Origin of the sequence: Micromonospora sp. DT201 (genome assembly GCF_049841575.1) — a bacterium.
Classification (GTDB): domain Bacteria; phylum Actinomycetota; class Actinomycetes; order Mycobacteriales; family Micromonosporaceae; genus Micromonospora.
On record NZ_JBNCKP010000011.1, the window covers coordinates 155,185 to 211,508 of the forward strand.

The window sequence follows — 56,324 nt, forward strand, 5'->3', positions numbered from 1 at the left end:
GAGCAGGACAGCCCCAGGCACACGCCGCGCAGGGCAGAGCCCCGGGCAGGGCGGATCAGGAGTTTTTCAGCTCTTTGGCTAGGAGCTCGGCGATCTGGGCCGTGTTGAGGGCCGAGCCCTTGCGGAGGTTGTCGCCGGTGACGAAGAAGTCGAGGGCACGGGGGTCATCCAGGGCGCGGCGAATCCGGCCGACCCAGGAGGGGTCGGTGCCGACCGCATCGATCGGCATCGGGAACTCCCCGGCCGCGGGGTCGTCGACCAGAATCACCCCGGGTGCGTTGCGCAGCGCCTCGCGGGCACCCTCGGCGTCGACCTCGGTGCCGAAGACGGCGTGCACGGCCACCGAGTGACCGGTGACCACCGGCACCCGGACGCAGGTGGCGGACACCTTGAGGTCGGGGAGGCCAAGGATCTTCCGCGACTCGTTGCGGATCTTCATCTCCTCCGATGACCAGCCACCGTCCGCTGGGGAGCCGGCCCAGGGCACGACGTTGAGTGCCAGCGGGGCCGGGAACGGACCGAGGTCGTCGCCGACCGCCTGGCGGACGTCACCGGTGCGCGAGCCGAGCGCCCGATCCCCGGCGACCTTGGTGAGCTGGTCGTGCAGGATGTCGACGCCGGACTGGCCGGCTCCGGAGACCGCCTGGTAGGAGGCGAGCACCAGCTCGCGTAGGCCGTACTCGCGGTGCAGCGGCGCAACGGCGACGATCATCGCGAGGGTGGTGCAGTTGGCGTTCGCGATGATGCCCTTGGACCGGTGGCGGACCTGTTCGGGGTTGATCTCCGGAACGACCAGCGGGACGTCCCGATCCATCCGGAACGCGCCGGAGTTGTCGACCGCGATCGCGCCTCGGGCGACGGCGATCGGCGCCCACTTGGCGGAGACCTCGTCGGGCACGTCGAACATCGCCACGGCGACCCCGTCGAACGCCTCTGGGGTCAGCGCCTGGACGACGAGTTCCTCGCCCCGGCAGCGCACCCGGCGCCCGACCGAGCGCTCGGAGGCGAGCAGCCGGATCTCACCCCAGACGTTGCGGCGCCCGGTGAGCAGCTCACACATCACGGTGCCGACGGCACCGGTTGCTCCAACCACGGCGAGGGTGGGCAGCGCCGTCATCGGCGCTACCTACCCGTCCCCGCGTAGACCACGGCTTCGGTGTCGCCGCCCAGCTCGAACGCGTCATGGATGGCGCGGACGGCGGCGTCGAGGTCGGTGTCCCGGCAGACCACGGAGACCCGGATCTCGGAGGTGGAGATCATCTCGATGTTGACCCCGGCCGCGCCGAGCGCGGCGAAGAAGCCGGCGGCCACGCCGGGGTGCGAGCGCATGCCGGCGCCGATCAGCGAGACCTTGCCGACGTGGTCGTCGTAGAGCAGGCCCTTGAACTTGACCGGCTCCTGAATCTTGCTGAGCGCGGCCATCGCGGTCGGCCCGTCGTCCTTGGGCAGGGTGAACGAGATGTCCGTCCGGCCGGTGCCCTCGGTGGAGACGTTCTGCACGATCATGTCGATGTTGATCTCGGCGCCGGCGACGGTGTCGAAGATCCGCGCGGCGGCGCCCGGCTCGTCGGGCACCCCGACGATCGTGATCTTGGCCTCGCTGCGGTCGTGCGCGACGCCGGTGATCAGTGCCTGCTCCACGGAAGGGTCCTCCATCGATCCGGTGACCATCGTGCCGGTGTTGGTCGAGTATGACGAACGGACGTGGATCGGCAACCCCGCCCGACGGGCGTACTCCACGCTACGCAGGTGCAGCACCTTCGCACCGCACGCGGCAAGCTCCAGCGTCTCCTCGTACGTGATCTGCTGGATGTGCCGGGCGTTGGGCACGATCCTCGGGTCGGCGGTGAAGATGCCGTCCACGTCGGTGTAGATCTCGCAGACGTCGGCGTGCAGGGCAGCGGCGAGCGCCACGGCGGTGGTGTCCGAACCACCCCGGCCCAGCGTCGTGACGTCCTTGGTGTCCTGCGAGACGCCCTGGAAGCCGGCCACGATGACCACCGACCCCTCGTCGAGCGCGCCCTTGAGCCGCCCGGGGGTGACGTCGATGATCCGTGCGCGGCCGTGCACCGAGGTGGTGATCACGCCGGCCTGCGAGCCGGTGAACGAGCGGGCTTCGTACCCCAGGTTGTGGATGGCCATGGCGAGCAAGGCCATGGAGATCCGCTCCCCGGCGGTGAGCAGCATGTCCAGCTCGCGACCCGGCGGTAGCGGGCTGACCTGATTGGCCAGGTCAAGCAGCTCGTCGGTGGTGTCCCCCATCGCGGAGACCACCACCACCACGTCGTCGCCGGCCTTGCGGGCGTCGACGATGCGCTCGGCCACCCGCTTGATCCGCTCGGCATTGGCGACGGAGGACCCGCCGTATTTCTGCACAACGAGTGCCACGACGGTGCACTCCCTCCCAGCGACCCTGAGCGTGCCGACGCCGCCGGAACCGGGGCCGGCGGCGCGTGTCAGACCCCTTGAGGGTATCCGGCAGGTAACGACACCGGGGCAGGTGATCCCACCATCCGGCCCGCGCGGTGCCGGCCGGGCCGGTCCCACCAGGTCACGGGGGTACGCCGAAACGGCTCCGCCCGACACGCCGGAACAAACCCCGGTACGCGCCGGTCCCCACCAGCCGCCCGCACCCACCAGAATGGGCCGGGTGCCCGTCCTCATCCGCTCGGCCGGCCGCGTGCTCGGGCCGCTCGTGCTCGCCCTGCCGGCTCTCCTGGTCGCCTGCTCCGATGAGCAGCCTCCGACGCCGCCGCCCGCCGATCCAGGGCCGGTCGCGGTGGACGCCGCGCGGGACGAGCTGGCCGCCCTGGCCGCGGCTGCCCAGGACCGCCACATGGCGGCGCAGTACGTGTACAGCCAGGCGGGTCAGCCGGACCGCACCATCGTGTTCACCAGCGCGAACGACGGCAGTTGGCGGGTCGACGTGCCGGGCGGCGCGTTGGGTGGCGCCGCCGACATCTCGATGGCCGCCACGTCCGACGGGCTGTTCCAGTGCGCTCTGCCGTCGGCCGGCCGACCGGAGTCGGCAACCTGCGTACGCCTCGGTGAGCGCGACGACGCGATCCCGCGCCGATCGGACCCCAGGGTCCAGCATCCGCTCACCGACTGGCTGGATGTGCTCACCGATCGGCGCGCGCCGTTGGCGGTGGCCCCGGCCAGCCCACCCAAGGGCCTCACCGGCACCTGCTACTCGGTGGATTCCACCTCGGCGTCGCTCAACGCGCCGCTGGACGTCGGCATCTACTGCTATGACCGGGATGGCACGCCGACCGGTGTCCGGACCGGGGCCGGGACGCTGAGGCTGGCCGCCGCGCCTGGCCCGGCACCGGCCACCGTGCAGCTGGCGGGCCCGGTGGTGGTCGACCGGGACCCGCTCGACACGGCAGCGCCCCCGACCCCTGATCCGCTGGACAGTCCGAGCGCGGGAACGTTCTGATCTTCATCCCGTTACGGGTGCTCTTGCCCACATTGGGCCACCCCTGCCCAAGTGGGCGAATCGCCCATACAGGACGATCTACAGCATGGCCAACCTCACTCCCCTGCTCGCCTACCGTTGGAGCCCGCTGGCGTTCCACCCCACCGAGGAGTTGAGCGCGACGGACGCGTCCCTCCTCCTGGAGGCGGCCCGCTGGGCACCGTCCCTGGGCAACCGCCAACCCTGGCGGTTCACCCTCGGTCACCGCGACGACGAGACCTGGAAGCGGATTCTGGTCAACCTGCCCGAGCGCGACCAACGCTGGGCACACCGTGCCGCCGCGCTGCTGCTCGCCGCGCACGTCGACGGCGACACCGCGCCCGACGCCACACCGGCCGACGGGGTCGCGTACGACCTGGGTCAGGCGGTCGCCCATCTCACCGTGCAGGCCACCGCGCTCGGGCTGCACGTGCGCCAGGTCCTCACCGTGGATCGCGGGGGACTCACCGCCGACCTGCACCTCCCCGCCGACGTGCGGCCGTACGCGGTGCTCGCGGTGGGGCAACTCGGTGACCCACTCAGCCTCCCGGCCGACCTCGTCGCCGAGGAGACCGGCCTGCGCCGCCGCCGACCGCTGGCCGAACTCCTGCTCGGCTGACCGGTCGGCGGGCCTACTCGCCCCGACTGGCGCGAAGGAGGGCTGCCGCGACCTCGGTGTTGCGATAGAGCACGTGCCGACCCTGTCGGGACCGGGAAACCAGGCCGGCGGCGTGCAACGCGGCCAGGTGCTGAGAGACGTTTCCGGCGGACATCCTGGCGAGTCGGGCCAGGTCGGTGGTGGTCGCCGCTGTCTCGAGCAGGTGCAGCAGGGCGGCTCGGCCCGGGCCGATCACCCGTGCCAGCGGGTCGCCGGGCGGCGTCGCGGTCGTCTCCCAGAGCGTCCCGAGGGCACGAACCGGGTACGCGCCGGCAGGCAGCGAGTCCTCCAGCAGGTTCCACAGCACGTGCCGCTCGGTGAACACCGTCGGGTTGAGCGCCAGCCCCCGACCGCGGAGGTCGAAGTCCCGCTCGAACGTGTCGTCGCTGATCACCCTGTCGCCGTGCCAGCGCAGGCTCGGGTGGAGCTGCTCGAAGAACCGGCCGGCGCCGCTCTCGGCGAGCTGGGCGGCCCGGTACGCCACGTCGGCGTCGAGCAGCGCCCGCATCCGCGGCCAGTCCGGGGCGATCGCCTCCTCGTACCAGACCCGCACCCCGTCGACGACCTGCGGCAGCAGCCCGCCCGGGTCGGCGAGCAGCGCCTGCCCGAACGGGCTCAGCGGTCGTTGCCAGGTGGTCGACAGCAGGTCCTGGACCACCACGGCCGGCGGCGTCGCGGCGATCTGGTCGAGCTGCTCGGCCAGCTCCACGTTCGGTCGGGCTGCCGGGGTGAGGAAGTCGGGCAGCCAGCGACCCGGCACGACCAACCCCACCAGGGGTCGGACCCGGTCGGCCACCTCGGGACGACGCAACGTCACCCGGGCCCGGTCGATCCAGGGCAGGTGCACCGCGTAGCGGACCGGTTTGGCCAGCGCCCACATGCTCATGACCGTCTCGTTGACCGGTGACACGGCGAGCCGCACTCCCGCCACGTCGGCCAGGCTGAACCGCAACTCGGACACACGCACCCCCGGAAGCAGGATTCGGTCCAGCCTAAAAGGCTCGACCGACCCGGTGGGGACACGGTTCACTTCCCGGCCATGGGGGCCAGAGAAACCATTCGTACCGCCGTCCGAGACGTCGTACCGCCAGCCGGGTTGACCCGCGCCCTGGCCGTGCAGGCCATGGTCGCCGCCGTCGGCAGCGGACTGTTCCACGCCGGCAGCGCCGTCTTCTTCACCCGGGCGCTGGGGCTCAGCGCGGCCCAGGTCGGGTTGGGGCTGTCCATCGCGGCGGGGGTGTCGCTGCTGGGCACGGTGCCGCTGGGCGGGCTCACCGACCGGTACGGACCGCAGCGCGTCTGGGTGGTGTGCTCGGTGCTGAACGCGGCGCTGTTCGCGACGTACCCCTTCGTGGGCGGCTTTGCCGGCTTCCTCGCCGTGGTGGTGGCGCTGGCCGGCGTGGACGCCGCTGTCGGCGTGGCCCGGCAGGTCTACTCGATCAACGCGGTCCCCCCGGCCGAACGGGTTACCGCGATGGCGTACCAGCGCTCGTCGCTGAACGTCGGCTTCGGGCTCGGTGCGGTGATCAGCGGCGTGGTGCTGGCGGTAGACACGATCACGGCGTACCGGGGGATGGTCTGGTTCATCTCGACCGTCTTCCTCGTGACCGCCCTCTTCGTGCGGCGACTGCCTCGGCTGCCGCAGGTGGCCCGACGGGTGGAGCCGATGAGCCGGCTCGCCGTGCTGCGGGACCGCCCGTTCATGGTGGTGTCCCTGCTGTCCGGGCTGCTCACCGCGCACGGGGTGCTCTACCTGACGGTCATGCCGCTGTGGATCCTCACCCACACCGACGCCCCGAAGACGGTGATCGCCGGGCTGGTGCTGCTCAACACGGTCCTGATCGTGCTGCTCCAGGTACGCGTCAGCCGGGGCGCGGACACCGCGGCGGGCGCGGCACGGGCCTCCCGCCGGGGTGGGCTGCTCGTCGCCCTGTCCTGCCTGGTACTGCCGATCTCCGCGGTCACCCGGGGCCTGCTCACCGTCGTGGTGCTGGTGGCCGCCGCGTTGCTGCTGATCCTGGCCGAGCTGATCGAGTCGGCGGGCACCTGGGGGCTCACCGCCACCCTGCCGCCGGCCGGCGAGCGCGGCGCGTACGTGGGGGCGCTCGGACTCGGCGTGCAGCTCCAGTACCTGATCGCCCCGGCCGGACTGACCGCACTCGGGGTGACCACCGGCGGGTGGGGTTGGATACCGACGGCAGCGATCTTCGTGCTGGTCGCGGCGGCGATCGTGCCCGCCGTGGCCTGGGCGCAACGGACGCCGAGGCTGGGTGCCGAGGCCCCGGACCCGGACATGACGCCGGTCCCATAGTCCGGACCTGCCTTCCCACCTCCCGTTCCATCACGTAGGGTCACATGGTCATGTGGCGGGCGCTTCTTCTCCTTAGCCGCCGCGACGAGGCCTGATCGGCCGGCACCTCGTCGCGGAGTCGCATCGCGCCGTCCAGCACATCTGAGCTTTCCGATCGGCACCGCCGCGCATCGCCGCCCGGCATCTCGCCGACACCTTCCGATCTGCTGACGCCACATGTTCCAGGGAGCACTCTGAGATGGCTCAACCTGTCACCGACGCTGAGACCGATCCGATCGCCCGGCAACGCCCGAGCCGGATGCCGTACCACCGCTACCAGCCGTACCAGGAGCAGTTCCGGATCGACCTGCCGGACCGCGCCTGGCCCACCCGGCACGTCGACGTCGCCCCGCGCTGGTGCGCGGTGGATCTCCGTGACGGCAACCAGGCGCTGATCGACCCGATGTCGCCCGAGCGCAAGCGCCGAATGTTCCAGCTGCTGGTTCAGATGGGCTACAAGGAGATCGAGGTCGGCTTCCCGTCGGCCAGCCAGACCGACTTCGACTTCGTCCGACAGCTCATCGAACAGGACATGATCCCGGACGACGTCACCATCCAGGTGCTCACCCAGTGCCGGGAGCACCTGATCGAGCGAACCTTCGAGTCGCTGCGCGGTGCGAAGCGGGCCATCGTGCACTTCTACAACTCGACCTCCACCCTCCAGCGCCGGGTGGTCTTCGGCCTGGACAAGGACGGCATCGCCGACATCGCCACGACCGGGGCGCGGCTCTGCCAGAAGTACGCCGAGATCCACACCCCAGACACCGACATCTTCTACGAGTACTCGCCGGAGTCGTACACGGGCACCGAGCTGGAGTACGCGCTGGAGGTCTGCTCCCGGGTGATCGACGTGATCGACCCGACGCCCGACCGGCCGCTGATCATCAACCTGCCGGCCACCGTCGAGATGGCCACGCCCAACGTGTACGCGGACTCGATCGAGTGGATGCACCGCCACCTGCCGCGCCGAGACAGCGTGGTGCTGAGCCTGCACCCCCACAACGACCGGGGCACCGGGGTTGCCGCCGCCGAGCTGGGCCTGCTCGCTGGTGCGGACCGCATCGAGGGTTGCCTGTTCGGCAACGGCGAGCGCACCGGCAACGTGGACCTGGTGACGCTGGGGCTCAACCTCTTCTCCCAGGGCATCGACCCGATGATCGACTTCTCGGATATCGACGAGGTTCGGCGGGCCGTCGAATACTGCAACCAACTGCCGGTGCACGAGCGCCACCCGTACGCGGGCGACCTCGTCTACACCGCCTTCTCCGGCTCCCACCAGGACGCCATCAAGAAGGGCTTCGACGCCCTCACCGCCGACGCCAAGGCTGCCGGCGTGCCGCTGGACGAGCACACCTGGGCCGTTCCGTACCTGCCCGTCGACCCGAAGGACCTGGGCCGCACCTACGAGGCGGTCATCCGGGTCAACTCGCAGTCCGGCAAGGGCGGCGTCGCGTACATCATGAAGAGCGAGCACCAACTGGACCTGCCCCGCCGGCTCCAGATCGAGTTCTCCGGGGTGGTGCAGCAGGTCACCGATCACGACGGCGGCGAGGTCGCCCCGGGCACCATGTGGGAGATCTTCGCGACGCACTACCTGCTCGACCACCAGCCCGACCCGGCGGTCCGGCTGGCCGGTTACGCGATCGGCACCACCAACGGCAAGGTCGAGATCGAGGCCCAGGTCGGCGTGGGCGCCGAGCAACGCTCGCTCGCCGCAGTCGGCAACGGCCCGATCGACGCGTATGTCAACGCGCTCCAGTCGATCGAGGTGGGTGTGCGGGTGCTCGACTACCACGAGCACGCGCTCTCCTCCGGCGGGGACGCGCAGGCCGCCGCGTACGTGGAGTGCGAGGTGGACGGCCGGACGGTTTGGGGTGTCGGCACCGACGCCAACATCGTCACCGCCTCGATCAAGGCGGTCACCAGCGCCGTGAACCGCGCTCGAAGCTGACCGGACGGAGGCGGTCCGCACAGCGGACCGCCTCCTGCCGGGTCCGCCGCCTGTCTGTGCGAGGGCCCGGTCTACCGGACGCGTCGAGCAGGACGGGAACTGTCAGGGCGTCGCCCCCGCTTCGACGGTGGTGTGCAGTGGTCGGCCGGTGGCTGAGGTGGCGGGGCGGGGCAGCGCCAGGGCGGCGAACGCTCCGACTGCCACGACTGCCGCGCCGAGCCAGATGGCGGGGCGGACCGCGTCGACGAACATGGGACCACCCGTGAGCGGGCCGGCGGTCCGGGTCACCACGGTCGTCAGCACAGCCACCCCGAGCGCGAAACCCAACTCACGGACGGTCGCGTTGGCACCGGACGCCTTGCCCCGGTCATCGGAGTGCACCGAGGCCAGCACCGCCTCCGTCATGGGCGCAAAGATCAATCCCATGCCGATCCCGCCGAGCAGCAGGGCCGGCACGATCCGGCCGTACGGCACGGATGCGTCCATGATGGCGGCACTCCAGCCCAGCGCCACCGCCTCCAGCACGAGCCCCGCCGCCATCAAACGGCCCGCGCCGACCCGGCCGGTGACCGCGCCGGCCAGCACCGCGACGAGCATCGGCATGGCGGTCCAGGGCAGGGTTCGGATCCCGGCGTCGAGCGGCGAGTAGCCCAGGACGACCTGGAGGTACTGCATCAGCCAGTAGAGGGCGCCGAAGACGCCGAAGAACATCAGCAGGGCGACCAGATTGCTCAGTACGAAGGCCCGGGTGCGGTAGAAGTACAGCGGCAGCAGCGGTTCGGCCGCCCGTCGTTCCCAGCCGACAAAGAGCGACACCAACAGCGTGGCCGCTGCGAACCCGCTCACCGCGGTGGCGCTTCCCCAGCCCTCCTGGCCGGCCTGCACGATGCCCCAGACCAGTGACATCACCGCCGCCGAGGCGAGTAGCACACCGAGCAGGTCGATGTCGCGGTCCGGGCCGGCGCTCTCCGGCAGGAGCACGCGGGCGATCGGAATGAGGACGAGGCCGACGGGCACCAAGATCCAGAATATGCCCGGCCAGCCGAAAGACTCGGTGACCGCGCCACCGATAAGCGGTCCCAGCGCCACGCCGAGACCATTGACCGCGCTCCACAGGCCGATGGCCATCGCCCGTCTGTTGTCGGCCACCCCGTTGGCCAGCAGGGTGAGCGAGAGTGGAAACACCACCGCCGCGCCGGCGCCCTGCACAACCCGTCCGGCGATCAGCAGGCCGAGTGTTTCGGACACTGCGCACACCGCCGACCCGACGGTGAAGATCGCGATCCCCACCGTGAAGAGCCGTCGTCGCCCGAAACGATCTCCGAGCGCTGCACCGGTCAGCAGGAGGCCAGCAAAGGACAGCGAATAGGCGTGAATGATCCATTGCAGCCGGTCCGGCCCGCTCTCCAACTCGCGAGCCAGGACCGGCAAGGCGTTCGTGACCACCAGGTTGTTCAGCGACACCATGAACATGGGCACTGCGGTGGCCAGGATCAGCAGTGCCACTCCCCCGCGCCTGGTCATCGGCCGTCCCGATGGGGCCAGGCCAATTTTTCCGAGCATTCTTCTCCCGCTTGGGGCATTGACGATCCCGATTCGGCCTGCCGTCGCCGTGACCCTCGTCCGCGCTGACTTTGGTCAAAGAATGAATCTAGCGGGGCGGTCACCTGTGCGCTTACCCGAAGCCCAGTCAGGGGGATGCGGCAACGCGGCCAGGGCTACGACCGCGATGCCGTTCGGGGCGGTCGGTGGACCAGCACGAGCGCCAGGACCGCACCGGCCACGAGCAGGCCGGCGCACCATTCCATTGCGCCCCGGAACGCGTCGGTCAGCTCAGCCTTCTGCTCGTACCCGCCGCCGGACAGGCCGACCAGCAGCGGCAGCGCCGCCACCGCGAGCAGACCGCCAGCCCGGGACGCGGCGTTGTTGAAGCCGCTGGCCACGCCGGAGAACCGGTCCTGCACGGCGGCCAGCACCGAGGCGGTCAGCGGCGCCACCACCAGGGTCAGCCCGATGCCGAAGAGCAGCACCCCGGGCAGTACGTCCGTCCAGTACGACGCTCCCGGGCCGACGCCACGCAGCAGCAGCAGACCAACCGCGGCGATCACCGGCCCGACGGTCAGCGGCAGTCGCGGGCCGATCCGTGCCGACAGGGCACCCGCCCGGGCCGACCCGGCCAACAGCAGCAGGGTCATCGGCAGCATTGCGACGCCGGTGTGGAAGGCCGACCATCCGACCACGTTCTGCAGGTAGACGGAGAAGAAGAAGGTGAAACCACCGAGCGCCGCGTACACGACCACGGTGAAGATGTTCAGCACCGAGAAGAGTCGGCTGCTGAACAGCCCGGTGGGCAGCATCGCCGCGTCGCCACGCCGCCGTTCCAGCAAGACGAAGGCCACCGCGGACAGCACCCCGACCAGTGCCGCGATCAGCACCGGCGCCGAGTCGTAGCCGCGTGTCGGCGCGTCGATCAGGGCGTACGTGACGCCGGCGAGCGCGAGCGCTCCGAGCAGGGCTCCTCCGACGTCGAACCGCTGTCGGATCCGTCCCGGCCTTTCGGTCCGGGAGGCGTTCTCGTCCCTGCTCTCCGGCACCCAGTGCATCGTCGCCAGCACCACCAGCACGGCGATCGGCAGGTTGAGGAAAAAGATCCAGCGCCAGGACAGCGCGTCGATCAGCCAGCCCCCGATGAACGGGCCCAGCGCGGTCGACACCCCGGACAGCCCGGCCCACGCGCCGATCGCCCGGCCCCGGTCGTCCGGGTGGAAACTGGCCTGGAGCACCGACAGCGACCCCGGTGTGAGCAGCGCACCGCCGGCACCCTGGAGGAACCGGGCCGCGATCAGCCAACCGGTGCCCTGGGCCAGCCCGCACAGCACGGAGGCCGCGGTGAACCAGACCACGCCGATGAGGAAGATGCGTCGTCGGCCGAAGCGGTCCCCGAGCGCGCCGCCGAGCAGCACGAAAGCCGCCAGCGTCAGCAGGTAGCCGTTGATGGTCCACTGGAGATCGGATACGTTCGCGCCGAGGTCCTGCCCGAGCTTCGGCAGTGCCACGTTGACGACCGTGCTGTCGAGGAAGACCATGCCGGAGGCGAGTACGGCGGCGAGCAGGGTCCCCCGGCCGGCGGCAGTGCCCATTCGGAGGGCTGGCGCCGGTACGGGTGCGGTCATCACACCAATCTGCCTTGCACCATGTGGGAGACGCCACGAAACGCCGAAACCATCCCCGGGTACTGTGCGCAATCGCCGGGAGACCGCAAGCTGGAGAGGTGTCGTCTGTGCGTACCAGATCAGGACCGCGAGCGGCGGTGGCCGCGCTCGCGGCGGCGCTGGCGCTCAGCGTGGCCGGTTGCGTCCCGCAGGACGAGTCGGACACGCCGCCGCCGAACGACAGCGGCAGCGCGATGGAGCAGCTCGGTCAGCTCACCGTCGCCACAGCTGGCTCGATGAAGGGCTACAGCCGAGACCGCTTCCCGCACTGGCGGGACACGGGCAAGAACTGCGACGTGCGAGACAGCATCCTCCAGCGCGACGGCAAGGACGTGAAGCTTTCCGGCTGCAACGTGGTCGATGGGCGTTGGGAGAGCGTGTACGACGGCCGCACCGCCGCCGATCCCTCCGAGGTGGACATCGACCACATGGTGCCGCTGGCCAACGCGTGGCGCTCGGGTGCCGACGAGTGGGACGACGCGAAGCGCGGCGATTTCGCAAACGACACCACCCGTCCGCAGCTCCTCGCGGTTTCGGCGTCCTCAAACCGGTCAAAGGGTGACCAGGACCCGTCGCAGTGGAAGCCGGCTAACCGGTCGTACTGGTGCAAGTACGCTGAAAGCTGGGTTACGGTCAAGCACCATTGGCGGCTGACGGTGACCAACGCCGAGAAGACCGCCCTCACCGAGATGTTGGAGGGCTGTTCAGTGGGGAGCGATTCGTGAGCACTGCCGGGCAGAGCGGCCCGTCCGCCGCCGGCATGACCGCGGACGGCACCGCCGAGGCTCCCGCCGCCGTGCCGGGGGCCGGCATGGTCGCGGATTCGGGCGGCTCGGCTGCCCCGCAGAGCCGCAGCACCGACATCGTGCCCGGCCCCGGCGGCGTGATGACCGATGAGGTTGGCGTCGTCACCGGCGACCTGACCCTGCGCACCGAGTACGCGGACGGCAAGGTCACCCTCCGGGTGCAGTACAAGGACGCGGACGAGTGGTACGTAGTGACCGGCGCGTCGGTCGCGCTGGCCGACCCGGCGGGGCTGGACGCGGTGCACGATCTCGCGGTGGGCCTGCTGCACCGCCCCGAGGGCTGAGCCACCGCCCAGGCCGCACACCGGCCAGGGGCCGCCCGGTGTGGACGGCCCCTGACGGTGTCACGGGGTTGGGATCAGCTCGCCCGGCGGGTCGACCGGGCCGGTGCCCTCGGCCGGGCGGACCAGTTCCACCTCGACCTCGTGCGGCCGGATGTTGCCGGCAGCGATGTCCTCGGCGAAGTGGCAGGCCACCCGGTGCCCGCCAACCACGTCGCGCAGTTCCGGCCGCTCGTCGGCGCACCGGGTCGGCTGCGCCCACGGGCACCGGGTGTGGAACCGGCAGCCCGACGGCGGGTTGGTCGGCGAGGGCAGGTCGCCGGCGAGCAAAATCCGCTCCCGGCGGTCCTCCACGAGCGGGTCAGGCACCGGCACCGCGGACATCAACGCCCGGGTGTACGGGTGCATCGGCTCGCGGTAGAGGTCGTCGCTGGACGCCTCCTCCACCAGCCCACCGAGGTACATGACGCCCACGGTGTCGGCGATGTGCCGAACCACCGCCAGGTCGTGCGCGATGATCAGATACGTGAGGCCGCGCTCGTTCTGCAGGTCCTCCAGCAGGTTGAGCACCTGGGCCTGGATCGACACGTCCAGCGCCGAGACCGGCTCGTCGGCGACGATCAGGTCTGGGTTGAGCACCAGCGCCCGGGCGATGCCGATCCGCTGCCGCTGGCCGCCAGAAAACTCGTGCGGGTATTTGCTCAGGGACGACGCGGGGAGGCCAACGGCCTCCAACGTCTCGCGCAACCGCCGGTTCGTTTCGGCCTTGTCGTTGGCCAGCCCGTGCGCCTTGAGCCCTTCCACCAACAGCGACTCCACCGATTGGCGCGGGTCGAGGCTGGAGAGCGGGTCCTGGAAGATCATCTGCATCCGCCGGCGGGCGTGCCGCATCGCCTCGCCCTTCAGGGACCGGACGTCGGTGCCGTCGAAGATGATCTCGCCTTCGGTCGGCTCGACGAGCCGCAGCAGACCACGACCGAGCGTCGACTTGCCGCAGCCCGACTCACCGACCAGGCCGTACGTCTCGCCCTTGCGGATGCTCAGCGACACGCCGTCCACCGCGTAGACGTACCCGACGGTGCGATCGAAGAGCAGGCCGCTCTTGATCGGGAAGTGGACCTTGACGTCGCGTAGCTCGATCAGGGGTTCGGTCTGTTCGGTCATCGGACCGCCACCTCCTCGGAGACGGGGTTGTTGCAGCGGAGATCGCCGCCGGTGGCGGTGGGTTCGAGCGGCGGAGGCCCTTCCAGGCACGCGTCCACGACGTTGTCGCAGCGCGGCGCGAACGCGCAACCCTCGACCCACGGGATGTTGTCGGCCACCGACCCACGGATCGCGTGCAGCCGCTCACCGCGCGGTGAGTCCAGCCGGGGCACCGAGTTGAGCAACCCGTGCGTGTACGGGTGCCGGGCGTGCGCGAACAGCTCATGCCGCCGCTCCCGCTCGACGACCTTGCCGCCGTAGAGCACGTTGACGGTGTCGCAGAGCCCGGCCACCACACCCAGATCGTGCGTGATCATGACGAGCGCGGTGCCGGTCTCGTCGACCAACTGCTTGAGCAGGGTGAGGATCTGCGCCTGGATGGTCACGTCGAGCGCGGTGGTCGGCTCGTCGGCGATCAGTAGTCGAGGCTTGCAGGCCAGCGCGATGGCGATCAGCGCGCGCTGGCGCATTCCGCCGGAAATCTGGTGCGGATACTCCGTCAGTCGCCGCTGCGGGTCGGGAATTCCGACCGCGTCGAGCAAGTCCCGCGATTCGCGCAGCGCCTGCTTGCGGTCCCGGCCCTGGTGTCGCTCCAACACCTCGGCAACCTGAATGCCGATCGGGATGACGGGGTTCAGCGAGGAGAGCGGGTCTTGGAAGATCATGCTGATCTCCCGACCGCGACGGTCGCGCATGTCGTCGGACCGCAGCTTCAGCAGGTCGGTGCCCTCGAAGAGCACCTCCCCGGTGACCTTGTTACCTCGCTTGGGCAACAGGCCCATGATGGCCAGGCTGGTCACGCTCTTACCGCAGCCGGACTCGCCGACCAGGCCAACCGTCTGCCCCGGCTCCACCGTAAAACTGACCTTGTCCACGGCGGTGAAGGGCCGCTCGCCTCGCCGCTGGAACACGACGCTCAGGTCACGGACGTCGAGCAGGCTCATCCAGTCACTTCCTCACTGCTTTGGTCCTTCACTCGCGACTGCGGGGCTCGCAAGCTCACTCCTCGCGCTCGCCCGAGACGGGGTCCGGCCGTGCTGCTGGCGCTCACCGTCGTCACCGCCGGTTCTTCGGGTCGATCGCCTCGCGCATCGCCTCACCCAACAGGGTGAAGCCCAGCGCGACCACGATGATCGCGAGCGCGGGGTAGTACGCCAACTCCGGGCGGACCTCGAAATAGCGCTGACCGTCCACGCCGAGCATCAGGCCCCACTCGGCCCGGTTGATGTCCGGGTCGCCGAGGCCCAGGAAGGAGAGCGCCGCGGCGTCCAGAATGGCCACCGCGAAGGTCAGGGTGGCCTGCACGATCACCGCGGTCAGCGAGTTGGGCAGCATGTGCCGCAGCACGATGTTGCGCTCCTTGACGCCGAGCGCGCGGGCAGCGAGCACGTGGTCGCTCTCCCGCTGGGCCAGCATCGAGCCGCGCAGCAGCCGGGCGAAGATCGGCACGCTGACGATGGCCACCGCGAAGATGACAGTCCACTGGCTCGACCGGCTGGCCATCGCGACCAGGGTGATCGCGAGCAGCAGGCTGGGCAGGGCCAGCATCACGTCGGTGAGCCGCATCAGGACCACGTCGACCCAGCCGCCGAAGGCACCGGCGATCGCACCGATCAGCACGCCGAACGCGAGACCGATGAGGGTGGCGAGCACGCCGACGAAGAGCGTCTGCCGGGCGCCGTAGATCATGCGGGACAGGAAGTCCCGGCCGAGCGGGTCGGAGCCGAGCGGGAATTCACCGCTGGCACCCGGGATGGTGTCGACGGTGAGGTTCTTCGTCAGCTCGTCGAAGCGCTGCACCGGATCGTGTGGAGCGATCAGCGGGGCGAAGATCGCCACCAGGATGAACAGCCCCACGATGCCGGCGCCGAGGATCGCAACGGGGTTGCGCCGCAGTCGACGTACGGCGTCGCGGACGAGGCTGACCCCGCCGCGGTCGGCGGCACTCGCTTGGGCCAACTCGTCGAGCCGTGCCTTCTTCCGGTCGCCGAGCAGGCCGATGCTGCGCTCGCTCATGCCGGGGCGTGGCTTGTCATCCCCGCTGCGGGGAGCCGGCGTGCCGGCCTGGGTGGTCGGGTCACTCATCGCACACGCACCCTCGGGTCGATGAAGGCGTAGGAGAGGTCGACCAGCAGGTTGACCACCACGAAGACCAGCGCGGCGAGCAGGATGATCGCCTGGAGCACCGGGTAGTCCCGGCCGCCGCTGATCGAGTCGGTGATCAGTGTGCCGATGCCGCCCCAGTTGTAGACCTTCTCGGTGAGCACCGCGCCGGACAGGAGCGCGCCGGTCTGCAAGCCGATGGTGGTGACCACCGGCAACAGCGCGTTGCGCAGGATGTGCCGGCCACGGATGGTGCGGTGCCGCAAGCCCTTCGCCTCGGCGGTCCGCACGTAGTCCTCGTTCAGAACGTCGAGCACGCTGGCCCGGGTGATCCGCACGATCACCGCCAGCGGGATGGTGGCGAGCGTGATCGCCGGCAGGATCAGATGCCACAGCGCGTCGGCGCTGGCATCGAACTCTCGGGTGAGCAGGCCGTCGAGCACGAAGAACCCGGTGACATTTGTGTTGTCCAGTCCGGTGGTGAGCCGCCCGGACGGCGGGAACCAGTGGATGTTCTGCGTGAAGACGTCCTTGAGCAGGTAGCCCAGGAAGAAGATCGGGATCGAGATGCCGAGCAGGGTGCCTGCGATGGTGAGGTTGTCCAGCGAGCGTCCGCGCCAACGCGCGGCGAGGTAGCCGAGCGGCACCCCGAGACCGACCGCGATGATCATCGCGGCGAGAGCCAGCTCGATGGTGGCCGGGAAGGCGCGGCTGATGACCTCGGTGACCGGGTCACCGGTCCGGATCGAGTTGCCGAAATCGCCGGTCACCACCCGCTGCATGAACTTGCCGTACTGCACCAGGATCGGCTGGTCGTAGCCGAGCGCCTTGGTCAGCAGGGCGCGGCGCTCGGGCGTGGCCCGCTCGCCGAGCAGCGCCTCGACCGGGCCTCCGGGCAGGTTCCGCAGCCAGATGAAGATCAGCGCCGACAGCGCTATGAGGGTCACCACCAACTGCAGGAGGCGGCGAACTATGACTCGCAACATCTCTCACACACCAGACTCTCGATGATCGCGGAATCGGCCCGGGCCGGGAGGAGCCCCGGACCCGGGCCGATCACGCCTACGGCGTCAGCCGATGAACGTCACTTGCTGATGCTGACCGTGTTGAACCGCTCGTCGGTCAACGGGCTGGCAACCAGACCCTTGACGTCCTTGGTGACGACGATGGCCGGCGGGGCGTGCCAGAGCGGCACGGCCGGCAGCCACTTGGCGGCGATGTCCCGGTTGACCTGCTCCCAGGCCGCCTTCTTGCCGGCGTCGTCGACGGTGCCGTCGGCCTTGGAGATGGCGTCGAACATCTCGGTCATCGACTGGTCGCCGAACTCGGCCTTGGCGCGGCCGAAGAACGTGCCGACGAAGTTGCCCGGGTCGTTGTAGTCACCGGTCCAGCCGAGGATGTGCAGGTCGTGCTTGCCGAACTGCTGCACGTCGTCCTTGAAGCCACCGTTCCACGGGCGAGGCACACCGTTGACCTTGATGCCGACGGCCTGCAGGTCGTTGGCAAGGACGGTGAAGATCTCCTGCGGGTTCGGCATGTACGGCCGGGTGACGTCCGGCGGGTAGTAGAAGTTGAGCGTCAGGCCCTCGGCGCCGGCATCCTTGAGGAGCTGCTTGGCCTTCTCCGGGTTGTAGTCGTACTTCTGCACGTCCGGGGCGTAGCCGAGCACGGTGTCCGGCTGGAACTCGTCGGCGACCTTGGCGCCACCCGGGCCCTTGGTCTGCACCAGCTGCTGGCGGTTGAGCGCGTAGGCGATCGCCTGGCGCACCCGCAGGTCCTTCAGCTTCGGGTTCTTCTGGTTGAGGCCCAGGTAGAGGATGTTGAACGCCGGGCGGTTGACGACCTGGAAGCCCTCACCCTCGAGCGCCTTGCGGTCCGCCGGGGCCGGGAAGTCGATGCCCTGGACGGTGCCGGCACGGAGCTCCTGCTTGCGGGTGCTCTCGTCCTTGATGATCTTGATGATCATCTTGTCTACCTTGGCCTTCTCGCCGTAGTAGTCCGGGTTCCGGTTCAGGGTGATCTCGTTCTTGGCCTTGTCCCACCCACCGAAGGTGAACGGACCGGTGCCGACCGGGTGCTCGTTGGCGAACGCGCTGTACGAGAACGAGTCACCGTTCTGCGAGACCGTGTTGGCGTCGTACTTCTTGAGCGCCTCGGGGCTCGCGATCGACAGCGAGGTCAGCGCGAAGGCACCGGGGAAGGCGCCCTTGTACTTGTTCAGGGTCAGGACGGCGGTTCCGTCGTCCTTGGCCTCGCACTTGTTGTAGATCGACTCGCCGGCACCCTCGGCCTCGTTCTTGGCGAACCCGCCGAAGGTGTCCATGTAGTAGATCATCTGGGACTGGGCGGCAGCGCCCTTCATGTTGTACCAGCGGTCGAAGTTGAAGCAGACCGCAGCGGCGTTGAACGGCGTACCGTCGTGGAACTTCACGCCCTGGCGGAGCTTGAACGTCCAGACCTTGCCAGCCGGGTCGTGCTCCCAGGTCTCGGCCAGGCCACCCTGCAGGTCCGCGGTGCCCGGCTTGTGGGTCACCAGGGTGTCGAACATTTGCCGGACCGGCCGGAACGACTCACCGTCATCGTTGAAGATCGGATCGAAGTTCTTCGGGTCACCGGCACCCGCGAAGATGAAGGTGCCGCCAGTCTTGGCCTCGCCACTGTCGCCGCCGCGCTCGCTCTTCGCGCAGCCGGCCGCGCCGACCGCCAGAGCGGCAACGGCCGCGATGGCCACGGCTGTTTTAAGCCTTCTCGCCTGCATCTCTCACCTCTGTCATGCGCATGACCACGCCGAGCTGTGGCTCGGTCCGTGTGCGGGAGGCTATGACATGTCACACGCGAAGCGGAACGGCCGCGTGGCAATCGCTATCAAGCCGACACCTTGCGCGGGGGTCTGACAGTCGACGGCACGGCGAACACATGGCGCGACACATCGATCCGTACGGGGTCGGGCACCAAAACGGGGGCGGCACCGTCGATGACGGCACCACCCCCGGGGGTACGACTCAAACGGCCCGACGACCCTCGAAGGCCCGGCCGAGGGTGATCTCGTCGGCGTACTCCAGGTCGCCACCGACCGGCAGCCCGCTGGCCAGCCGGGTCACCGAGATCCCCATCGGCTTCACCATCAGCGCCAGGTAGGTGGCGGTCGCCTCGCCCTCGGTGTTCGGATCGGTGGCCAGGATCAACTCCCGAACTCCGCCACCGCCGAGCCGGATCAGCAACTCCCGGATGCGCAGATTGTCCGGGCCGATCCCCTCCAGCGGATTGATCGCGCCACCCAGCACGTGGTAGCGACCGCGGAACTCACCGGTCCGCTCGATGGCCACCACGTCCTTGGGCTCCTCCACCACGCACAGCACCTCGTCGGTGCGGCGCGGGTCGCGGCAGATCCGGCACTGCTCGGACTCGGCCACGTTGTAACAGGTCGTGCAGAACCGCACCAGCTCCTTGACCTTGCGCAGCGCGCCGGCCAGCCGGTTGACGTCGGCAGGATCCGCCGACAGGACATGGAACGCGATCCGCTGAGCGCTCTTCGGGCCCACGCCCGGCAGCCGGCCCAGTTCGTCGATCAGATCCTGGATGGCACCTTCGTACATCTGCCGGCTCAGAAACCGGGCAGGCCGAGGCCGCCCATGCCACCGGCGACCGGACCCATCTTGCGCTCGGTCAGCTCCCGTGCCGCCTCGGCGGCGTTGTGCATGGCCGCGACGACCAGGTCCTCCAGCGTCTCCACGTCGTCCGGGTCGACGGCCTTCGGGTCGATCTTGATGGCCTTGAGCTCACCGGAACCGGAGACGGTCGCGGTGACCAGCCCACCGCCGGCGGTGCCGGTCAGCTCGGCCTCGGCCAACTCGGCCTGGGCGGCGGCGATCTGCTGCTGCATCTTCTGCGCCTGCTTCAGCATCTGCTGCATGTTCGGCTGTCCACCTGGGCGCACGGATGGCTCCTTCTCGCACTCGTCTGCTCGGCCGCCGCCCAGCCTATCCGCTGGGACCGACCCCACCCCGCCCGGTGCGTCCGTCCACGCCGAGACCGGGCCGACTTGCACAGGTACGGCTACCACTACCCCGAACCGGCCATCTGCTGGTAGTGCGCCGAGAGCCGTCGCCCTGGTGTGCTCATGAGCATGAATCTCAACCGCACCGGCCGGGTCGGCGCTTTGTGCTGGGTCGCGGCCGCACCGATCTTCCTCGTCGCCAGTCTTGTCACCGGCCTACGCTGGCGCGAGCCGACCTACAGCTGGGCCACCCACAACATCAGCGACCTTGGCAACGTCCACTGCGGCATCTGGGACAGCAGTCGGCCCCGCTACGTCTGCTCGCCGTGGCACCCCCTGATGAACGCCGCACTGCTGGTCACCGCGCTGCTGCTCGCCGCCGGGCTCCTGCTGACCTGGCGGGTCCTCGGTCGGGGCGGCGTGGTGCGCTCGGCCCAGATGCTCCTGCTGCTGGCCGCCGGCGGGTACGCCCTGGCGGACTTCTACCCCGCAGACGTCGACGAGAACCTGCACGTCCTCGGCGCATTTCTGATCATGGGGCTGGGCAACGTCGGCCTGCTCCTCGCCGGATTCGCGCCAGGCACCACGACGCTCGGCCGATGGCGACCGCTCACCCTCACCGCCGGGTTCATCGCCCTGGCCGGGACGGTGCTGTTCTTCGCCCAGCAGAGCGCCGGGATCGGGGTCGGCGGCATGGAACGGGTCGCCGTGCTGCCCTTCCCATTCTGGGCCTGCTGCCTAGGCGTCCTGCTAGCCGAAACCCCAACCCCAGCCCGTGTCGATCATGCAGTTGTGGTGGGTGACAAAGCGCCCAGGATGAACTTGTTCGGGCACCACAACTCCATGATCGACGAAAGTTAGCGGGCGTCGACCTCGTTGATCTTCTCGGCTCCGAAGGTTTCCCGGAGCAGCCGTACCGCCTGCTCTTCACTGGACTCCCGCGCGGTCTTCTCGTCGATGACCTCGTCCAACGGCTCGTCGCCCGGGTCGAACCCCTCGTAGACCGGGGCCGCCGCTGGTGCCGCGCCACCCGGCCGACCACCACGCGAGGGGCCGTCGTAGTCCGGGTCGTAGGGCGGCTCGCCGGCCCATTCGGCGTCCGCGACGGGCCGGGCCGCCGATCCGGTACGCGCACCGCGCCCCGCCGCCGCCGCGCGAGCTGCGGCGATGGCGCTGCTCACCGGTGCGCCACCGGCTGTCGCCGGCTGTCGGGCCGCCGGTGTCGAGTTGCCTCGCCCGCCGGGGGTGCCGCCGCCTGCCGCCGGGCCGGGGCCACCTGGACCGCCTGGTCCGGTGCCGTTGGCGCTACCGCCGTTGACGCTGGAGCCGTTCGCGCCGGAGCCGTTGGCGCCGGTCGGTGTAGGTGCCGAGCCGGAGCCGCCCGGTGCAGCGCCGGGGCTTGCGTCGTTTCCGGCCGACGCGCCACCCGGACGGGCGGCCTCCGGCCAGTCTTCGTCATCGGTCGCCTCGGCAGCGGGGGCGCCACCGCCGGGACGGGCGGCCTCCGGCCAGTCGTCCTCGTCATCAGCAGGTGCGGCGGGCGGCGCTCCGCCCTGCCGGCCTGCACCGTGGCCACCGGAGCCGTCCCCACCGCGCGCACCCGCTTCAGGAAGACCACCACGGGCACCCGGGCCGGCAGCGCCTGTCGAATTCGCTGCGGCGGGCAGCGCGTTGGTCGAGCCAGCAGCGCCGGTTGAGGTCGGCGCAGCGGACGGCGCGCTCGACGAGCCGGCAGCGCCGCTCACGCCCGGCGCGCCAACAGCGCCGTTCACGTTCGACGCGCCAACAGCGCCGTTCACGTTCGACGCGCCGGCAGCGCCGTTCACGCTCGGCGCGCCAACAGCGCCGTTCACGTTCGACGAGCCGGCAGCACCACTCACGCCCGGCGCGCCAACAGCGCCGTTCACGTTCGGCACGCTCGACGCGGCGGGCCCGGCAGTCGGATTCGGCGCGCTCGACGTGACCGGCGGCCCGTCCGGCGCGGAGGGCGGTGCGGCGGGCGGCGCGGCGGGTCGGGTCGGCGCAGCGGATTGCGAGCGCTGCGGACCGGACAGCGACACGCCACCGCGCTCGCCGGCGACCTCGCAGCGGATCTGCCAGCGCCCGCCCAACTCCTCGTAGAGCGCGTCGGTGAGCACCGCCGCATGATCGGCCATCATCTTGGCCAGCACGGTGGACTTCACCGTCAGCACCAGCATGTCGCCGTCAAGTTCACGCACCACAGCGTCGCGCATCAGGGCGGCGATCCGCTTGTTGGTCCGGTTGACCTTGCCGACCACGTCGGGCCAGACGCGGCGAACCGCGACCGCGTCCAGCGCTGCGGCCGGCGCACCCGGTCGAGGTGGCTCCGGCGTGGCCGGGTCGGGGAGCACTGCCGACGGCGGCACCACGCGACGTGGGGCCAGCGAGCCGGTGTCCGGCCCGGCGGGCGAGACGGGTCCCGACCCGGCGACGGTCGATGCACCGGGTGACGCCGGGATCGGCGAGTCGGCGGCCGAGACGTGCGAGGCAGGTACGCCCGAGGCCTGAGCGTGCGAGGCAGGCACGCCCGAAGCCTGAGCGTGCGAGGCAGGTGCCCCGGAGACCGAAGCAGTCGACGCGGGAGCGCCCGAGGCCGCAGCGCTCTGGGTCGGGGATGCTGCCGGGTCGACCGCCCACGGCGGTGCGGAGGTCGGGGCGTTGACGGGTGCCGGGGTGGCGGCAGCCGGCACCGGGGTGCCCGGCTGTGGGCGTACTCCTGGGTGGTTGGTTGGCACGGAGCCGGCGGCGGCCGGCGGCGCGTCGGTGCCGCTCAGGGTGAGCCGACGTTCCATCCGCTCAAGGCGCTGGAGCAGGCCACCGGTGGAGTTGTCGGTGCCGGGCAGCAGCATCCGGGCGCAGATCAGCTCCAGCAGCAGGCGGGGCGCGGTGGTGCCGCGCATCTCGACCAGCCCGTTGTGCACGATGTCGGCGCAGCGGGAGAGCGTGGCCGAGCCGAGCTGCGAAGCCTGGGCTGCCATCCGTTCGATCTGGTCGGCCGGGCCGTCGATCAGACCCTTCGCGGCGGCGTCCGGCACCTGCTGGATCACGATCAGGTCGCGCAGCCGTTCCAGCAGGTCGGAGGCGAACCGGCGCATGTCGTGCCCGGCTTCGGCGACCCGGTCGACGGTGGCGTACGCGGCCGCGCCGTCACCGGCGGCCAGCGCGTCGCACATCTCGTCGATCAGCGCCGAGTCGGTGACCCCGAGCAGCGCGACGGCCCGGGCGTAGCTGACCCCCTCCGCGCCGGCGCCGGCGATGAGCTGGTCGAGCACCGAGAGGCTGTCCCGCATGCTGCCGCCACCGGCGCGGACCACCAGCGGAAAGACCGCCGGCTCGACGGCGACGCCCTCGGCCTGGGTGAGCTGCTCCAGGTACGGGCGGACCACCTTCGGCGGAAACAGCCGGAACGGGTAGTGGTGGGTCCGCGACCGGATCGTGCCGAGGACCTTCTCCGGCTCGGTGGTGGCGAAGATGAACTTGACGTACTCCGGGGGCTCCTCGACCAGCTTGAGCAGGGCGTTGAAGCCCTGGGTCGAGACCATGTGCGCCTCGTCGATGATGTAGATCTTGAAGCGGCTGCTGGCTGGCGCGAAGAAGGCGCGCTCGCGCAGCTCGCGGGCGTCGTCGACACCGCCGTGGCTGGCCGCGTCAATCTCGATCACGTCGATCGAGCCGGCACCGTCGGCGGCCAGCGAGCGGCAGGAGTCACACTTGCCGCACGGCTCGGGTGTGGGGCCCTGCTCACAGTTGAGCGAGCGGGCCATGATCCGGGCGCTGGTGGTCTTGCCGCAGCCACGGGGGCCGGAGAAGAGGTAGGCGTGGTTGAGCCGCCCGCTGCGCAGCGCCCGCGACAGCGGCTCGGTCACGTGCTCCTGACCGATGACCTCAGCGAAGGTACGCGGCCGGTACTTGCGGTAGAGCGCCAGCGTCACTCGTCCCGCCTCCTCTCGACCGAGCCATTCTGCGCCGGTCAGGCGCGGGTGACCACCCACCCCGCCGCGCACTGTGGTTGCGGCCCGTTTGACCGGCTTGATCGACTCCATGTCGGCGACATGGCGGCATCCACGGCCCGGGAAAGCCCCACATCGGCGACCTGGCGAGGGGCCCCGGAGACAAAAAGGCCTCCCGTGCACCCGGCAGAGCTCGCTTATCCTTGCTGCCTTCCGGCCCTGGGGAGGTTCACGAGATACCGCCGCACGGGAGGTGCCGCCAAGCCTACCCGACCCCTCGTCGATCTTCAGGGGGTGGTGGGGTGGCCCGGCCGACGCGGGCCTGTATCCTGGCTCGCGGAGGATTCGCCTAGAGGCCTAGGGCGCACGCTTGGAAAGCGTGTTGGGTTTACACCCTCACGAGTTCGAATCTCGTATCCTCCGCTCGCCTGAGCAGCACCAACGACAGGGCCGGCCCCACGGGGACCGGCCCTGAGTCGTCTGCGCGGTGGATCAGCCCACCACCTGGACGTTCTCCGCGCCCTGCGCCGAGAGCCACGCTTCGAGTTCGCCACCGCCGAGGGACCGGCTCGTTGCCTCGTCGACGAAGACCGGGCCGACGACAGCCCCCTTTGCGCCTTCGAACTGGCAGCCGAAGATCCTCGCGCCGCTCAGCACCGCCGGCATGCTCGTGCCGCCGATCGTGCACCAGCGCAGGCTGGCGAACTCAAGGTTGGCGCCGCGCAGGTCAGTCTTGTAGAGCTTGGCGGAATTGAGGATCGCGTAGCTGAGATCGGCACCAACCAGAACGGCGTCGTCGAGTTGCACCGAGAACAGCCGCGCCGCGCGGAAACGCGCCTCACCGGCCGAGCAGCCGACCATTTCCGCCTTCGTCAGGTCAGCGCAGGAGAAATCCGCGCCCTGCAACTCGGCGTTGGTCAGGTTGGCGTCGCCGAGGTCGGCCCCCTCGAATCGGGCGCCGACCAGGTGGGAATTGGCGAGGTAGGCGCCGGCCAGGTCGAGACGGCTGAGATCAGCGCCGCGAAAATCGAGAAAATCACCCGACAGGTACGCCGTGGTCGACGAGAACCACTTCTCCAACGCTTCCCGAGCCTCGGGGCAGTCCGGCCAGCGAATCACGTCGCTACTGCTCGACATCGACCTCGAACCCCGGCTCACCACCGGCCGCGCTGCTCGTCCGGGTTCGGTAACCCCTTCCACGTTTGGAACCTCGGCCGTCATGTGTCCCCTCGGTCGCTCAAGGTGATCATGCTGAGCTGGCGAGGCTAACATGAGCGACTGTCCAGGTGAGACGCCATAACCCACCCACTGCGCTGCCCGTGGTCTGATCGACGTCGTGACTGAGGCGACGTGGCAGTGGGACGAGACCTTGTACGCGGGCAGCGCCCGCCATTACAGCGTGGGCCGGCTGCCCTATCCGCCCAGTCTCGCCGAGGCAATCGGCACCGCCCTCGACCTCGACGGCACCGGTCGACTCCTCGACGTCGGCTGTGGGCCTGGGCCGTTGACGCTGCTGCTCGCGCCCCTGTTCGAGGCGGCGGTGGGCGTCGACGCCGACCCGGACATGCTCGTCGAGGGGCAGCGCAGAGCTGACGACGTCGGGGCGACAAACGTCGAGTGGCGCCACCTTCGCGCCGAGGCCCTGCCGGCCGACCTGGGCACATTTCGGGTGGCCACGTTCGCCCAGTCGTTCCATTGGATGGACCGCCCGCTCGTGGCTCGTCGAGTCCGCGAGATGCTCACGCCCGACGGGGCCTGGGTCCATGTGGCCGCCAGCACGCACCGTGGCCCGGCCGATGACGAGGCGCTGCCCTACCCCCGACCGCCCTGGCGGGAGATCGACGAACTGGTCGCCAGCTACCTGGGGCCGGTCCGCCGGGCCGGGCAGGGGTTGTTGCCAGCGGGCACCCCTTCGGGCGAGCAGGAGATCATGCGAGGCGCCGGCTTCACCGGCCCCACGCAGATCGAGGTGGACGGAGGGATGGTCGTGGAGCGCTCCGTGGACGAGATCGCCTCGGCGGTGTTCTCGCTGTCCAGCTCGGCACCGCATCTGTTCGGCGACCGACTACCCGCCTTCGAGGCAGATCTGCGCCACGTACTGACGACGGCGGCGCGAGATGGTCTCTTCGCTGAACGGCGACGAGAGGTCGCCGTGGCGATCTGGCGCCCCTGACGCCGATCAACCGCGGGCGCGAGCCAGGAAGGCCCTGACACCGGCCAGCCGCGGGCGCGAGCCAGGAAGGCCCTGACACCGGCCAGCCGCGGGCGCGAGCCAGGAAGACCCTGACGTCCCTCAGCCGCGGGCGCGCGCCCAGGAAGACCCTGACCTCCCTCAGCCGCGGGCGCGGGCCCAGGAGAGGAAGCGTTCGGTAAGCCGTGCCGGGTCGACCTCGATGAGCTGTTCGCCGGCTTCGGCCTGGAGCGTCGCCAGGTAGACGGTCAACGCCAGCCGGTCGTGCCGGTACTCACCGAGCAACCGCAGTTTCGCCGCCGAGCAGGGCCAGGCGATGCCGCACGCCGCGCAGCGCCAGGTCGGGCGGGTGGGTAGGTGATCCCGGTGGCGGCGGCGGGACATGGGCGAGCCTCCTTCGGCGCTGGAAGGGGTGCCGCCCCGCCTCCCCGTCGGGGCGGCACCCGGACTGACGCCGACCGCCGGGCTACTGCACCTCCACCGGCCGCGCCGTCTTCTGCGAACCACCCTCGGCTGCGTTACGAGACAGATACACCGCGTAGCGATATGGTCCTCAGATATTCGAGACATCCGATGGAGGGGCCGTGAACGACGCGCTTCGGGTGGCGCTCAGCGACACCGGGCACACCACCGAATCCCTCGCCGAGACCGTCGGCGTCGACCCGAAGACCGTGGGGCGCTGGTTGACCGAGGGGCGCATCCCGCATCCTCGGCACCGCCTGGCGGCAGCGGAGGCCCTCCATAAGGACGTGTCGGACATCTGGCCGGACACTTCAAGACGTCGTGACCCCATCTGGTTCCGTCCGTGGCAGGAAATTGAGCGCGAGGCGGTGTCGCTTCGCTGGTTTGAATCAACCGTCCTGCCGGGGCTCCTCCAGACCGAGGCGTACGCGCGTGCGGTGCTGAGCGGCGCGGGTCTGATCCCCCGGGACGACATCGACCGACACCTCACCGTCCGACTCGGCCGGCAGGGCGTGCTCAGGCGGGACGACCCGCCGCAGTTCACGGCGGTCATCGACGAGGCGATCCTCCGTCGCCCGGTCGGCGGCCGGTCGACCATGCGCGAGCAACTGCTGGCCGTGGTGACGGCCTGCGCCGAGCCGCACATCCGGGTACACGTCGTGCCCAGCACGGTCGGTGCCTACGCCGGCCTCAACGGGCCGTTCGTGATCGCGCACAGCCACGACCACCGGGTCGCCGGCTATCTCGACAACCAGCTCCAGGGACAAGTGGCTAGCGACCCCGACGACATCGCCGCCATGATGGCGGCATGGGAGAACGTGCGCGGGGAGGCGTTGTCCCACTGGCAGTCAGTCGATCTCATCACGGAAGTGGCGGAGACATGGAGCTGAACGGCGCCCGGTGGCGCAAGAGCAGCCGCAGCAGCGGCAACGGCGGCGCGTGTGTCGAGGTCGCCGACAACCTGCCCGGCGTCATCGGCGTACGGGATTCGAAGGACCCGGCCGGCCCCACGCTGACCTTCGCGCCAAGGTCCTGGCAAGCGTTCGTAACCCAGCTAACCCAAAGCGCCTAACAACGCCCCCGTCCACGTCGACGACTCCGCGATCTTGCACTTACTGTCCCGACAGATCAGGGCATTCCACCCGGATCGGCGACAGCAAGTGCAAGATCGCGAGGGGTGGAGGGGTGCGGGTACGGTCGGGGGCGGGCGGAGCCTGGGCCCGTCGTACACATGTTCTATCCACAGGCTGTGGACGGCGGAGGGTTCGATGAGTTACCAGCTCAGCGCGGTGGTCGCCGACGCGGAGCTGCTCCGCGAGCAGACCGCCGAGCTGGATCGCGCGGTCCTCGGCGAGCTACGGCAGGATTTCGCCCTGCTGCCGATCACCCCACAGTTGGTGGTGGAGCTGACCGGGTCGCTGCCGGATTTCGCGACGGACGACCCGAGTGCCGAGCACCCGTTCAACTTGGTGTTGTCGCCAGCGTTGGTGGAGTTGCTGGCCCGGTGGTCACTGACGGGACCATTGGCCTACCTGGAGGCGGAGTTCTGGGGCGGCGTCGGCCACCAGTCGGCGGCGGTGTGGCTGGGTGGTTCGCTGTCGTGGGGTCCGCGCTTCGACGACGAGCTGGATACGCCGCGCGAGCAGTGGCCGATCAACGCGGCCCTCATCCAGCTCGGTGTCGAGCCGGGCGCGTGGATCGACCCGTTCGCCGAACTGGGGTTGCACCTGGAGCGAGACACCGACGGCTGGTTGGCGCACGGACGCCGTCGACTCAGTGCCGACTACTGGGATGAGCTGGTCGAGCAGTGGGAAAATCAGTAATCCGGCTAGCGGCAGCAACCTGAACGCTCCCATTCCGTTGGGGACTGGGGGATTCCATGAAATTGCGACAATTCGCGTTTATTGCCATGCTGATGACGGCTGCCACGATTGCTGGCAGCGGCGTACCGCCAACCGGGCCACTCCCGGACGGCCGGCCCGCAGGCAGCGTGGAGATCATTGACCTGAACGGCCTCAGCAACATCGAGTTCGGTGACACCGAGGACGAGCTGACCCGACGCGGCATCCTGCTCACCAATCTGGATGCCTGCGGGCCGACGCTCGCCGGCCACGACACGGTCAGCCCGGTCTTCGTGGAGGACAAGCTGGTGCTGCTCTGGGTCGGCGACCCGATGCGGACACCGGAGGGCATCACGGCGGGCTCACCCGTCGAGCAGGTCTGGGCCCGCTATCCGCAGGTCACTCGGCTCCGGGCTCCACAGGGGACGCACCGCCTCGACGGGTTACTCGCCCGCAGCGGCGACCGCGCGTACCTCTTCCTGCACGACGGGCGCACGGTCCGAAAAACCATCGCGGGGTACGCCGACTGGGCCCGCCGCCTCTTCGACGAAGGGGCGGGCCCATGCTGATCGGCGCAACTGATCAGGGCGATGCGGTGCCGACGCAGTCGAAGTCGCTGGCCGGCAACCTTCCGTCGGCGAGATAGGCGATGACCGCGCCGTCGACGCAGGCGTTGCCGTAATTGCCGAAGACACCGTGGATCCGAGCATTGCGCAGGGTGAGCAGCCGGGAACCGGTCAGCGCCCGGTGCATTGCCTGGCCGTGGCGGTAGATCGTCCGGGTGTCCCCGGTGGACTGCACGATCAGGGCGGGCACGCCATTCTGCACCACGGTCGGCAGCTCCCGTGGCTGCTGCGGCCAGAACGCGCACGGGCTGATCGCCCTGGTCAGCTCCCCGAACCGGGGCTCACTGGCCCGATGCTGCCGGATGTCTCGCCAGTAGTCCGCGGGATCGCGGGACACCGGCACGTCTCCGCACAGGATCGCGGCCTGCACGCTGCCCGTTGCCGACTCGGCGCCGGTCAGCAGGAACGACAGAGTGTCCGCCAACGACGCGGTGGGTGTCGCCGAGCCGGACATCGCGGCCTGCCGAAGCACCTGGACCGTCTCCGCGAGGTCGGCGTGCGTCTCGTCCCGGTCGTCGCCGAGCCGGTTGAGCAGCAGGTACGGCAGCGACTGTCGGTCCACCCGGTAGTGGCCCACTCGCAGCGGACGGCGGGTCGCCGCCGCGTGGATCCCGTCCACGACGGCCAGCACCTGCTGGCCGGTGCTGCCCAGGCCGTACCGGTCATCGTGGCGGGCCACCCAGTCCGCCCAGTCGCGCAGTGCCACTTCGTTGGCGGGCCCGGCCTCGCGCAGCACCCTCGCGCCGTAGTTCGCTGGGTCGACCGCGCTGTCCAGGACGACCCGATCCGCCCGGTCGGGGAACATTTGGGTGTAGACCGCGCCGAGGTACGTGCCGTAGGAGTAGCCGAGGTAGGACAGCTTGGGTTCGCCGAGCACAGCCCGGAGGAGATCCATGTCGCGAGCCGTGTTTCGGGTGGTGACGTGCGGCAGCAGCTCGGCGTTCCGACGGGTACACCGCGCAGCCAGGTCCCGTTCGAACGCGGTCAACCGGTCGAACGCGGCGTGGTCCGACCCGGCTGAGCGGGTCCAGGTGCCGGTCGGCCAGCCGCAATCAAGTGGGGTGCTGCGACCAACGAAGCGGGGATCCAACCCGACCAGGTCGAACCTCGCCCCGACGTCACCCATCCACTGCCGTATCGGCAGGACATCCGACATCCCCGGCGCACCTGGACCGCCGGTGTTCAGCAGCATGATGCCGACCCGGCGCTCGGTATCGGTCGCCGCCAGCCGGGACAGCGCCAGGGTGATGGTGCCGCCGCCTGGGCGGGCGTAGTCCAGCGGCACGGTCAGCTCAGTGCAGGTCGCGCCCGCGTGATCCAGCTCGGCACCGACCTGGTCGGCCGAACCCCGCTGACAGGCGTGCCAGTAGAGGTGTTGGCGCTTGTAACCGCTCAAGTCGTCGGCATCGGCGCGTACCGAGGCGGCGTTGGCGGCACCGCCGACGGCGACGGTGATCCCAATGGCGGTCAGCACCGCCATCATCCTTGTCGCGCTGCTGATCCCGTTCCAGGTCATCTGCGTCTCCATTGTTGTCGAGGAATCCGCCCGGCGACGGCTCACCGGGCCTCGCACAGGGCGGCGTGGAGAGTCGTGGACAGCGCCTGCCAGCTCTCGTACGACGCCGGTTCGTCGTTCACGACGAGCTGGGCGCGTCGACCGTCGGCGGTGACCCCGCCGAGGGTGCGGAAGCCCGGCGTCGTCCCGCCGTGCCCCCAGTAAAGAGTTCCGCCACAGCCGGCCAGTGGCGTCGAGATGATCCCGAGCCCGTATCGGGCGCCGGGCCACAGCCGGTCCGGGTCGGCCGGCACCGTCTGGGTCAACACGGCGAGGCGGGTTGAGTCCAGCAGTTGCCCGCCGAGCAGCGCGGCGAAGAACCGATTCTGGTCGGCGAGGGTCGAGACCAGCGCCCCACCGGCCCCGCCGTACGACATGTTGAGCTCGGTGACATCGCGCCGTTCCTCAGCGCCGACCAACGCGTAGCCGCGCGGATGGGGCCCACGGATCCGCACGGCGTCACCGGGCCAGTAGGTGTCGTTCAAGCCCAACGGCCCGATGATCCGCCGGGTGATCTCCGCGCCGATGTCGAGACCGGTGGCCCGCTCGACGATCAGGCCAGCGAGGACGTAGTTGGTGGTCGAGTAGTGCCAGCTCGCATTGGGTGACGGCTGGGCCAGCGCCATCGCGATCAGCTCTGCCGGCGAGTAGTGCCGATACCGCCACCGATCCACCCGGTCCCAGTCCAACGCGTCAACGTGGTCGGGCAGGCCGCTGGTGTGCCGCAACAGATCGCGGACGGTGATCCGCCGGCCGTCGTACCCGTTGCCCCGGACCAGACCCGGCAGGTATCTCTCAACGGGGGCGTCCAACCCGATACGGCCCTCGGCAACGAGTTGCAGCACCACGGTCGCGGTGAACGTCTTGGTCGAGCTGCCGATCCTGATCCGTTCGTCGGCACGCATCGGCCGGTTTGTTCGCAGGTCGGCCCGACCACTGGCGTCGGACCACCAGCCGCAGCTGGGCCCATACACCTCGATGGCCGCACCGACCAGCCGGTGGGTGCCGGTGAGATCGTGCAGCGCGGCCGTCGTCGCCGGCAGGCCGGAGCACGCCGGCCCAGGCTGGCGGGCTACGGCCGGCCCACTCGCGCCGCCGAGGGCGAGCAGGACAACCCCGGCGAGCACGCCGAAACGTTGCCTTTGTCGTGTCGGTGTTCTCATCTCACCGACGCTAGGGACGGCGGGTCGGGCCCACGAGAGAGCAGAGGCCCCGATCGATGGTGTAGCTGGCTACACTGCCCCACCGCCACTGGTGGGCGGAGAATATGACGATGCGGCGGGCATGGTTCGCAACGACATACCTGGTGACCGGCGGGGCCACAGCGGTCGCGTCGGCGGTCGCTCTCGGCGCGCTGGCTGTGGCACTCGGGTTGAGCCTCGTCCTGGTTGGCGTCGCGCTGCTGCCCTCAGCCGTGCACGTCCTCGGATCGGTCGCTCACCTGGAGCGGCGCCGCGCCGACCGGCTGCTGGTCACGCCGGTCCCGGCCGAACCCCGGGCGCTGGGCGCTTTCCCGGCCGCCCGGCTGCGTGCGGCGGCGGGTGATCCGGCCACCTACCGGAGTGCGGCCTGGCTGACCGTGCACGCCATCGCCGGGGTGCCGCTCGCCGCCGGGGTGTTGCTGCTCTGGCTGATCGTGCTGGGTGGGCTGGTCGTGCCGCTGATGTGGTGGGCCGTGCCGGTCGAGGCACCGCTCACCTTCGTCGTGCCGATCACGAGCTGGGTCGAGGCTTTGCTGCTGCCACCGCTGCTCACACTCGCCGCGCTGACGCTCCTCCGGTGGGCTGTTCCGGTCCTCGCCGTGGCGTACGCCCTGGCCGCGCGGGCATCGTTCGCGCCGTCGCCTCGGAGCCGGTTGGAGCGTCGGGTCACGGAACTCACCGCCACCCGGGCCGGCGCGCTCGACGCCCACGCGGCGGAGCTGCGGCGGATCGAGCGCGACCTGCACGATGGCACCCAGGCCCGGCTGGTGGCGATCGCCATTCACCTCGGCATCGCGCAGAGTCGGCGGGCTGCCGACCCGGCGCTCGCGGACCAGCTGATCGACCGGGCCCGGACAAGCGTCGAGGCGGCGCTGACCGAGCTGCGCGCTGTGGTGCGGAGCATCTACCCGCCGATTCTCGCCGACCGAGGGCTGCCAGGCGCGGTGCATGCGCTCGCCGCCGACTGTCCGGTGCCGCTCACTGTCCGGGTCACCCCGCTGCAACGACTACCGGCCGCACTGGAGAGCGCCGCGTACTTCGTCGTCGCGGAGGCACTGGCCAACATCGCCCGTCATAGCCGGGCAACCGGTGGTGACCTCCGGGTGGAACACCGGTCGGGCCATCTGGTGGTCGACGTGACCGACGACGGCGTCGGCGGCGCCCAGCCATCGACCGGCACCGGCCTGACCGGCATCCAACGCCGGGTCGCGGCATTAGACGGCAGAGTCGAGCTGAGCAGCCCGATCGGCGGGCCGACGGTGTTGCGGGTGGAGTTGCCGTGCGCGTCCTGATCGCCGAAGACAACATCCTGCTCCAGGAAGGGCTCAACCTGCTGCTCAGCACCGCAGGCTTCGAGGTGACGGCGGCGGTGGACTCGCCCGCCGACATCATCGCGGCGATCGATCGGCAGCGCCCCGACGTCGCCATCATGGATATTCGACTGCCGCCCACGTTCCGTGATGAAGGGCTGCGTGCCGCGTTGATCGCCCGCCGGCAACACCCAGGGCTGCCGGTTCTGCTGCTTTCCCAGTACGTGGAGCGCGCCTACGCAGCCGACCTGCTCGCCGACGGGCAAGGGGGCATTGGTTACCTGCTCAAGGACCGGGTGTCCCGGGTCGAGGAGTTCCTCGACGCGTTGCGTCGGGTCGCCGCCGGCGGCACCGTGCTGGACCCACAGGTTGTGGCCCAGCTCGTCGCCGCCCGGCGTAGCCCGCTCGCCGACCTCACCCCACGCGAACGCGAGGTGCTCGCGCTGATGGCGGGAGGGAGCACCAACACGGGCATCGCCGCCCAGCTTGTGATCACCGAGCGCGCGGTGAGCAAACACATCGGGAACATCTTCACCAAGCTCGACCTAGCCCCCGACACCGATGTGCACCGCCGCGTCGCTGCCGTGCTCACCTTCCTCAACGACCCAGGCCGGTGAGTGGGCCGATCCATAGCGGCCCCGCCCACTCGCCGCACCCGGCCGGGCGATGGCATCAACGGCGAAGCGACCGGACGTTAAGACGGTTGTCCACTGATCGAGCGCCATGGAATCATCTCCCCGCCCGCGCAGGTCGCGCGGATTTCACGGGGGAGTTGATGTGCGAACAAACCTACCCAGATTTGGGCCGATCCTGACCAGGAGCGCCCTGTCTCGACTGGCTCTCGTCGCGGTCCTCGCGACGGCGATGTCACCGGTCCTCATCGGAGCCCCCGCCGCTGCCGCGGCTCCGCCTTCCATCGCGCCGATGGCTGCGGCGGCTCCTTCCGCATCGCCGACGACGCCTGCCACGCCCACCGCAGACCCCACCGGTGCGGCCACCAAGACCCCATCGACGACCGGTGCCGCCAAGGTAGCCGGCTGTGGCGGCAAATTGACCTTCGGCACCGTCGTGACCTGCCCGTCCATCGTCGACGAGCAGAAGAACGTTTGGAAGGTCACCACGAAGGCCGACTCCGACACTCTGATCACTCAGCTGAGTCGGGGAACGGGCCTGTCCGTCAGCGCGCGGGTGACCGACGGCGCGGGAACCGAATTCTGCTACTTCGGGAGCGACACGGGCAGCTGCGAGCTCGGCCCGGCGGGCACCTACACCGTCACCGTGACGCTCCCCTACCCGACCGGCAGCGGCGACTACACGCTGTCGGTGGAGTCGACGCGGACGCCCTCAACGTGCGAGCGGCTGCCGAACAGCTTCTTCTCCTTCGCCTCACCGGGTGTGAGCGGGACCCTGCCAGCCGGAGCGGCGGGGCACTGCTTCAAGTTCGACCAGCCAACCGGCTCGGTGCTGCACCTGGCGGACCCGAGCAACGCGGGTGACGTTCGGGGGCAGATCCTGGACGCTGAATTCCAGCCACTCTGCTCGGTGCAGGACACCACCCAGTGCACGCTGAGCCGGCCTGGGCCGTACCGACTGTTCCTCAGGGAGTCCTACGGCGGCGAGAGCACCTACACCCTCAAGATGCCCCGCATCTCGCAGGCCGCCGGATGTCCCAAGCTGCCGCTGGCATCGTTCGGTGACCCCGGCGCGGCCGTCGGCACCGGCTCGATGACGCAGAAGGACGAACTGGCCTGCCACTCCCTGAAGGCCACCGCCCCCACCGCCGTCGTCGTCCGGATCAACCCGGACCAGCTTCTGCCCTGGCGGATCGTGAACGCCGCGGGTCAGCAGGTCTGCGACAGGTACTCCTCGAATCGTTACTGCGCACTGCCCGAAGCCGGTGCCTACACCCTGCTGGTGAGCAACGACAACTGGGAGAGCGCCAGCTACCGGGTAGCGGTCGCCGCGATCAGCCGGAACACCGGGTGCGCCTCGGCCACTGGCACGACCTGGGACCAACCGGCTCTCGTCATGCACCAGACCTCGCCGGTCCAGATCAACTGCCAGCGGTTCCACGGCAAGGCCGGCGAGCGGGTCATCACCTACACCGCCCCGGAGCGGTACAACGACGCCGCAGCATGGTTGGTCGACGAGAACGGCACCGGGCTCTGCACCGAGTGGTCCGAGCAGGACGGGTGCGTACTGCCCTCGACCGGCACGTACCGCGTCGTCTCATACCTGTCGAACTGGGCCGAAGACAGCGTCGATCTCACCTACAAGGTTCAGATCCGTCGGCTCTCCAACGCGGTCGGCTGCCCGACCATCACCCCGGGCACGTACAACTCTGCGCCCACTGGTGCCCTCGGAGGCATCCGCTGCCGGACCCTGGACCTTCCCGCCGCCGGCGTGTACCGGATCACGGCCGTTGACGGGGAGAGCAACCGGTCGTACGCCACCGTCTACGACTCCGCCGGAACCAAGGTTTGCACCGACATCCGGTGCGAGATCCCTGCGGCTGGGAAGTACGTCATGGTGCTCAGCGGGGGCATGACCAACGAGGTGCTCGACAACGACTTCCTCTACGCCGTCGCCCTGCTGCCCTGGCAGACGTCGGACTGCACGCCAGTGTCGGATGCTGGCTGGCAGGACGCCCCACACCGGGGTGGGTTCGAGACCGCTGGGCAGCACAACTGCCTGCAGCTGAGCAGCCCTACGGGCGCCTGGATCGTCCAACTGCTGGCGGCGGACGTCACCGCCGCGACGTTGCCGGGGATCAGCGTGGTGAATGCCACCGGCGATGAGGTGTGCGACTACTCCTCTCTGCAGCAGTACACCTGCGAGCTGACCGGCGAGGCGCCTTTCTCCGCAGTGCTCACCGCCCGCGCGGGGTACCCCACCAGCTCGTACGCCATGGGCTTCGCCCGGACTGACGGGCCGCCGGCCTGTCCGGTGCTGCCCGCGGAGCCGACGGGCGCCACGGTGACCACCGGCGCGGACCGCTTCGCGGTCTGTTTCTCCCTCCCGGCCGACCAGCGCGCAAGCCAGGAGAGCTTCACCTGGACGCGTACCGCCGGCACCGGTAACGCCAGGATGTCGGTCTTCGACAGTCGGGGCATCCGGTACTGCCGCCCCTACACCAAAGCCGCCGAGCAGACGATCACCTGCACCCTGCCGGACGGCCCGGTCACGGTGCTGCTGGAGACCGATGCCGTCGACGCCACGTACCGGCTGACGCACCAGGCCGCCAGCACCTCCGCCAGGTAACCGGCAGCGGGCCGGCTCTCCCTACCGAGAGCCGGCCCGCCGCCCACCACACCACCGTCAGCCGTCGACAGCCTGTTCGAGTTCGGCTTGGAGCGCTTGCCCGACGGGGTGGCGAAGCTTCTTGAACAATGACGGATCAAGTCCGTTTTGTGGCAAGAGATGCCAATATGGGCACCTAAGAGGCTTTCAACCGTCGAGCGTCCCCGAGGAAACATGGCGATCTTTGGCAGCACGGGCACATCCCGCAAGATCGCCGGGATGCCCCGGGTAGCTTCCGCCCTGACCCTGGTTGGCGCGATCACCATCCTGGCCGTCGTGGCCGCTCCACGCAGCGCGAGCGCGGCCGAACTGCCAGTGCCGCTGGGCGCCGCCGCCAACTTCGCGGTCCTCGCCGGCACGACGATCACCAGCACCGGGCTCAGCATGGTCAACGGTGACATCGGCGTGAGCCCGGGCACAGCGGTGACCGGCTTCCCTCCCGGCCAACTGAACGGCTCACTGCACGCCAACGACGCCGCCGCCATGGCAGGTCAGAGCGATCTGGCCATCGCCTACGGCGATGCCGTCTCGCGAACGACCACGGAAGTTGTCTCGGATCAGCTCGGTGGAACCACCAAGACCACCGGCGTGTACGAATCCGTCGCGGGCACCTTCGACATCACTGGAGACCTGACCCTCGACGCGGGGGGCGACCCGAACGCCGTCTTCATCTTCAAGACCACCACCACGCTCATCACGGGCGCATCGAGCATGGTGAACCTGATCAACGGCGCCCAGTCGTGCAACGTCTTCTGGCAGGTCGGCAGCTCCGCCACGCTTGGCGCCAACTCCACGCTCCGCGGCAACCTGCTGGCCTTCACCTCGATCACCGTCGGCGCGGCGCTCGAGGTCGACGGCCGAACGCTCGCCATCAACGGCGCGGTCACCATGGACACCGCGACGATCACCCGCTCGACCTGCGCGGTGCCCGGGGAGTTGTCGATCAGCGCACCGGAGACAGCCGACCTGGGCAGCGCCAACCTCGGCGGTGTCGTGTCGGGCAATCTGGGGCCGGTCACGGTGACGGACGAGCGCCTGCTGTCGGCGCCGACCTGGACCGCGACCGTCGTCGCGACAAACTTCGTCACCAGCGGCCTCCCGGTGCACACGATCTCCAACACCAACGTCTCCTACTGGTCTGGGCCAGCCACCTCGACCAGTGGGATCGGCACCTTCACCTCAGGCCATCCCACTGCCGGAGACGCCGAGATCCTCAATGTGGAACGAACTGCGTTCACCCTCACTGACGGCATCGGCAACAACTCGGCCACCTGGGACCCCGTCGTCTCAGTACAAATTCCCCTGACTGCCGTCGCGGGCGCCTACGCCGGCACTGTCACGTTCTCGGTCGCCTGAAGGCTCCCGCAGACGGAGACCGTCCGGTCGATCCTCGCTGACGTGGCCCAAGCCGCAGCGGCGGCAGACTCCGCGTCGGCGCAGGTGGTAGGCGACGGTGGCGGCGCCCAGTCCAACTCCCCACGCGATCCAGAAGAGGCTCGGAAGGTAGATGGCCCAGGTGCCCCGGAGTTCGGGCGTCCACAGAAACATCAGCCCCGCCGGAATGATCGTTACCGAGACGATCGATGCTGGGACGACGGCGAGGGCGGGCGGGACCCGTTTGCCGGCCCTGAACCAGATCCAGCGGGGATACACCTCACCCCACCGGCCCACCAGGCCATGGGTGAGCACGCCACCCGCTGTTGACGCGACCGCGCAGCCGAGCCCGGCCGCAAGCATTCCCGGCGTGTCCTGCATCAGCCGCAGGAAATCCGTGGTGATGCCGAGTGGAAAACCGAGGGCCCAGGCGATCCTGGTGACCTCGTAGGGCAGTGGGGCGAGGCAGGCGACCACGACGGCCCACCTGCCCCACCGCAGCAGCGTCTGCCGGGACAGCCCGTCATCCGCCCCGTGGCGGCGGCCGCAGTGGGCACAGGCGGCCCGGACCCGCCGACGGTAGGCGAGGGTGGCGGCGGCCCACAGCAGGCCGCCAACAAAGATGATGATCAGATTCGTCCGGTGCCAGTAGAGAATGTCGCCGACACCGGCCTGGTCGCCTGGCACGCCGGTGAAGGCGAAGACCAGCAGCAGCGGCGCGAACGCCAGCAGGGCGATCAGCGTGTAGTCGGGAATGATCAGGATCAGGCCGCCCGCCATTGCCCATCCGAAGACAACCAGCCCGGTGGACAGGCGACCAGGTCGGGCGCGTCGCGTCATCGCCAGCGCGACGACTGCCCCGAGTAGCCCGATTGCGGCGATGACCGGGGCGACGACCTCGACGCGGCTGCCTTCCAGAATGGACCCCGACGCGTGGCCCGGGTCGACCGACGCGAATGGGAACCCGTCCCCGCCGGCCCACCAGTACAGCCCCAACACGCCGTACAGCAGCGAGAAGGCCCCAGCCGTGTAACCGGACCACGCGGGCCAGTACGCCCACCAACGCCAGATCATGGTCACGGTCGATCCCGGCGCTCTGCCTGGGGAACCTCGGCGCCCGCTCGGCTCTGCTCAGCGGCATGGACGGTGTATCCGCCAACGAGAATCGGGTACCGGGGCCTCGATGGCGATCCCGGAGGGAGGTCCGTCTCGGGGTCGACGCAGTGGGTGGGCGGCCGCTCGGTGCCGTTCGTTGCCTGCGCGTCGACGATCCGATCCGGCCCTCGGCCACCGTCGATGATCTTCACGTAGAAGCCGTGATTCTTCGCGCTGCCCTGGCCCTCCGGGACGATCGCGGTGAACAGCGCGACGTTTCCGGTGACCTTCAGACAGGTAACGTCGGCTCGCCCCTGCGCGGCCAGCGTGCCGTCCGTCTGCTCGTGCCGATACAGGAACTGGCCGTGCGTCGTTCCGTCGGCGGCCGTCACCGCGTAGACGCCGAACCAGATCCGGTGCCCGACCGTGTTGGGCTCGTCGTACACAAAATGTCCCAACCCGGCGACGACCGACCGCCCGGCGGCGCTTGCCGCCTCGGCCTGCCGGGCCTGCGCGACAGAGGGCGACGCCACGACCCCCACGGCCGCAACCGCCACCAACGCCGTCGTACGAAAACTGGACCTGAACATGTCGCTCCTCCTGGCCACCCGTCGGCTGACGTGCTCCAGCATCGCCGCGTGCCGACGCGACCGACTCCCACCGCCGGGCCAGCCGCATCCCCTCGCCGAGGGAGCCAGTGCCGTGCCGGCGTGGGGATGCGGGCGGCCGGCACCGAGTGAGCAGCAAGGCTCTTTCGGAGGCGATTCGTCCGAAGCCTGACGGAAGTAGGGGGTCCCTGGTGTCCTTCGGGTCCTGCCACCACCCGCCGCGATCCATAGCGTGGCCGGCGTAGACGAGACGAACGGAGCACACTCTGTGTGGCAGGACAAGAGTTGGCGGCGGGGGCGGACGGGACATCACGTTCGTCCAGCTCTGCTACTACTCGATCGCGCTGGTCAGCTGGACGGCGGTCGCGACCGTGACGAACGCCAGCGTGCTGGCTGCCCGCGTCATCGCGCTGGTCCGGCTGCGCCAGCAAGGTGAGGCTCTGCCACCCTCGGACGAATCCGCCCTGGTCCTCGCGAAGTGAAATAGGGGCCAGCGCCGTCCGAGAGCACAAGACGAAACGCCCGGCCGATCCTCGCGGATCGACCGGGCGTTTTCGCAGCTCACTGGCGGTGGCGGAGCCCCGCAGCCAATTCACCACGACCGGCCAGGCCGGTCAGCGCCAACGCGAACACGGTGCACACGGTCAGTACGACGGACACCGATCCCACCGCCCCGCCGAGCGCGGCACCAGGCCGTCCCAGGCCGAAGTCACCTCCGGAAATCGCGGCCGGGTACCACAGCAGGGCGTACTCCCGTGGCGCCTCCTGCCCGTTCAGCAGACTGAGGACATGCACGACTGTGCTGAGTTCCATCACCGCGAACGCGCCAACCACCCCGACGATGATCGCGATCCGGTAATGCTCGCGCTTTCGCAGGCTCGCCGTGGCCAGGGCCAGCACGATCAAGCCGGCGCACCAGGACACCGCAGCCAGCGTGTCGGGAACCCATTCGGAACCGCCTCTCCCCTCAACCAATCCGTAAAATTGATGATCGGGGGCGATCATGATCAGCGAGAGGAAGACAATCGCCAAGGCGGCGGGTACGACGACGTTGAACACGGCGATAGGACGTGTGGGGCGCAGTTGCCGACCCCATACGAAGGCCAGGAACGCCATCGGGGCCAGCATGATCACATTCGTGATCAGTTGCACGATTTCGTGACGGGTGTTCAACAGGATCGTGATAGCCAATAGAACCGCGAAGTAGGCTGCGGTGAAGGCGATCGGCGCAGCCAGCATTGTGACGAGGCCGAGGTCCCGTACACGTAGACGCGGCACGGCGAAGTTCTCCCTTCGATCGGCCAGCGCGCACCAGGCCACGTCGGCGAGGTCACGCACGGGCCGAGGTGAGTCGGCGAGCATCTCGGCGATCTCCTCGCCGTAACGGTCCCGCATCGCGCGGGGGTAGAGCACCAGCGCGGCGCGGACAAGCTGGGGCCGCATCAGGCCACCGCCAACCGGCGCAGACCCGTACGCGCTACGGCCTGCATCCGCTGTAGCTCCAGGTTGAGCGCCGCGCGCCCGGCATCCGTGAGCTGGTACGGCTTACGCCGCGCCTGCTCGGGCAGAGCCTCGATGTACTGCCGCTCCTCCAGGCGCCGAATCGCGCCGTACAGCGTGCCGGGGCCAGGCCGCTCGCCAGCCAGCTCAGCGATGTCGTCCTGGATGGCGTAGCCATGCTTCGGCCCCTCCGCGAGGCTGATCATGATGAGCACCGCCGGTTCGGAGAATCGGCCGAGCTCGGAAAGTCCAGACAATCAAAGCCTCCTTGCTACGTCCCGCGTAGCATCGCAGTACGTAGTAAACGCCGTCAAGTGCTCCATGCCTCTCGGTCGAACCGCGGGCTACGGGAGTGGCTTCCAGGCCCACGGACAGGGGCAGAGGGAGCGGCTTGATGGATCCAGAGGACCTGCGCCACAAGGACTGATGGCCGCGCCCGCCGGCCAGGAAGCCGTGCTGCCCGGGTTCGGCGACGAGATGGATTGAAGTCGATCGAATGTCGTCGCTCCACTTGCTGCCCGCGCTCATCCAATTTAGATACGGGGTGTCGCCGCCCAGCCGCGAAGAGTAGCAAGAATTGTCGATCGGAATGCGGACTCGGCCGTGGCTGCGTCAAGCGCCCCGGCCAGTTCGAGAGTCACGAGTCCGTGCAGGGTCACCCAGATCGAGAGGGCGATAGATGTCGCATCGCCAACAAGCGCGGACGCCGACAAGGCGCGATCTATCGCCTCCAGGAGCGGTCGGACGGGGTCACCCGTACCGACCACGCCCGACGGGTCGAAGGACTGCACGCCACCGAACAACACCGTGTAGAGGTGGCGGTGCTCGCGCCCCCATTGCCGGTACGCGACAGCGAGCGCGTAGATGTCGGCAAGGGGCTCGTCGGAGGTTGGCACCGCCGACAGGTCCTGGAACAACCCGGCGACCGCCCTGTTGCGCACCTCGCCGATCAGCGCGTCCTTACTGCCAAACAGCGAGTACACCGCCGCAGTCGCGGCCCCTGCAGCAGCAGCCAGGGCGCGAACAGTGATCGAGTCTCGGGGATGGGTGGCGAACATTTCTGTCGCGGACGCTACAAGACGCTCCTTCACGGCGTCGTCGTTCGTCCTCGGCCTACCCATGGCGACCATCCTAGGCCTTCCTGATACGTTGTTTTGAAACAACGTTTGGAAACTATTGGAGATGCCGTGATGCCACCCCCCATCCGCCTTGCCCGCTTCGCCGGTCGCCTGGGCCTGGCCCTGGCCGTCGTCGTGGGACTGCTCGTCCTGTTTCTCGCACTGATCGTCCTGACGGACGGGGCAGGGTCGGGGCTCGCCGCATGGCTGACGACCCTCGGAGTTGGGACCGTGGCGACGCTGTGGCTGGGCCGCCGCCAGCGGTGGCCGACCCGACTCGTGCGGCTCCTGCCGGTGGTCGTCGCCTCGGCGCTGACGGCGTCGGTCTGCATCCCGACCGTATCCACGCAGCGGCGATACCCGACCGATCTACCGTTCGTGGCAACGCAGCGTTGGAGCCTGACCACCGGGAGCCGGGTCGCGGTGTACCACTACCCGCCCTCCCCGAACGGCACGGCGTACGCGAGGCCCTTCGTATACCTCAACGGCGGGCCCGTCCGCAGCATCTCGCTGCTCGACCACCAATTCCTGCAACTCCTGGCACGGCAGGGCTACGACGTCTACGCCTACGAGCAGGCCGGCGGCGGGCGAAGCGACCTACTGCCCATGGACCAATACACCATCTCCAGGTCGGTCCGCGACCTCGACGCCTTCATCGACCACCTGGGCAAGGGCCCGGTCGACGTCCTCGGATTCTCCTCAGGCGCGGTCGTGCTCACCCGAGCCCTGGCCGACCCGGGCGTCGCCGCAAACGTGCACCGAGCGATCATTGGCGAACCTGGCCCGATGGACGGCCCCACCGCGCGGATCAACGGGCAACAGGGGCGACCGTCTGCACGCGGCCTCGCACCGACCATGAGCGGACCACGATCGACTCAGGTCCCCAGGTATGGTGTCGCATTCGGCCTCATGCGCCTCGGGCTCCTCTCACCCGACACCTCCCTGATCGGGCAGGCCGAAGGCGCTAACGCCTTCACGGCCGCCGATCTCGGCAGCGACACCGCGTCCGGCTACTGCGCGCGGGACGCGCACCGCATCCCCACTGAGGACGCGGCGCAGAACTTCTCCTTCAGCGCCGCCGCGAGCCTAAACGTCCAGCAGACGATCAAGGACTCGCCCTCCATTGCCCCGCAGCTCAGGCTCTCCCGCACCCCGGCAATGCTGATGATTGCGGAGTGCTCCGCACAGATCCGTCAATGGGCGACCACCGTCCTTGACAACGACCCCGCCATCCAGCGCACCCAGTACATGCCTGGCGTCGGACACCACATGTGGAACGGCCTCGACGACAACAATGAACGGGCCGCCGCCGTCATCACCGCGTTCCTTCAAGACAAGCCGGCACCCCTGCCGAATTACCCGATCCGCGCCGGTATCTCCGCATTCCTTGATGGCCACAAATGACAACGACAGATCAATGCCGGGGCCGAAACACCCGACACCAGCCATGAACGGTCGAGGCTGACCGCCTCGCGGAGAGCACTGAGGCCACAGACGAAACGCCTGGCCGGTCCTTCCGGACCTGCCAGGCGTTCTGCCTGTTCCTGAGCGGTGGCGGAGGGATTTGAACCCTCGGAGGGCGTTAACCCTCACACGCTTTCGAGGCGTGCTCCTTAGGCCGCTCGGACACGCCACCGCCGACGAGGCTACATGACCGCTGGTTCGGACGCCGAACCGGTATCACCCGGCCCGGCCTGGCAGGATCTTTGCCATGAGTACGCACATCGGCGCGAAGCCGGGCGAGATCGCCGAGCGGGTCCTGATGCCGGGCGACCCGCTGCGGGCCAAGTGGATCGCGGAGACCTACCTCGAGGGCGCTACCTGCTACTCGACGGTCCGGGGCATGCTGGGCTTCACCGGGCGCTGGAACGGCGTCGAGGTGTCCGTCCAGGGCTCCGGCATGGGCATGCCGTCGGCCTCCATCTACGCCCACGAGCTGATCAACGAGTACGGCGTGAAGACGCTGATCCGGGTCGGCTCCTGCGGTGCCCTGAGCACCGACCTCCAACTGCGCGACGTGGTGGCAGCGATCGGGTCGTCCACCGACTCGAACATGAACCGGATGCGCTTCGACGGGTTGATCGACTACGCGCCGGTGGCCGACTTCGGGCTGCTGCGTACCTCGGTCGAGGTGGCCGAGCGGCGCGGCATCAACATGCACGTCGGACCGATTCTGGCGGCGGACGCCTTCTACACCGACCGGCCGGACCTCTACGACACCCTCGCCGACTATGGCGTGCTGGCGGTGGAGATGGAGTCGGCGGCGCTCTACACGATCGCCGCACGGTTCAAGGCCCGCGCACTGACCGTGCTGACCGTCAGCGACCACATCAAGACCGGCGAGAAGACCACGTCGGAGGAGCGGGAGCAGACCTTCAGTCAGATGGTCGAGATCGCCCTGGACACGATCATCGCCTGACCCTTCGTCCTACGCCGCCGCCCCGTCGTCCATCCGGACGACGGGGCGGCGTGCTGTTGGGGCGGGTCGGGCGACTCAGCCCAGCGCCTCGGTGGGGGCGAGCCGGGCGGCGCGGACGGCCGGGTACAGGCCGGCCAGACCGCCGATCAGCAGAGTCGCCCCGACGCCGCCGGCCATCGCCCAGACCGGCACTACGGTCGGCCACTGCCGCCAGAGGGCGTAGCCGGCGGTGACCAGGATGCCGAGTAGCACCCCGCCCGCCCCGCCCAGTGCCGAGAGCAGCAGCGACTCGGCCAGGAACTGAACCCGGACCTGCCCCCGGGTGGCACCCAGCGACCGCCGCAGACCGATCTCGGCCCGCCGTTCCAGCACCGAGATGACCATCGTGTTGGCCACCCCGACCCCACCGACCAGCAGCGCCACCGCGCCCAACCCGAGCAGCAGCCCGGTGAACGCCTCGTCGGTCGCCGCTGCGGCGGCCAGCGCGTCCGACGGTCGGGAGACCTTCACCTCGTTCGGCGCCTCCGGGTTGGCGGTCGCGCCGAGCACGTTGCGTACCGCCTCCACCGAGGCACCCTGGGACCGGGTGTAGACCGTGGTCGGGTGCCCGTCGAAACCGAGGTACGTCGCTGCGGCCGGCCAGCCGACCAACGCCGAACTGTCCAGCTCCGGGGCGAGCGGGGCCGGGGCGAGGATGCCGACCACGGTGAACCAGCGCCCGCCCAGCTGGACCTGCACGTCCGGTCCGGCCGCGCCGAGCCCCAGCCGTCGGGCGGCGGCGTCGCCGAGCACCACGGCCGGATAGCGCTCGGTGGCCCCGTTCAACCAGGCGCCGCTGCGCACAGTCGCGCCGACCGTGCCGAGCAGCCCGAGTTGGGCGGCCCGAGCGGCAATGCCGCCCGTCTCGCCGGACGGGATGCGATCACTGCGGTAGACCGGGGTGTCCGGCAACTGGCCGGTGGCTGCGACACCGGTCACCGGTGCGATCCGGCCGATCATCGCCACCGACTCCACCGGCAGCTTCGCCTGATCACCGAAGAGCGTGTTCCCGGGTGCCACGGTCAGCAGGTTGGTGCCGAGCCGGTCCAGCGTGCGGTCCAGGTCGGCGCGGGACGACGACGAGATACCGACCACCGCGACCATCGCCGCGATGCCGATCGCGATGCCCAGCGCGGAGAGGAACACGCGCAGCGGCCGGGTGCGCAGCCCCACCCCGCCAACCCGGAACACGTCGCCCGGGCCCAGCCGGGCCGGTGTCAGCCGTGGTCGCGCGTCTACCGGCACCGGTCGTAGGTGGGTGTCGGTCGCCATCAGCGCACCTCCTCGGCGAACGCGCCGGCTGCCGGGTCGGTTACCACCCGGCCGTCGCGCATCCGCACCTGCCGGGGCAGACCGTCCGCGATCTCCCGGTCGTGGGTGATCACCACGACTGTCGTGCCGGCCGCGTGCAGGTCACGCAGAAGGGCGAGCACCGCCGCGCCGGCAACCGAGTCAAGGTTGCCGGTCGGCTCGTCGGCGAGCAGCACCGCCGGCTCGCCGACCACCGCCCGGGCCACCGCCACCCGCTGCCGCTCGCCGCCGGAGAGTTCGTGCGGTCGGTGGGTCAGCCGGTGGCCCAGCCCGACCCGATTCAACGCCGCCTCCGCGCGCCGTCGCCGTTCCCTTCGGGGTACGCCCGCGTAGAGCAGCCCGTCGGCCACGTTGTCCAGCACCGGCGTTCCGGCGGCCAGGTGGAACTGCTGGAAGACGAAGCCGATCCGGCAGGCGCGCAGCGCGGAGAGCTGCCGGTCCGGCAGGGTCGCCACGTCGTACCCGTCGATCCGTACCCGGCCGGCGGTGGGGCGGTCCAGGGTGCCGATCAGGTTCAGCATCGTCGACTTGCCGGAACCCGACGGGCCGACGATCGCCACCAGTTCGCCGTACCCGATCCGCAGCGAGACCTCGCGCAACGCGGCGACCCCGCCCGGGTACGTCCGGCTCACCCCGTCCAGCACCACGGCGTCACCGGTCACGCCGGCACCCCCACGGTCATGCCCTCGGCGATCTCCGGGCCGCTGACCTCAACCCGGCCGGCGGCGAAGAGCCCCGTGGTCACCGCGACGATCCGGCTCCGACCGCCGTCGACCACCTCGACCCCGTAGCCGCCCTCGGCGAGCGCGAGCAGCGCCGCCACCGGCACGGTGAGTACGTCGGGGCGTTCGGCGGCGGTGAAGGTGACCTCGACGCTCGCCTGGTCGTACCCGGCGAGCTTCGCCGGGTCGGCCACCGACACGGTCACCTCGATCTTCGTCTCGGCCTCGGTGGACTGCCCGGTCGCGCCAGTCGAGCCGGCCTCGATCACCGTCTGCACGGACTCGACCTTCCCGGCCAGCGGGTCGCCATCCGGCAGGGCCACGCTGACCGCGCTGCCCTCCTTCGCCAGCCGCTGGTCGTCCACGTCCAGTTCGACGGTGACCAGCCGACTGGTGCCGGTGTACGTGAGTACCGCCTGGCCGGGCTGCGTCACGTCGCCGGTCGCGGCCTGGTGGCTCTCCACCCGCACCGCGCCGTCGGCGTAGACGATCCGGCCCAGCTCGACCCGGCCCGTCTCGGGCAGCCCGAGATCCTCCTGCCACTCCCGGACGGCGTCGGCGGTGCTGCCGGTGTACTCGTCGTCGACGGTGAAGCCGTCGTGGCCGAGCGCCCGCAGGTTCCGCTCGAACTGCGCGACGTCCGCTCCCTCCACCCCCGGTTCGAGCACCCGGTACGCCGGCAGCGATCCGTAGAGCAGCAGCACCGGGTCGTCGTCCGCCGCGTACAACCGGCCGCCACGCTTGACGACCGTGCCCGTCTCCGGCAAGCCGGTGATCGTTGCGCCGAACCGGGCGGTCGCGGTCCGGATGCTGCCGTAGCCCAGCTCCCCGTCCACGTTCTGCGCGTCGGTCAGCGTCTGACGGGTGACCGTGGCCGTGCCCGGCGGGGTGGTGCCGGCCGCTGCCGTACCCCGGTCGGTGCCGCCGAAGCCGACCGCGGCGGCGACGCCGGCCGCTGCCGCGACCACGACGGCGACGGTCAGCGCCACCGTCCGGAGCCGAAGGCGGCGAGCCCTCACTGGGTGACTCCGGTGATCTTCGGTGCGTACTGCTGGCACTTCTCCAGTGCGGTCTTCACCTTCGGGTCCTTCAGGTTGAACTGGTCGCGCCGCAGCTGGATCGCACCGTCCGCCGACGGGTCCGGGAAGTCCGGCACACCGTTCTCCCGCATGCAGACGGCGAGCTTGCGCACCCGCTCCGCCTGCTCCGGGCCGGACTTGAGCTTCTCCCCACCGTTGGGCAGGTACTCGCGGCACTTCTCCATCGCCGCCTGCACCTTCTGCGGGTCGATGTCCTTACCGAACTGGAACAGGCGACCGCCGCCCGGCTCCGGATCCGGCACCTCCACCCCGTTCTCCCGCATGCACTCGCTGAACTTGAGCTGTCGTTCGTCGTCGCTGAGCTGGGCCGCCGGGCTGGCGGACACCGGTTGCGCCCCGCCACCGCCGGCGGTCGCCACCGCTGGTTCGTCGCTCGACGGGCCGCAGCCGGCGACGGCCAACACGAGCAGCAGCGGCAGCGCGCAAAGTCCTCGTCGCATCGCACGCTTCCTCTCCCGGGCCCGGCGCATCCGCCGGGCACTGCGATCCGACCGACGGAACCCGCCGACCGGGACGCCCAACGGAACCCGTCCGGCGTCCCGGTCAGTTGACGGCAAGGGGCGTATCCCAGGCGTAACCGCCGACGTTTACGGTGGCGTTATCCGGGCCCGGGCACTATTGGCGGGTGAGGGTGCTGGTGGTCGAGGACGAGAGCCTGCTCGCCGAGAGCATCGCCGAGTGGCTGCGCCGCGAGGCGTTCGCGGTGGACGTCGCGTACGACGGCGACGCGGCGTTGGAACGACTCGGCGTCAACGACTACGACGTGGTCGTCCTGGACCGGGACCTGCCGGTGGTGCACGGCGACGAGGTGTGCCGGGCGATCGTGGACGGCGGCGGGGAGACCCGGGTGCTGATGCTCACCGCCGCGGCGGCCGTGCGGGAGCGGGTGGCCGGCCTGGCGCTCGGTGCCGACGACTACCTGACCAAGCCGTTCGCCCTGGTGGAACTCTCCGCCCGGGTGCACGCGCTGAGCCGACGGACCCGCCGGGCCGCGCCGCCCACCCTGAGCCGGGCCGGAGTCCTGGTCGACCCGGCACGCCGCGAGGTGCACCGTGACGGCCGGTACGTGCCGCTGTCCCGCAAGGAGTTCGCCGTGCTGGTCGAGTTGCTGCGCGCCGACGGCGCGGTGGTCTCCGCCGAGGAACTGTTGGAGCGTGCCTGGGACGAGCACATCGACCCGTTCACCAACGTCGTCCGGGTCACCGTCATGAAGCTGCGCCGCAAGCTGGGCGAACCGCCGGTCGTCGAGACCGTGCCCGGGGTGGGATACCGGGTGCCGTGAAGCGTTTCTCGCTCCGGGCCCGGCTCACCCTGATCTACGGCGGCCTCTTCCTGGTCGCCGGGCTGGTCCTGCTCGCGGTCACCTACGTCCTCGTCGAACAGCGGACGGGGCAGCCGTTCGGGGTGGCGCTACGCGACGTCAAGCCGATCATCCCCGAGGTGGGGACGAAGCTGTCCGGCAGCCAGGCCGAGCAACTGCGCATCATCATCAACAAGGCCCAGGGCGACGCCCGGGACCAGACGCTGTACTCGCTGCTCACCCAGGGCGGGATCGCCCTCGGGCTGGTCTCCGCGGTGGCCATCGCCTTCGGCTGGCTGATCGCCGGCCGGGCGCTGCAACCGCTGCACCAGATCACCGGGACGGCCCGGCGGATCGCGGTGGGCGGTCGCGGCCTGCACGAACGGATCTCGCTCCCCGGCCCGCACGACGAGGTACGCGAGCTGGCCGACACCTTCGACGAGATGCTGGAACGGCTGGACCGCTCCTTCGACGGGCAGCGCCGCTTCGTCGCGAACGCGTCGCACGAGCTGCGTACGCCGCTGGCGCTGAACCGGTCGCTCATCGAGCTGGCGGTCACCCGGACCGGCGCCTCCGAGGACGTACGCCGGCTGGGCGAGTCGCTGCTGGCGGTGAACGAACGGCACGAACGGCTGATCGACGGGCTGCTCACCCTGGCCGACTCGGAGAACGAGGTGACCGCCCGGTCCCGGGTGGACCTGGCCGACCTGGCCGACCACGTGCTGGACCAGGCCTGCGTGGGTGCGGGCGGGCCGACAGTGACCCGGGAGCTGACGCCGGCGCTGGTCCACGGCGACCCGGTGCTGCTGGAACGGCTCACCACCAACCTGGTGGAGAACGCCCTGCGGCACAACGTGTCGTCCGGCGGCTGGGTCCGGGTGAGCACCGGCCTGCGGGACGGCCGGCCGACGCTGACCGTGCGGAACACCGGCCCGGTGGTGCCCGGCTACGACGTGGAGGCCATCTTCGAGCCGTTCCGCCGGCTCTCCGGCGAGCGGGTCGGTGGTGGGCGCGGGTTCGGGCTGGGGCTCTCCATCGTCCGGGCGGTGGCCCGGGCGCACGGCGGCACGGTGACCGCCCGACCGCGCGACGGCGGCGGGCTTGAGGTCACGGTCAGCCTGCCCCCGGCCTGAGTCCGCCCGGCGGGTCAGCGGAAGAAGGCCCGCAGAACGGCAGCGGTCTCGGCTTCCAGCACCCCGCCGTAGACCTCGGGACGGTGGTTGAGCCGGCGGTCGCGCAGCACGTCCCAGAGCGATCCGGCCGCGCCGGTCTTGGGCTCCCACGCGCCGAACACGACGGTGGAGACCCGGGCAAGCACCAGTGCCCCCGCGCACATGGTGCACGGTTCGAGGGTGACCACCAGGGTGCAGCCGTCCAGCCGCCACCGGCCGGTCCGCTCGGCGGCCCGCCGCAGGGCCAACACCTCGGCGTGAGCGGTGGGGTCGCCGGTCAACTCCCGCTCGTTGCGTCCGATGGCCAACTCGGTGCCGTCCGGCCCGTAGAGGACCGCGCCCACCGGCACGTCGTCGACGTCGGTAGCGCCTGCGACAGCGCCGGCAGGGCCCGTGACGGCGACTTCCAGAGCGCGGCGCATCCAGGCCTCGTGCCGCTGCCGACGGCCGACCTCACTCAGGTCGGCCAGACTTTCGTGGGCGCCGGGCCCGGCACGCCCCACCGCACCGGGGGTCGGCTGCCCGGGCTGGATCGTCTCCAGAGCCGGGTCGGTTGCGTCGGCCGGCTCAGACCTCACGCAGCTCCTCGACCTCGTCGGCGCAGCCGAGCACCTGGCAGATCTCGGCGGTGACGTCCGCCGGCATCATCCCCTCGTGCGTGCACAGGGTCAGCAGCTTCTGTGCGGAGATTCCCAGGTTGGCCAGCAGATCGGCGTCACCGACCGGGTCGGCCTCCGGGTCGACGACGGGCTGTTCGCTCTCCTCGTCACCGGTGGTCGCCGGGCGCGGTTCCTCGTCGCCGTCGAGCCCGGTGACCGAGGTCTTCAGGTCACCGACCAGCAGAGCGCCCAGCTGGGACTCCTCGGCGTACGCGGAGTCCGAACCAAACACCCGCAGGTCCTCGCCCTCGTCGAGACGCAGCACCACCAGGTACGCGTCGTCGGCCTCGACGAAGAGCAGCGACACGTCGGCCTCCTGGTCGACGTCACGCAGCCGGTCTGCGACCTCGTCGATGTCAGCGGCGCCACGCAGGCTGACCTCGGCGGCGGTCCAGCCACTGTCGTCGCGCACAACGGCGGCAGCGAAGTACGACACGGTCCCCCCAATAGCCCTCGACACAGCGTCGACTCGTTACGCGTGCACGTTAGCCGGTCGGGTCGGCGGGCGACTCGTCAACGCCCCGAAGGGTCGGTCATTCCTGACAAAGTCGGGTCAGCCGGCTACTCGACGGCGGGTGGCGATGAGCTGGCGCAGCCGCTCCGTGCGCTGCCGCTGCGGTCGGCTGCGCTGGCGGACCGCGCGGGCACCCGCCAACTCGGCCAGCAACTGCAGACGGCGGCGGCTGCGATCGGGGTCCTGTCGCGGGGTGGTCCAGGCCATAGTGCCGAGCGTGCCGAGTCTCGGCGGCCACGTCAAGACGGCGTTCGCTACGCAGCCAACCGGGCACACGGTGCAGTCATTGGCGGCCGTTTCGGGGGCCTGTCCGCCCCGGTCACCACAGCGGCCAGTCACCGCTGGCGGCCCAGCGAGCCGCCACCATGGCGGCGGCGATGCTCCAGCCACCGGCGGTGACGATGGCGACCCCGGTGGCGACCCCGCGGTCGCCGTAGCGGACCAGCACCAGCGCGGTCAGCCACGCCAGCAGACCGGCCACCACAGTCCACCACGCGTAGCTGGTCACATCGGTGCCGAGCAGGCCGAACAGCAGCAACCAGATGGCCGCCGCGCCGCCGCCAGCGGCGACACCGCCGCCGGTGATCGGGTGCGGCTCGCGGTAGGTGGGGCGGGACGGTGGCCCGGCGGGGAAGAGCCCGGAGGGGGTACGCGCCACCGACTGTGCGGCGGCACCGGAATCCGGGCCAGGCTCGGGTCGGGAGATGGTCACCGTCGTTGCCCTCCCTCACGCGCGCCACTCGTGCTCACGGTACCGGCTCTGCCAGGATGACTGGATGCCCTCGCCGACGATCAGCCGCCGCGCGCGTCTGGCGTACCCGATTCTGTTGCTGCTCGCCTCGATGCTGGCCGCCGGCTGCGCGACCACCCGGCCGGGGGTGCCGGCCGACGGTGCCGCGCCGACGCCGCAGGCGGTCTGGGCGACCGCCGACCAGCCGGTGTCGCCGTCGGCCACGCCGACTTCGACCGGCCCGGCCCGCCCGACGCCGTCGTCGTCGGCCAGCCCGTCGGCGACGGCACCTCGCACCGGGTTGCGACATGTCTTTCCGGTACGCGCCGACAACGTGGACTATCACCCGACGCACGGGGCATACCCGGCCACGGATGTCTTCGCCGATTGCGGTGAGCCGTTCGTCGCGGTGACCGACGGGAAGGTGCTGGAGGTGAGTCGCGTCGACCGGTACACCAAGCGTGGGCCGCAGGGCCCGGAGAACGGCGGCCTGTCGGTCGCCCTGCTCGGCGACGACGGGGTGCGTTACTACGGCTCGCACCTGAGTGTCGTGTCCAGCGGCATCGACGCCGGGGTCCGCGTCCGCGCCGGGCAGCAGCTCGGCAAGGTGGGCCGCACCGGCAACGCGAACAACGTCTGCCACGTGCATTTCGGCATCTCGCCGCCGTGCACGGGCAAGGACGGCTGGTGGATTCGGCGCGGGGTGCTCTGGCCGGCGCGTTACCTGGATTCCTGGCGGAATGGCGGCAACCGGGAACCAGCCGCCGAGGTCGTGACGTGGCAACGCAAAAACGGCTGCCCGAAGGCTCCCTGACATGACGAGCACCCGGGATCCCATCGCGGACCTGCGCCGGATCGCGTTCCTGTTGGAGCGGGCGAACGAGGCCACCTATCGGGTACGCGCGTTCCGGTCGGCGGCGAAGGCGTTGGCCGGCCTGCCGGCGGCGGAGGTGGCCGAGCGGGCCGACAACGGCACGCTCACCAAGCTGGCCGGAGTCGGTGACGTCACGGCCCGCTGCGTGGCCGAGTCGCTGGCCGGTGAGGAGCCGGTCTACCTACGCCGGCTGGTGGCCACCGAGGGCACCGATCTGGACGCCGAGGCGACCGCGCTGCGCGACGCCCTGCGCGGCGACTGTCACACCCACTCGGACTGGTCGGACGGCGGCTCGCCGATCGAGGAGATGGCGCTGGCGGCGGTGGAGTTGGGCCACGAGTACATGGTGTTGACGGACCACTCGCCACGGCTGAAGGTGGCCCGAGGGCTGACGGCCGACCGGCTACGCCAGCAGCTCGATCATGTGGCGCAGGTCAATGCGGCACTGCCGGAGGGTTTCCGGATCCTCACGGGGATCGAGGTGGACATCCTCGCTGACGGCTCGCTGGATCAGGACGATGAGCTGCTGGCCCGGCTGGACGTGGTGGTCGGGTCGGTGCACAGCGGCCTGAGCGACGAGCGGTCGAAGATGACCCGACGGATGTTGACCGCAGTCGCCAACCCGCACCTGGACATCCTCGGCCACGTCACCGGTCGGATGGTGTCGTCCCGCCCGGCGGGGGTGACCGGTCCGGGCGACCGGGGGCACCGCGCCCGGACCCGGGCGGAGAGTGACTTCGACGCGGATGCTGTCTTCGCCGCCTGTGCTGAGCACGACACCGCCGTCGAGATCAACTCAAGGCCGGAGCGGCAGGATCCGCCGAAGCGCCTGATCCGCCGCGCACTGGAGGCCGGTTGCCGGTTCGCCATCGACACGGACGCGCACGCGCCCGGCCAACTCGACTGGCAGCGGTTCGGCTGCGAACGGGCCGCACGCTGCGGCGTCCCCGCCGACCGGGTCGTCAACACCTGGCCGGCGGAGCAACTGATGGAGTGGACGCGCGGCCGGGGCTGATCGGCTCGGCGCTGCCCCTCGGTCCTCAGCGACTGACGGGCTCGGCGATGGGCGCTCTGACCCCGACCACCGGGCGGGCCTTCCGACGGCCGAACAAACCCTGCGCGACCGGGGCAGCCAGGCGCGAGCCGACGCCTTGTCAGGAGTGATATCGGTGGTCACCCCTGACACTCTGCCGGAATCCGCGGACAAAGTCGTGCGCCTTTCGGACGCCGCGCTTCCCGCCACGTCGTGGCCTGAACACGACAAACGTCGTCGACACGACGGCCGAGTGGTCACGTAGGGTCGCATCGTGGGACGAATTGATGAAATTGCCAACCGTTACGTGGCCGATTGGGCTCCATTGAGCCCCACCGGCGCGACCTTCGTCGGCATCGCCGGCCACGACGACCAGCTCGACGACCTCTCCCCCGAGGGTTACCGAGCGCGGGCGGACCTCACCCGCCGGACGCTCGCAGAGCTGGAGGTGACCGAGCCGCAGACCGAATCGGAACGGACCGCCAAGGAGGCCATGCAGGAACGGCTCGGCCTGGACCTGGCCCGGTACGACGTCGGCGAGACGACAAGCGAAATCAGCGTGATCGAGAGCGGGCTCCACGAGATCCGCATGGTGTTCGACCTGATGCCGACCGCGACCAACGACGAGCAGGCCAATGTCGCCGCCCGGCTCAACAGCTTCGCCGGCGCGCTGGAGGGTTACAAGACCACGCTGCGCGAGGCGCTCGCCTCCGGCAAGGTCAGCTCGAAGGTGCAGTTGGTCGAGGTGGCCAAGCAGTGCGACATCTGGATCGACCCGACCGGGGACAACTTCTTCCACGGGCTGGTCGAGCGGCTCGGCGCAGAGGGCACGCTCGGCGCCGACCTGCGTCGGGGTGCGGCCGCGGCGACCGCGGCGACCGCCGAGTTCGGCCAGTTCCTGCGTACCGAGCTGGCCCCGCACGGGCGGGACAAGCAGGCCGCCGGCCGGGAGCGCTACGAGCTCGCCTCGCAGTACTTCCTCGGTGCCAAGGTCGACCTGGACGAGACGTACGCCTGGGGCTTCGCCGAGCTGGCCCGCCTGGAGGCGGAGATGCGGGCCGTAGCTGGGCGCATCTGCGGCTCGGGTGCCACCGTCGACGAGGCCGTGGCCAAGTTGGACGCCGACCCGGCCCGGACCATCCAGGGCAAGGAGGCGTTCCGGGACTGGATGCAGTCGCTCGCCGACAAGGCGATCACCGAACTGCACGGCACCCACTTCGACATCCCGGAGCAGGTCCGTCGCATCGAGTGCTGCCTCGCCCCGACCAGCGACGGTGCCATCTACTACACCGGCCCGAGTGAGGACTTCTCCCGTCCTGGCCGGATGTGGTGGGCGGTGCCGCAGGGCATCACCGACTTCTCCACCTGGCGAGAGGTGACCACCGTCTACCACGAGGGCGTGCCGGGTCACCACCTCCAGGTGGCGCAGACCGCCGTCCGGGCCGACCTGCTCAACCGCTGGCAGCGGCTGCTCTGCTGGGTCTCCGGGCACGGCGAGGGCTGGGCGCTCTACTCCGAGCGGCTGATGGACGAGCTGGGCTACCTGGAGGACCCGGGCGACAAGCTGGGCATGCTCGACGGCCAGGCGATGCGCGCGGCACGGGTGATCGTCGACATCGGCATGCACCTGGAGCTGGAGATCCCCAAGGACAATCCGTTCGGCTTCCACCCGGGCGAGCGGTGGACGCCCGAGCTGGGCTGGGAGTTCATGCGGGCACACTGCCGGGTGCCGGACGAGAATCTGCGCTTCGAGCTGAACCGCTACCTGGGCTGGCCGGGGCAGGCACCTTCGTACAAGGTGGGCGAGCGGATCTGGCTCCAGGCCCGCGAGGACGCCAAGGCCCGCAAGGGTGCCGATTTCGACCTGCGGGAGTTCCACCGGCAGGCGTTGGACCTGGGTGCGCTGGGTCTCGACCCGCTACGGAAGGCGCTGGCCCGGCTCTGACCCACAAACAGTTCCAGGCGCCGGCGGTACGACGAGCCGCCGGCACCCGGGGCCATCGGACCGGCGTGTCGTTCAGCCGAGGGTCAGCCCACTTCGGCGATGTGGCGGCATCCGGCCTTAAAGACACCGCCACATCGGCGATCTGGAGTCGATCGTCGCCGGGTGCGTTGCCCGAAGTTGACGCGCGAGTCCGCGGTGGGGCACCGCGGGCCGCGGCTCACTTCAGAAGCACTCCTTGCCCTTGGCGTCGTCACCCACGTTGAGCTTGACCCGGAGGCCGACCAGGTTGAAGTCGCCGCCGTGGTGTAGCGGGACACCTGTTGCAGGTTGGTGAT

Annotated in this window: 53 protein-coding genes, 2 tRNA genes and 1 other RNA gene; 24 read left to right on the top strand and 32 right to left on the bottom strand. The window is 70.1% G+C overall.

Features of this window, described 5'->3' with window-relative positions:
- Window positions 1–55: 55 nt before the first annotated feature.
- Window positions 56–1,117 (bottom strand): aspartate-semialdehyde dehydrogenase, encoded by a 1,062-nt coding sequence (locus tag ACLQ28_RS19665; protein WP_425687736.1) that lies wholly within the window; start codon window positions 1,115–1,117, stop codon window positions 56–58.
- Between the two features lie 5 nt (window positions 1,118–1,122).
- Entirely contained in the window at window positions 1,123–2,388 is a 1,266-nt protein-coding gene (locus ACLQ28_RS19670; RefSeq protein WP_425687737.1) for an aspartate kinase, read from the bottom strand.
- A gap of 262 nt (window positions 2,389–2,650) precedes the next feature.
- Here ACLQ28_RS19670 and ACLQ28_RS19675 point away from each other — a divergent pair, with 262 nt between their 5' ends.
- Window positions 2,651–3,439: a hypothetical protein gene (locus ACLQ28_RS19675; RefSeq protein WP_425687738.1), complete on the top strand. Its 789-nt coding sequence runs from the start codon at window positions 2,651–2,653 to the stop codon at window positions 3,437–3,439.
- Between the two features lie 85 nt (window positions 3,440–3,524).
- Window positions 3,525–4,076, top strand: coding sequence for a nitroreductase family protein (locus ACLQ28_RS19680; protein ID WP_425687739.1), 552 nt, complete (start codon window positions 3,525–3,527; stop codon window positions 4,074–4,076).
- Window positions 4,077–4,089: 13 nt separating this feature from the next.
- On the opposite strand, the gene ACLQ28_RS19685 is transcribed toward ACLQ28_RS19680, so the two are convergent.
- Complete coding sequence (locus ACLQ28_RS19685) at window positions 4,090–5,082, bottom strand: ArsR family transcriptional regulator (RefSeq protein WP_425687740.1); 993 nt, start codon at window positions 5,080–5,082, stop codon at window positions 4,090–4,092.
- A gap of 72 nt (window positions 5,083–5,154) precedes the next feature.
- On the opposite strand from ACLQ28_RS19685, the gene ACLQ28_RS19690 reads away from it, so the two are divergent.
- Together ACLQ28_RS19690 and leuA are read left to right on the top strand one after the other, a co-directional pair.
- Window positions 5,155–6,426, top strand: coding sequence for an MFS transporter (locus ACLQ28_RS19690; RefSeq protein ID WP_425687741.1), 1,272 nt, complete (start codon window positions 5,155–5,157; stop codon window positions 6,424–6,426).
- Between the two features lie 238 nt (window positions 6,427–6,664).
- Window positions 6,665–8,416, top strand: a complete 1,752-nt coding sequence (leuA, locus tag ACLQ28_RS19695) for a 2-isopropylmalate synthase (RefSeq protein ID WP_425687742.1) — start codon at window positions 6,665–6,667, stop codon at window positions 8,414–8,416.
- 102 nt (window positions 8,417–8,518) lie between these two features.
- Here the strand turns inward: leuA and ACLQ28_RS19700 are convergent, their stop codons facing one another.
- Both ACLQ28_RS19700 and ACLQ28_RS19705 read right to left on the bottom strand, forming a co-directional pair.
- A complete protein-coding gene (locus ACLQ28_RS19700; RefSeq protein WP_425687743.1) occupies window positions 8,519–9,940 on the bottom strand; it encodes an MFS transporter in 1,422 nt (473 codons plus the stop codon).
- 194 nt (window positions 9,941–10,134) lie between these two features.
- A complete protein-coding gene (locus ACLQ28_RS19705) occupies window positions 10,135–11,589 on the bottom strand; it encodes an MFS transporter (RefSeq protein WP_425687744.1) in 1,455 nt (484 codons plus the stop codon).
- Window positions 11,590–11,687: 98 nt separating this feature from the next.
- On the opposite strand from ACLQ28_RS19705, the gene ACLQ28_RS19710 reads away from it, so the two are divergent.
- Both ACLQ28_RS19710 and ACLQ28_RS19715 read left to right on the top strand, forming a co-directional pair.
- On the top strand, window positions 11,688–12,353 hold the full coding sequence (locus ACLQ28_RS19710; RefSeq protein WP_425687745.1) for an HNH endonuclease family protein: 666 nt from the start codon (window positions 11,688–11,690) through the stop codon (window positions 12,351–12,353).
- Entirely contained in the window at window positions 12,329–12,718 is a 390-nt protein-coding gene (locus tag ACLQ28_RS19715; RefSeq protein WP_425687783.1) for a hypothetical protein, read from the top strand. Before ACLQ28_RS19710 ends, ACLQ28_RS19715 begins: the two co-directional genes overlap by 25 nt.
- Window positions 12,719–12,778: 60 nt before the next feature.
- On the opposite strand, the gene ACLQ28_RS19720 is transcribed toward ACLQ28_RS19715, so the two are convergent.
- The 7 genes from ACLQ28_RS19720 to ACLQ28_RS19750 all read right to left on the bottom strand — a co-directional run bounded on the left by ACLQ28_RS19720 (window position 12,779) and on the right by ACLQ28_RS19750 (window position 19,934).
- Complete coding sequence (locus tag ACLQ28_RS19720) at window positions 12,779–13,879, bottom strand: ABC transporter ATP-binding protein (protein ID WP_425687746.1); 1,101 nt, start codon at window positions 13,877–13,879, stop codon at window positions 12,779–12,781.
- Complete coding sequence (locus ACLQ28_RS19725) at window positions 13,876–14,862, bottom strand: ABC transporter ATP-binding protein (RefSeq protein WP_425687747.1); 987 nt, start codon at window positions 14,860–14,862, stop codon at window positions 13,876–13,878. Before ACLQ28_RS19725 ends, ACLQ28_RS19720 begins: the two co-directional genes overlap by 4 nt.
- A 112-nt stretch (window positions 14,863–14,974) precedes the next feature.
- The gene (locus ACLQ28_RS19730; protein ID WP_425687784.1) at window positions 14,975–15,934 is read right to left on the bottom strand and encodes an ABC transporter permease; all 960 of its coding nucleotides are present in this window, start codon (window positions 15,932–15,934) and stop codon (window positions 14,975–14,977) included.
- Window positions 15,935–15,999: 65 nt separating this feature from the next.
- Window positions 16,000–17,007, bottom strand: a complete 1,008-nt coding sequence (locus tag ACLQ28_RS19735) for an ABC transporter permease (RefSeq protein ID WP_110563643.1) — start codon at window positions 17,005–17,007, stop codon at window positions 16,000–16,002.
- Window positions 17,008–17,105: 98 nt separating this feature from the next.
- Entirely contained in the window at window positions 17,106–18,779 is a 1,674-nt protein-coding gene (locus tag ACLQ28_RS19740) for an ABC transporter substrate-binding protein (protein WP_425687748.1), read from the bottom strand.
- Between the two features lie 244 nt (window positions 18,780–19,023).
- Entirely contained in the window at window positions 19,024–19,617 is a 594-nt protein-coding gene (gene recR, locus ACLQ28_RS19745) for a recombination mediator RecR (protein WP_278149514.1), read from the bottom strand.
- A gap of 8 nt (window positions 19,618–19,625) precedes the next feature.
- Window positions 19,626–19,934, bottom strand: a complete 309-nt coding sequence (locus ACLQ28_RS19750; RefSeq protein ID WP_357010708.1) for a YbaB/EbfC family nucleoid-associated protein — start codon at window positions 19,932–19,934, stop codon at window positions 19,626–19,628.
- A gap of 207 nt (window positions 19,935–20,141) precedes the next feature.
- Here ACLQ28_RS19750 and ACLQ28_RS19755 point away from each other — a divergent pair, with 207 nt between their 5' ends.
- Entirely contained in the window at window positions 20,142–20,879 is a 738-nt protein-coding gene (locus ACLQ28_RS19755) for a DUF998 domain-containing protein (RefSeq protein WP_425687749.1), read from the top strand.
- Here ACLQ28_RS19755 and ACLQ28_RS19760 read toward each other — a convergent pair.
- Entirely contained in the window at window positions 20,876–23,971 is a 3,096-nt protein-coding gene (locus ACLQ28_RS19760) for a DNA polymerase III subunit gamma and tau (RefSeq protein ID WP_425687785.1), read from the bottom strand. The two genes, ACLQ28_RS19755 and ACLQ28_RS19760, sit on opposite strands and share 4 nt — an antisense overlap.
- Window positions 23,972–24,155: 184 nt before the next feature.
- Window positions 24,156–24,245: signal recognition particle sRNA small type (gene ffs, locus ACLQ28_RS19765), an RNA gene on the bottom strand.
- A gap of 82 nt (window positions 24,246–24,327) precedes the next feature.
- Between ffs and ACLQ28_RS19770 the strand changes: the two genes are divergently transcribed.
- A tRNA-Ser gene (locus tag ACLQ28_RS19770) sits at window positions 24,328–24,412 on the top strand.
- A 69-nt stretch (window positions 24,413–24,481) separates the two neighbouring features.
- On the opposite strand, the gene ACLQ28_RS19775 is transcribed toward ACLQ28_RS19770, so the two are convergent.
- On the bottom strand, window positions 24,482–25,069 hold the full coding sequence (locus ACLQ28_RS19775; RefSeq protein WP_425687750.1) for a pentapeptide repeat-containing protein: 588 nt from the start codon (window positions 25,067–25,069) through the stop codon (window positions 24,482–24,484).
- Between the two features lie 256 nt (window positions 25,070–25,325).
- On the opposite strand from ACLQ28_RS19775, the gene ACLQ28_RS19780 reads away from it, so the two are divergent.
- Window positions 25,326–26,162: a class I SAM-dependent methyltransferase gene (locus ACLQ28_RS19780; protein ID WP_425687751.1), complete on the top strand. Its 837-nt coding sequence runs from the start codon at window positions 25,326–25,328 to the stop codon at window positions 26,160–26,162.
- Between the two features lie 159 nt (window positions 26,163–26,321).
- Here ACLQ28_RS19780 and ACLQ28_RS19785 read toward each other — a convergent pair whose 3' ends face one another.
- On the bottom strand, window positions 26,322–26,564 hold the full coding sequence (locus ACLQ28_RS19785) for a flavin reductase (RefSeq protein WP_425687752.1): 243 nt from the start codon (window positions 26,562–26,564) through the stop codon (window positions 26,322–26,324).
- Between the two features lie 200 nt (window positions 26,565–26,764).
- On the opposite strand from ACLQ28_RS19785, the gene ACLQ28_RS19790 reads away from it, so the two are divergent.
- The 4 genes from ACLQ28_RS19790 (at window position 26,765) to ACLQ28_RS19805 (ending at window position 29,052) form a co-directional block, all read left to right on the top strand.
- Window positions 26,765–27,532, top strand: a complete 768-nt coding sequence (locus tag ACLQ28_RS19790; protein ID WP_425687753.1) for a helix-turn-helix domain-containing protein — start codon at window positions 26,765–26,767, stop codon at window positions 27,530–27,532.
- On the top strand, window positions 27,523–27,714 hold the full coding sequence (locus ACLQ28_RS19795; protein ID WP_425687754.1) for a DUF397 domain-containing protein: 192 nt from the start codon (window positions 27,523–27,525) through the stop codon (window positions 27,712–27,714). Before ACLQ28_RS19790 ends, ACLQ28_RS19795 begins: the two co-directional genes overlap by 10 nt.
- Window positions 27,715–27,910: 196 nt before the next feature.
- Window positions 27,911–28,465 (top strand): hypothetical protein, encoded by a 555-nt coding sequence (locus ACLQ28_RS19800; RefSeq protein WP_425687755.1) that lies wholly within the window; start codon window positions 27,911–27,913, stop codon window positions 28,463–28,465.
- Window positions 28,466–28,557: 92 nt separating this feature from the next.
- Complete coding sequence (locus ACLQ28_RS19805; RefSeq protein WP_425687786.1) at window positions 28,558–29,052, top strand: hypothetical protein; 495 nt, start codon at window positions 28,558–28,560, stop codon at window positions 29,050–29,052.
- 13 nt (window positions 29,053–29,065) lie between these two features.
- Here ACLQ28_RS19805 and ACLQ28_RS19810 read toward each other — a convergent pair whose 3' ends face one another.
- Together ACLQ28_RS19810 and ACLQ28_RS19815 are read right to left on the bottom strand one after the other, a co-directional pair.
- A complete protein-coding gene (locus ACLQ28_RS19810; RefSeq protein WP_425687756.1) occupies window positions 29,066–30,625 on the bottom strand; it encodes an alpha/beta hydrolase in 1,560 nt (519 codons plus the stop codon).
- Between the two features lie 41 nt (window positions 30,626–30,666).
- Window positions 30,667–31,827 carry a serine hydrolase domain-containing protein gene (locus ACLQ28_RS19815; RefSeq protein ID WP_425687757.1) on the bottom strand — a complete coding sequence of 387 codons (1,161 nt, stop codon included), beginning with the start codon at window positions 31,825–31,827 and terminating at the stop codon, window positions 30,667–30,669.
- A 110-nt stretch (window positions 31,828–31,937) separates the two neighbouring features.
- Here ACLQ28_RS19815 and ACLQ28_RS19820 point away from each other — a divergent pair, with 110 nt between their 5' ends.
- The 4 genes from ACLQ28_RS19820 to ACLQ28_RS19835 all read left to right on the top strand — a co-directional run bounded on the left by ACLQ28_RS19820 (window position 31,938) and on the right by ACLQ28_RS19835 (window position 37,832).
- A complete protein-coding gene (locus tag ACLQ28_RS19820; RefSeq protein ID WP_425687758.1) occupies window positions 31,938–33,158 on the top strand; it encodes a sensor histidine kinase in 1,221 nt (406 codons plus the stop codon).
- Entirely contained in the window at window positions 33,146–33,793 is a 648-nt protein-coding gene (locus ACLQ28_RS19825) for a LuxR C-terminal-related transcriptional regulator (protein ID WP_425687759.1), read from the top strand. Before ACLQ28_RS19820 ends, ACLQ28_RS19825 begins: the two co-directional genes overlap by 13 nt.
- Window positions 33,794–34,100: 307 nt before the next feature.
- Entirely contained in the window at window positions 34,101–36,437 is a 2,337-nt protein-coding gene (locus tag ACLQ28_RS19830) for a hypothetical protein (RefSeq protein ID WP_425687760.1), read from the top strand.
- Window positions 36,438–36,584: 147 nt separating this feature from the next.
- Window positions 36,585–37,832 carry an ice-binding family protein gene (locus ACLQ28_RS19835; RefSeq protein WP_425687761.1) on the top strand — a complete coding sequence of 416 codons (1,248 nt, stop codon included), beginning with the start codon at window positions 36,585–36,587 and terminating at the stop codon, window positions 37,830–37,832.
- On the opposite strand, the gene ACLQ28_RS19840 is transcribed toward ACLQ28_RS19835, so the two are convergent.
- From ACLQ28_RS19840 to ACLQ28_RS19860, 5 genes are all read right to left on the bottom strand, one after another.
- Window positions 37,764–38,924 (bottom strand): NYN domain-containing protein, encoded by a 1,161-nt coding sequence (locus tag ACLQ28_RS19840; protein WP_425687787.1) that lies wholly within the window; start codon window positions 38,922–38,924, stop codon window positions 37,764–37,766. The genes ACLQ28_RS19835 and ACLQ28_RS19840 overlap by 69 nt on opposite strands.
- 2 nt (window positions 38,925–38,926) lie before the next feature.
- Window positions 38,927–39,535: a hypothetical protein gene (locus ACLQ28_RS19845; protein ID WP_425687762.1), complete on the bottom strand. Its 609-nt coding sequence runs from the start codon at window positions 39,533–39,535 to the stop codon at window positions 38,927–38,929.
- A gap of 579 nt (window positions 39,536–40,114) precedes the next feature.
- Window positions 40,115–40,948, bottom strand: coding sequence for a hypothetical protein (locus ACLQ28_RS19850; RefSeq protein ID WP_425687763.1), 834 nt, complete (start codon window positions 40,946–40,948; stop codon window positions 40,115–40,117).
- A 47-nt stretch (window positions 40,949–40,995) separates the two neighbouring features.
- Complete coding sequence (locus tag ACLQ28_RS19855; protein ID WP_363719239.1) at window positions 40,996–41,310, bottom strand: PadR family transcriptional regulator; 315 nt, start codon at window positions 41,308–41,310, stop codon at window positions 40,996–40,998.
- Window positions 41,311–41,586: 276 nt separating this feature from the next.
- On the bottom strand, window positions 41,587–42,183 hold the full coding sequence (locus ACLQ28_RS19860) for a TetR/AcrR family transcriptional regulator (RefSeq protein WP_363719240.1): 597 nt from the start codon (window positions 42,181–42,183) through the stop codon (window positions 41,587–41,589).
- 60 nt (window positions 42,184–42,243) lie between these two features.
- Here ACLQ28_RS19860 and ACLQ28_RS19865 point away from each other — a divergent pair, with 60 nt between their 5' ends.
- Window positions 42,244–43,575, top strand: coding sequence for an alpha/beta hydrolase (locus tag ACLQ28_RS19865; RefSeq protein WP_425687764.1), 1,332 nt, complete (start codon window positions 42,244–42,246; stop codon window positions 43,573–43,575).
- Window positions 43,576–43,720: 145 nt separating this feature from the next.
- Here ACLQ28_RS19865 and ACLQ28_RS19870 read toward each other — a convergent pair.
- A tRNA-Ser gene (locus ACLQ28_RS19870) sits at window positions 43,721–43,807 on the bottom strand.
- Window positions 43,808–43,882: 75 nt separating this feature from the next.
- On the opposite strand from ACLQ28_RS19870, the gene deoD reads away from it, so the two are divergent.
- Window positions 43,883–44,590: a purine-nucleoside phosphorylase gene (gene deoD, locus ACLQ28_RS19875; RefSeq protein ID WP_110563627.1), complete on the top strand. Its 708-nt coding sequence runs from the start codon at window positions 43,883–43,885 to the stop codon at window positions 44,588–44,590.
- Window positions 44,591–44,665: 75 nt separating this feature from the next.
- On the opposite strand, the gene ACLQ28_RS19880 is transcribed toward deoD, so the two are convergent.
- Genes ACLQ28_RS19880 through ACLQ28_RS19895 form a run of 4 tightly spaced genes read right to left on the bottom strand, consistent with a single transcriptional unit; the run spans window position 44,666 to window position 48,202 of the window.
- Window positions 44,666–45,901, bottom strand: coding sequence for an ABC transporter permease (locus tag ACLQ28_RS19880; protein WP_425687765.1), 1,236 nt, complete (start codon window positions 45,899–45,901; stop codon window positions 44,666–44,668).
- Window positions 45,901–46,602, bottom strand: coding sequence for an ABC transporter ATP-binding protein (locus tag ACLQ28_RS19885; RefSeq protein ID WP_425687766.1), 702 nt, complete (start codon window positions 46,600–46,602; stop codon window positions 45,901–45,903). The genes ACLQ28_RS19880 and ACLQ28_RS19885 overlap by 1 nt, the downstream gene beginning before the upstream one ends.
- Complete coding sequence (locus ACLQ28_RS19890) at window positions 46,599–47,651, bottom strand: peptidoglycan-binding protein (RefSeq protein WP_425687767.1); 1,053 nt, start codon at window positions 47,649–47,651, stop codon at window positions 46,599–46,601. The genes ACLQ28_RS19885 and ACLQ28_RS19890 overlap by 4 nt, the downstream gene beginning before the upstream one ends.
- Window positions 47,652–47,677: 26 nt before the next feature.
- Window positions 47,678–48,202: a hypothetical protein gene (locus tag ACLQ28_RS19895; protein ID WP_425687768.1), complete on the bottom strand. Its 525-nt coding sequence runs from the start codon at window positions 48,200–48,202 to the stop codon at window positions 47,678–47,680.
- A 185-nt stretch (window positions 48,203–48,387) separates the two neighbouring features.
- On the opposite strand from ACLQ28_RS19895, the gene ACLQ28_RS19900 reads away from it, so the two are divergent.
- Window positions 48,388–49,044, top strand: a complete 657-nt coding sequence (locus ACLQ28_RS19900; protein WP_208641131.1) for a response regulator transcription factor — start codon at window positions 48,388–48,390, stop codon at window positions 49,042–49,044.
- Window positions 49,041–50,195 (top strand): sensor histidine kinase, encoded by a 1,155-nt coding sequence (locus ACLQ28_RS19905; RefSeq protein WP_425687769.1) that lies wholly within the window; start codon window positions 49,041–49,043, stop codon window positions 50,193–50,195. The genes ACLQ28_RS19900 and ACLQ28_RS19905 overlap by 4 nt, the downstream gene beginning before the upstream one ends.
- Before the next feature lie 14 nt (window positions 50,196–50,209).
- On the opposite strand, the gene ACLQ28_RS19910 is transcribed toward ACLQ28_RS19905, so the two are convergent.
- From ACLQ28_RS19910 to ACLQ28_RS19925, 4 genes are all read right to left on the bottom strand, one after another.
- Window positions 50,210–50,656, bottom strand: coding sequence for a nucleoside deaminase (locus ACLQ28_RS19910; protein WP_425687788.1), 447 nt, complete (start codon window positions 50,654–50,656; stop codon window positions 50,210–50,212).
- A gap of 145 nt (window positions 50,657–50,801) precedes the next feature.
- Window positions 50,802–51,329 carry a tRNA adenosine deaminase-associated protein gene (locus ACLQ28_RS19915; protein ID WP_425687770.1) on the bottom strand — a complete coding sequence of 176 codons (528 nt, stop codon included), beginning with the start codon at window positions 51,327–51,329 and terminating at the stop codon, window positions 50,802–50,804.
- 117 nt (window positions 51,330–51,446) lie between these two features.
- Entirely contained in the window at window positions 51,447–51,614 is a 168-nt protein-coding gene (locus ACLQ28_RS19920) for a hypothetical protein (protein ID WP_167454701.1), read from the bottom strand.
- 112 nt (window positions 51,615–51,726) lie between these two features.
- A complete protein-coding gene (locus tag ACLQ28_RS19925) occupies window positions 51,727–52,113 on the bottom strand; it encodes a hypothetical protein (RefSeq protein ID WP_425687789.1) in 387 nt (128 codons plus the stop codon).
- Window positions 52,114–52,249: 136 nt separating this feature from the next.
- Here ACLQ28_RS19925 and ACLQ28_RS19930 point away from each other — a divergent pair, with 136 nt between their 5' ends.
- The 3 genes from ACLQ28_RS19930 (at window position 52,250) to ACLQ28_RS19940 (ending at window position 55,989) form a co-directional block, all read left to right on the top strand.
- The gene (locus ACLQ28_RS19930; protein WP_425687790.1) at window positions 52,250–52,951 is read left to right on the top strand and encodes a M23 family metallopeptidase; all 702 of its coding nucleotides are present in this window, start codon (window positions 52,250–52,252) and stop codon (window positions 52,949–52,951) included.
- 1 nt (window position 52,952) lies between these two features.
- Complete coding sequence (locus tag ACLQ28_RS19935) at window positions 52,953–54,026, top strand: PHP domain-containing protein (RefSeq protein ID WP_425687771.1); 1,074 nt, start codon at window positions 52,953–52,955, stop codon at window positions 54,024–54,026.
- A 292-nt stretch (window positions 54,027–54,318) separates the two neighbouring features.
- Window positions 54,319–55,989 (top strand): DUF885 domain-containing protein, encoded by a 1,671-nt coding sequence (locus tag ACLQ28_RS19940; protein ID WP_425687772.1) that lies wholly within the window; start codon window positions 54,319–54,321, stop codon window positions 55,987–55,989.
- The last annotated feature ends 335 nt before the right edge of the window (window positions 55,990–56,324 follow it).

Coding starts and splice junctions, on each gene's coding strand:
- ACLQ28_RS19700 (WP_425687743.1), bottom strand. CDS start 9,940: ATGACCAGGCGCGGGGGAGTGGCACTGCTGATCCTGGCCACCGCAGTG.
- ACLQ28_RS19740 (WP_425687748.1), bottom strand. CDS start 18,779: ATGCAGGCGAGAAGGCTTAAAACAGCCGTGGCCATCGCGGCCGTTGCC.
- ACLQ28_RS19935 (WP_425687771.1), top strand. CDS start 52,953: ATGACGAGCACCCGGGATCCCATCGCGGACCTGCGCCGGATCGCGTTC.
- ACLQ28_RS19680 (WP_425687739.1), top strand. CDS start 3,525: ATGGCCAACCTCACTCCCCTGCTCGCCTACCGTTGGAGCCCGCTGGCG.
- ACLQ28_RS19755 (WP_425687749.1), top strand. CDS start 20,142: ATGAGCATGAATCTCAACCGCACCGGCCGGGTCGGCGCTTTGTGCTGG.
- ACLQ28_RS19815 (WP_425687757.1), bottom strand. CDS start 31,827: ATGAGAACACCGACACGACAAAGGCAACGTTTCGGCGTGCTCGCCGGG.
- ACLQ28_RS19830 (WP_425687760.1), top strand. CDS start 34,101: ATGGCTGCGGCGGCTCCTTCCGCATCGCCGACGACGCCTGCCACGCCC.
- ACLQ28_RS19920 (WP_167454701.1), bottom strand. CDS start 51,614: ATGGCCTGGACCACCCCGCGACAGGACCCCGATCGCAGCCGCCGCCGT.
- ACLQ28_RS19795 (WP_425687754.1), top strand. CDS start 27,523: ATGGAGCTGAACGGCGCCCGGTGGCGCAAGAGCAGCCGCAGCAGCGGC.
- ACLQ28_RS19860 (WP_363719240.1), bottom strand. CDS start 42,183: ATGGTCGCCATGGGTAGGCCGAGGACGAACGACGACGCCGTGAAGGAG.
- recR (WP_278149514.1), bottom strand. CDS start 19,617: ATGTACGAAGGTGCCATCCAGGATCTGATCGACGAACTGGGCCGGCTG.
- leuA (WP_425687742.1), top strand. CDS start 6,665: ATGGCTCAACCTGTCACCGACGCTGAGACCGATCCGATCGCCCGGCAA.
- ACLQ28_RS19805 (WP_425687786.1), top strand. CDS start 28,558: ATGACGGCTGCCACGATTGCTGGCAGCGGCGTACCGCCAACCGGGCCA.
- ACLQ28_RS19930 (WP_425687790.1), top strand. CDS start 52,250: ATGCTGGCCGCCGGCTGCGCGACCACCCGGCCGGGGGTGCCGGCCGAC.
- ACLQ28_RS19845 (WP_425687762.1), bottom strand. CDS start 39,535: ATGTTCAGGTCCAGTTTTCGTACGACGGCGTTGGTGGCGGTTGCGGCC.
- ACLQ28_RS19750 (WP_357010708.1), bottom strand. CDS start 19,934: ATGCAGCAGATGCTGAAGCAGGCGCAGAAGATGCAGCAGCAGATCGCC.
- ACLQ28_RS19725 (WP_425687747.1), bottom strand. CDS start 14,862: ATGAGCCTGCTCGACGTCCGTGACCTGAGCGTCGTGTTCCAGCGGCGA.
- ACLQ28_RS19820 (WP_425687758.1), top strand. CDS start 31,938: ATGCGGCGGGCATGGTTCGCAACGACATACCTGGTGACCGGCGGGGCC.
- ACLQ28_RS19895 (WP_425687768.1), bottom strand. CDS start 48,202: ATGCGACGAGGACTTTGCGCGCTGCCGCTGCTGCTCGTGTTGGCCGTC.
- ACLQ28_RS19865 (WP_425687764.1), top strand. CDS start 42,244: ATGCCACCCCCCATCCGCCTTGCCCGCTTCGCCGGTCGCCTGGGCCTG.
- ACLQ28_RS19735 (WP_110563643.1), bottom strand. CDS start 17,007: ATGTTGCGAGTCATAGTTCGCCGCCTCCTGCAGTTGGTGGTGACCCTC.
- ACLQ28_RS19705 (WP_425687744.1), bottom strand. CDS start 11,589: ATGACCGCACCCGTACCGGCGCCAGCCCTCCGAATGGGCACTGCCGCC.
- ACLQ28_RS19840 (WP_425687787.1), bottom strand. CDS start 38,924: ATGATCTGGCGTTGGTGGGCGTACTGGCCCGCGTGGTCCGGTTACACG.
- ACLQ28_RS19800 (WP_425687755.1), top strand. CDS start 27,911: ATGAGTTACCAGCTCAGCGCGGTGGTCGCCGACGCGGAGCTGCTCCGC.
- ACLQ28_RS19880 (WP_425687765.1), bottom strand. CDS start 45,901: ATGGCGACCGACACCCACCTACGACCGGTGCCGGTAGACGCGCGACCA.
- ACLQ28_RS19785 (WP_425687752.1), bottom strand. CDS start 26,564: ATGTCCCGCCGCCGCCACCGGGATCACCTACCCACCCGCCCGACCTGG.
- ACLQ28_RS19850 (WP_425687763.1), bottom strand. CDS start 40,948: ATGCGGGACCGTTACGGCGAGGAGATCGCCGAGATGCTCGCCGACTCA.
- ACLQ28_RS19730 (WP_425687784.1), bottom strand. CDS start 15,934: ATGAGCGAGCGCAGCATCGGCCTGCTCGGCGACCGGAAGAAGGCACGG.
- ACLQ28_RS19690 (WP_425687741.1), top strand. CDS start 5,155: ATGGGGGCCAGAGAAACCATTCGTACCGCCGTCCGAGACGTCGTACCG.
- ACLQ28_RS19720 (WP_425687746.1), bottom strand. CDS start 13,879: ATGACCGAACAGACCGAACCCCTGATCGAGCTACGCGACGTCAAGGTC.
- ACLQ28_RS19910 (WP_425687788.1), bottom strand. CDS start 50,656: ATGCGCCGCGCTCTGGAAGTCGCCGTCACGGGCCCTGCCGGCGCTGTC.
- ACLQ28_RS19665 (WP_425687736.1), bottom strand. CDS start 1,117: ATGACGGCGCTGCCCACCCTCGCCGTGGTTGGAGCAACCGGTGCCGTC.
- ACLQ28_RS19810 (WP_425687756.1), bottom strand. CDS start 30,625: ATGACCTGGAACGGGATCAGCAGCGCGACAAGGATGATGGCGGTGCTG.
- deoD (WP_110563627.1), top strand. CDS start 43,883: ATGAGTACGCACATCGGCGCGAAGCCGGGCGAGATCGCCGAGCGGGTC.